This is a genomic window from Propioniciclava sp. (genome assembly GCF_029977985.1).
Classification (GTDB): domain Bacteria; phylum Actinomycetota; class Actinomycetes; order Propionibacteriales; family Propionibacteriaceae; genus Propioniciclava.
Window position 1 is genome coordinate 1 of record NZ_JARKOT010000153.1, and the last position, 48510, is coordinate 48510.

A 48510-nucleotide genomic window follows, 5' to 3' on the forward strand; every position below is an offset into this window, starting at 1 on the left:
TCGTCCCAGACGTCGAGCGTGGCCGCACCCGCGGCGTCCGACCGGCGACCGCCGAAGGATTTCAGCAGGGTCGAGCGCTGGCGCAGCACCCGGTCGTAGTCGGCCCGGACGCCCGCCAGCCGCGGCCAGCGCTGGGTGAGGAGATCGTCGAGGAAACGGCGCCGATCGGAGGGCTCGCCTTTCACCAGGGCGAGGTCTTCGGGGGAGAACAGCACGACGCGCAGCGCGCCGAGCAGGTCGCGGGGGCGTCTGAGCGGCCCGCGGTTCAGGGACGCCTTGTTGGCCCGCCCGGCGACGATCTCGATCTCGAGGGCGAGGGCACGCGGGTCGTCGACAGCTGCCTGCACGCGCGCCCGCACGATCGCTCGCGACGACCCGAACCGGATGAGCGGCGCGTCGGTGGCGACCCGGTGCGAGCCGAGCGTGGCGAGGTATTCGATCGCCTCGACGAGGTTCGTCTTGCCTTGCCCGTTGCGGCCCGTCAGGGTCGTGACCCCTGGCTCGAACTCGAGTTCGGCCAGGGGCCAGCTGCGGAAGTCCGCGAGACTCAGATGGGTGACGAGCACGCCGCCCTCTACTGCGGCAGGCGCATCAGCATGATGACGTGCTTGTAGTCGTCGACCGGATCGCCGTCCAGTTCGAGCAGCGGCGTCAGCAGGCAGGGCTTGCCGGGTGCCGTGAAGGCGAAGTTCACATACGGCGTGTCGAGCGCGTTGAGCGCGTCCAGCAGGTAGTGCGGGTTGAAACCGGCGGCCGTCATGGAGAGGCCCTCGCCGGTCTCGTCGGTCACGGTCGCCTCGACCGCCTCGACCGCCTGGGCCTGGTCGCCGGTGGCGGCCTCGAGGGTGATGTGGTCGTCGGCGATCATCATGCGCAGGCTCGTGTTGCGCTCGGCGACGAGCGCCACGCGGCGCACGGCCGCCACGATCTCGGCGGTGTTGGCGCGCACCGTCACGCTCGGCTGGACGCTCATCAGGTGCCGCACCTTCGGGAACTCGCCGTCGAGCAGGCGGGTCGTGATCTCCCGGACGCCGATGGTGCCGACCCCCGAGAAACCGATGAGACCGTCGCCACCGTCTGAGGACGAGAGGCTGAGCGTGACCGACTCGCCGGCCGTCATCGACTTGGCCGACTCGGCCAGGACGCGGGCGGGCACGAGCGCCGCACCCTCGGCACGGCCAGAGCCCGGACGCCACGGCAGCTCCTTGAGCGCCATGCGGTACCGGTCGGTCGCGAGCAGGGACAGGGTGTCACCCTCGATCTCGAGCCGGACGCCGGTGAAGACGGGCAGCAACTCGTCGCGGCCGGCGGCCACCACGACCTGGGAGACAGCCTGGGCGAAGGCGTCCGGAACGATCGTGCCGGTGGCCTCGGGCATGGCAGGCAGTTCGGGGTACTCGGCGACGGGCAGCAGCTGCAGCGTGAACCGGGCGCTGCCGCACGTGATCTCCATCTTGGTCGCGTCAGCGACCAGGTCGACCGGACGGGCCGGCAGGCTGCGTGCGATGTCTGCCAGGAGGCGACCGGAGACGAGGACGGTGCCCTCGTCGGAGACATCGGCGGTGAGCGTCACCTTGGCGGAGGTCTCGTAGTCGAAGCTCGACAGCACGACCTCGTTGCCGGCCGCATCAATGCGCAGGCCTGCGAGGATCGGCACGCTCGGGCGGTTGGGGAGGCTTCGGGCCACCCACTGGACGGCGTCGGCAAGAACGTCGCGCTCGACTCGAATCTTCACTGACTGTCTCCCTCAGGCGGATAGCTGCTGATCGATCATATCGACCACGGCTGACAGTACCGACCCGCCACGGCCGGGACCGGGCGCAGGGCGTCCGATCCACACGTGGGCAGTTCCGTGAGTTCGAAGAGCTGAAGTCTTTCTCCTTTCTTCATCGTCATCACGGTTGTGGATCCTGTGGACAAACGGCGTCGGCCCGTGTCGAGCCGTCGATGCAGGGGTGAACACCTTGTGGACGCGAAGGAAATCACACGGGGAGGATTTGTGGGTGGAGGCCCAGGGCCTCGAGGTTGTCCACAGAAAGCGTGGGTTGTCCACAGCCATGTCGGGGATAACTCCGGGCGTTTCCCCACAGGGGACAGCGAGGCGGCACCGCTCAGCGAGCCGACGCCGCGGCCTGCTTGATGCGGTTGGTGAGCTCGGTGACCTGGTTGTAGATGGTCCGCCGCTCGGCCATGAGCTGGCGGATCTTCTTGTTCGCGTGCATGACCGTGGTGTGGTCGCGGCCGCCGAACAGCCTCCCGATGGAGGGCAGCGAGGAGTCGGTGAGCTCCCGGCACAGGTACATGGCGATCTGCCGGGCGGTCACCAGCACGTGGGTGCGCGCCGGCCCGACCAGGTCGTCGTGCCCGACGTTGAAGTAGGACGCCGTCTCACCCATGATCAACTGGGGCGTGATCTGCGTCTCGACGCCTGCCGGGATCAGGTCGCGCAGCACCTCTTCTGCCAGGTGCAGGTCGACCGGCTGGTGGTTGAGGCTGGCGAACGCCGTCACCCGGATCAGCGCCCCCTCGAGCTCACGGATGTTCGTCGCGATCTTGCCCGCGATGAACTCCAGCACCTCCGGACTCGCCACCAGGTGTTCCGAGAGGGCCTTCTTGCGCAGGATCGCGATCCGCGTCTCGAGGTCGGGCGGCTGGATGTCGGTGAGCAGCCCCCACTCGAACCGGCTCCGCAGCCGCGGCTCGAGCGCCTCGAGGGCTTTCGGGGGCCGGTCGGAGGTCAGCACGATCTGCTTCTGCGCGTTGTGGAGCGTGTTGAACGTGTGGAAGAACTCCTCCTGCGTCTGGATCTTGGATTCCAGGAACTGGATGTCGTCGATCAGCAGCACGTCGATCTCGCGGTACGTCCGCCGGAACTCCGGCGTCCGGTTCTCCGAGATCGCGTTGATGAAGTCGTTGGTCAACTCCTCGGTCGACACGTACTTCACGCGCAGGTGCGGGGTGTACTGCCGCACGTAGTGGCCGATGCCGTGCAGCAGGTGGGTCTTGCCCAGCCCCGACTCGCCGTACACCATCAGCGGGTTGTACGACTTGCCCGGCGTCTCCGCCACGGCGACGGCTGCGGCGTGGGCGAAGCGGTTCGACGACCCGATGACGAAGTTGTCGAAGGTGTATTTCGGGTTGAGGCGGTCCCCGTTGCCGCCGTTGCCGCTCGGCGCGGCCCCGCCGCCGGCGCGGCCGGCCCCCAGCCCGTGCGAGGCCACCTCCAGCGGGAGCTCGGGTGCGGCGTGCCGTTCGGCCGATTCGAGGTTCGGCTCGAGGGTGGGGTCGACGCTGATCGCCAGGTGGATGGGGCGGCCGTAGTGCGCGGAGAGCCGCTGCTCGATCCAGGTGCGGTTGCGGGTCTCGATGCGCTCGCGGGAGGTGTCGTTGGGCACGGCGAGGAGGAACGTGGACTCGTGGAGGGCGACCGGGCGGGCGTTCGCGAGGCGGCCCCGGGTGGGAACGTCGGCGCCCTCGAGCACCATCGACCATGCCGGGACAAGGGGTGATGCGGCGTCCGGTGCCATGCCTCTCCCCTCGTGGTTTCCTGCGTCCACAACGTTGTCCACACCTTGTGGAATGCCGGTACGACGGCCGTCGCGACGAGGTCCGGGGGGCGGCGGCGCGTCGGGTCGTTGGCCGTTTACGCTAGCCCGTGGATCGGCGACCCGCAAATGGATTCGTCCAATTGGTTGGCCTGCACGGCGTGTCGCCTCGACGGGGGACCTGATTGCGGTCCAGTTTGCCCGCGCGCGGGCGCACCGCGTATCGTTGGACAGTCGTCCACAGGCGACGCCTGTGTCCGCGTGGGCACAGCTGTCCGATCCTTTGACTTGGGGAGCTCTCGTGAGCAAGCGCACCTTCCAGCCGAGCAACCGGCGCCGCAGCCGCACCCACGGCTTCCGCCTCCGCATGCGGACCCGCGCGGGCCGTTCGATCCTCTCGGCCCGCCGCAGCAAGGGCCGCGTCCGCCTCGCCGGCTGACACCGGCCCCCGCCGGTGCTGCCCGCAGACGCACGCCTGCGCACGGCCGAGGAGTTCCGCTCGGTGGTGCGCGGCGGTGTGAGGGTGGCCAAGCCGACGCTTGTCGTGCACGCCCTCGCCAAGCCCGGTCCGCCGTCGCGGGCCGGCTTTGTCGTGTCCAAGGCGGTCGGCAACGCTGTCACACGCAACCGCGTGAAGCGGCAGCTCCGCCACCTTGCCGCCGCGCGACTGGACGCCGAAGACGTCCGCAGCGTCGACCTCGTCGTGCGCGCCCTGCCGGCAGCGGCGTCCGGACGCCTCGGCGACGACTTCGCCGCCGCTTGGGGCACCGCCCTGGCCCGGCTGGGGGCAGCCGCATGAGGTACGTCCTGATCGGGATGCTGCGCGTGTATCGCGCCGTGATCAGCCCGCTCTACGGCGACGTCTGCAAGTTCCACCCGACGTGTTCTGCGTACGCGCTGGACGCCGTCACCACCCACGGCTCCGTCAAGGGGACGTGGCTCGCCCTCAAGCGCCTCGCGCGCTGTCATCCCTGGTCGCTGGGCGGGTACGACCCCGTTCCGGCCGCCCCGGCACCGAAGGTTCATCGTGTTTGAAGGCTTGATGGGTTTCCTCAACCTGATCATGTACCCCATCTACTGGGCCATGTCAGGCATCATCGTCGGCTTCCACTGGCTGTACAGCCAGCTGCTCGACCCCAACTCGGGGTGGACGTGGACGCTCTCCATCGTCTCCCTCACCGTGGTGATCCGGACGCTGATGATCCCCCTGTTCGTGCGGCAGATCAACAGCTCGCGCAAGATGCAGCTGGTCGCCCCGAAGGCCAAGGCGCTGCAGGAGAAGTACGGCCAGGACCGTGAACGCTACGGCCAGGAGGTGATGAAGCTCTACCAGGAGGAGGGCGTCAACCCGGCCGCCTCGTGCCTGCCTATCGTGCTGCAGATGCCCATCTTCATCGGCCTGTTCACCGTGCTCAACAACGCCTCCCGGGGAACGGCGACCGGCTACTGGCTGGAGCAGAACACCGATCTCATCGCTTCGCTGCAGAACGCCCAGATCTTCGGGGCGCCCATTTCGGCGACGCTGGCCTCGAGTGGCTTCCACCTCAGCCCGGTGCTCTTCGTGGCCGGCTTCCTCATCATCGCCATGACGGTCACGCTGTTCATGACGCAGCTGCAGCTCATGCGGAAGAACATGCCGCCGGAGGCGCTCGAGGGTCCGCTCGCGCAGCAGCAGAAGATGATGCTCTACCTCTTCCCGGCGATCTACCTGTTCACCGGTGTGAGCTTCCCCATCGGCGTGATGATCTACTGGTTCGCCTCCAACCTGTGGACGTTGGCGCAGCAGTACATCCTCATCCACAACAACCCGTCGCCCAACACGCCCGCCTTCATCGACTGGCAGGAGCGCATGCGCGCGAAGGGCAAGGATCCCGACGAGATCATCCGCAAGCGCACCGCCGCCATGCGCCGCACCGCCCGGCCGACGCCGGCGGCGTCCGACCCGACCAAGGTGGCCCGCCAGGGCACCTCGACGCCCACGTCCGCACCGGCGTCCGAGACGAAGCCGACGCAGTCCAAGGCGTCGCAGTCGAGGGACGCCGACGGCCGGCAGCGCATCGCGCGCCAGCAGCCGAACAGGCAGACGCGGGCGAACCGCAAGCAGGCACGTCCCCGCCAGACCGGCGATTCCCAGGAGGAGTGAACAACCATGAGCGCTGATCAGCAGACCGAGACCGACGCGCCGGAGGCGGTGGTCGAGTCGGGTTCGGTGGTGGAGGCTGTCGAGTCGGATTCGGTGGACGAGCTCGTCGAGACTACGCCCGAGGCGGCAACGCCGGACGAGGCGGACGCCGCGCCCAGGATGAGCAAGCGCGAGGAAGCGCTGACCAACGAGGGCGAGATCGCGGCGGACTACCTCGAGGAGCTGCTCGACATCGCGGACCTCGATGGCGACATCGACACCTACAACGAGGGCGGCCGGGCGCACGTGTCGATCCTCACGGAGTCGGCGGTGCTCGTGGGCAAGTCGGGCGAGGTGCTGGACGCGCTGCAGGAGCTCGCGCGGCTCGCGGTCATGACGGAAACGGGCCACCGCAGCCGCCTCATGCTCGACATCGCGGGGCATCGCGACAAGCAGCGCTCCCAACTGCAGGACCTGGCCGCCGACGCGATCGCCGAGGTGCAGTCGACGGGCGAGGCCGTGCGGCTCACCCCGATGAACCCCTACCAGCGCAAGATCGTGCACGACGCGATCGCCGCGGCCGGCCTCGTCAGCGAGTCCGAGGGCGAGGAGCCCCACCGCCGCGTGGTCGTCTGGCCCAAGCGCTGAGGTGAGTGCCGAGGACCTCTTCGGGGACGCCGCCGGCACGGCCGAGCGGTACGCCGCGATTCTGGCCACCCGCGGCGTCGAGTGGGGCTTGATCGGACCGCGGGAGGCGGAGCGCATCTGGGACCGGCACGTCGTCAACAGCCTCGCCGTCGCGGCTGCGACCCCGCAGGGCGCGACCGTGGTCGACGTGGGCTCCGGCGCGGGGCTGCCCGGACTCCCGCTGGCACTGGCCCGGCCCGATCTGCGGGTGACGCTGCTCGAGCCGCTGTTGCGCCGGGCGACGTTCCTCACCGAGGTCGTGGGCGAGCTCTCGCTGGGGGACCGGGTCGACGTCGTCCGCGCCCGCGCCGAAGACCACGACGCGACCTACGACGTCGTCACCTGCCGGGCGGTGGCGCGGCTCCCCAAGCTGCTCGGCTGGACCGCTCCCCTCATCGGACGCCGGGGGCGCCTGGTGGCGCTCAAGGGCGCGTCGGCGTCCGACGAACTCGCGGAGGCGGCGAAGGAACTCAAGCGGCACCGGCTCACGGCGACCATCGAGTCGGTGACCCCCTACCCCGGCGCGGAACCGACGACGCTGGTGGTCTGCCGCCGGCGTTGACGCCGATCACCCACTCAGCTGGATCCACCCAGCCGACCCACGTCAGCGCGAGGACCGGCTCTCCACGACCTCCCACGTGTAGACCCGCTCGTCACGGCCCAGCCGCAGCAGCGTGAGGGTGGGCCGGGCGGTGATCCATTCTGGCTGGGACGCCAACGCCTGCCTCAGCAGCGCGACGATGGGGGCGGCGGGGGCCGCCGCGTGGGCGTAGGCCAACGCGATGTGCGGCCAGAAGATGCCCCAGGTGCGGTCCCCGAGCACGGTGTCCACGGCGGTGCGTTGGGTCTCGACCAACTCACACAGCCAGCCGGACGCCGCCGGCGTCAGCATCACCGACTCCCGCGCCACCAGCACGTCCTCGATCACCAGCTCGACCGCTCCGAAGCGCTTCCAGGCGGCGAACACCGGCTCGGCCACGGCGGCGAGGGCGGCGCCGCTCACCTCGTCGGTGAACCCGACGCCCGTCATCGTCAGGTGCAGCCACGGCACGGGCACCGGGTCGAGGGCGGGCACGGTAGCCAGCGCCGGCGCCACGGCGGTGGCGGTCACGTCCGGTGGCACGGCGATCCTCGCGACCGTCCCTCCGTCGCGGTCTGCCCCCACGCCACCTCGAGGCCGAGGGCACCGGCGAGCAGGTGGGCGAGGTCGAGTAGGTCGCGCGGCTCGATGGTCGAGCCACGGAGCGACTCGACCCCGTGCAGGTCCTCCAGCCGGCTGGCGGTGAACCGGACGCGCGTCGTGGTCGCCTGGGCGAAGGTGGCGCCGGTGAGGTCGCAGTGGTCGAACCAGACGTCGGTCAGCTGGGCTCCCCCGAAGTCGGCGCCGTCGAGGCGACAACCCGAGAACACCACGCGGGTCAGGCGCGCGAAGCGCAGGCTGGCCAGGTTGACGGCGCAGTCGGTGAACGTGGCGTCGGTGATGACGGCCTGGGAGAGGTCAGCGCCGGTGACCCGGCAGCGAGTGAGAGCGATCCGCTTCCAGCCGGCATCGGTGAGCACGGCGTTGGCGAGGTCGACGTCGGCGAACTCCACGTCGGCCCACACCGGACGCCGCCATGCCGACCCGGCGAGGCTGCCGCCGGTCAGGTGAACGCCCAGGATCTCGACGAGCTCGAACGTGCCACCGGCGGCGTCCAGCCCCTCGAGGCAGCAGTCCTGCAGGATGCCCTCCGGCTCGAGGACCGCCGGTGCGTCGGGCAGCGTGGCGGCGAGCCGAGGGCGTCCGGGAGGCTTGGGTGTGGTCACGACCCGAGCTTGCCGCATCCGTGGCAGGCTGGGCGAGTGGCCGAGGGATCTGCGAGCGTGGGGCGCGCGAGCGCGCTGATGGCGTCGGGGTCCCTCGTCTCGCGGGTGCTGGGCATCGTGCGCAACGCCCTGCTTGTGGCTTGTGTGGGAAGCATGGGCGGCACGTCTGACGCCTTCCAGACCGCCAACACCTTGCCGAACACCATCTTCATCCTGCTGTCGGGCGGGGTGTTGTCGGCGGTGCTCATCCCCGAGATCACGCGCGCGATGGCCCGCGCCGACGGCGGCAAGGAGATCATCGACCGCCTGCTGACGGCCGCGTTCGGGCTCGTGACGGTCGTGGCGCTCATCGCGACGATCGGCGCCGCGCCGCTCATCACGCTGTTCCAGCTGCGGGGGGCTTCGCGCGATCTGGGCATCTTCTTCGCCTTCATCTGCCTGCCGCAGATCTTCTTCTACGGGGTGTCGGCGATCCTCGGGCAGGTGCTCAACGCCTACGACCGGTTCGCGGCCGTCATGTGGACGCCGGTGCTCGCGAACCTCGTCCAGATAGCCGGCATGGGCCTCTTCCTGGCGCAGTACCTGGGCGCCGAGCCACCCGAACGGTGGACGCCGCCGATGGTCTGGCTGCTCGCCGGCACCGCCACGCTGGGCGTCGCCGTGCAGGCGCTGGGGCTGCTGCCCGCGTTCACGGGGACGGGCTTCCGCTTCACCCCCCGTTGGGGTTGGCGTGGCTACGGGTTTCGCCGACCGTTCAAGGTGGCGATGTGGACCATCACCGCCCTGCTGGTCGGCCAGGCCGGCGGCGTCGTGGTGACGATGGTGGCGAACGCGGTGGCGGCCTCGGCGCGGGCAGGTGGGCTCGAGGTGGCGGGCTACATGGTCTACACGCTCGCCTTCCAGATCTTCATGGTGCCCCACGGCATCATCACGACGTCGATCCTCACCGCGCTGTACCCGCGCATGTCCCGGGCTGCGAACGCCGCCGACACCGAGGCCCTGCGCGCCGACGTCACCCAGGCGATCACCGTCCCTGCGCTCATCATGGTGCCGATCAGCCTGGCCGCCGTCGCGCTGGCCGCACCGGGCGTCAAGGTACTCACGCCGAGCCTGTCCCCCGCTGGGGTCGCCAACCTCGCGCTCGCGTTCGCGCTCATGGCGATCGGCCTGTTCCCCTACGGCCTGGCGGCGCTGCAACAGCGTTACTCGCTGGCCCGCGGCGACGGCCGCATGAACTTCCGCTTCCAGGTGGTCATCACCGCGGTGCAGCTCGCGTCCTGCGCGCTCGCGCTCGCTGTGCCGCCGCAATGGGCGATCGCGGCCATCTGTCTCGGCCAGACGGTCGGCAACTCCGTTGCGGCACTCGCGTTCCTGTGGATCTCCCAGCGTCAGCTGGGTGGACTGCCCCTGCGCCACATCGGACGCCTCCTGCTGCAGTTGCTGCTGGCCAGTGTCCCCGCCGGGCTGTTCGCATGGTTCCTGGTCGCTTGGCTGGCGTGGTTGCACGACTTCTCGTGGTCGAGCTCCCTGCTGGCGCTCGGCGCGGGCGGCGCCGCGTTCGTGGCGATCTTCCTCGTTCTTGCCGCCTTGCTGCGCATCAAGGAGCTGGATGCCCTCTGGGCGCGCCTGCCGTTGTTCTCCCGGTGGGCTCGATCCGAGGGGTGAGGCCGAAGGGCCCTTCGGTGGATGAGGAACACCGCAACCGCCGGTACGGTGAGGGGGTGACCGGGACCGAGCCGCGACGTTACCGCGCCAGTGACGCGGAGCGGGACGCGGTGCTCGAGGTGCTGAACGCCGCGCACACGGCCGGTCGCCTTCGCCTGGGCGACCTGCGCGAGCGCCAGGAACGCGTGCTGGCCGCCGACTTCCGCGACGAACTCCCCGCCCTCACCGCGGACCTGCCAGAGGGTGACCAACTCCCCCTGCGGGCATCGCTGCGCCCTGCGGCGGCGCTCCCCCGGTCCGGGAGCGCGACCGACCTGGTTCTCCGGGCCGAAGACGTGCGGCAGACCCTGACCCTGCTGCGCGGTCGGTACGTGCAGGTGCCGCCCGGTGAGTCGGCCAGCGGCTTCGTGATCCTCGGCCGCGACGTGGTCGACCTCGCCGCGGCCCTCGGCCCCGGCATTCGACTCGAGGTGGAGTACCACGCGCTCGCCGGCAGCGTCCGGCTGCTCGTCCTGCCCGGCGTCCGGGTCGTCGACGAGACCCGCAGCGGTGTCGTGGGCGGGGTGTCCTACCGCCTCGGTGCGCGCGGGGACGGCAGCCACGGCACCCTCGTCCTCCGCGGCAACCTGACGCTCAGCAGCATCGAGGTGCGCCTGGCGCCGCAGTATCGGAAGAACTACCGCTGACGCAGCGACGCGAGCGCGGCCACGAAAGCGTGTCCGGTGGCGGGGTCGGGCACGGCGACGCGGATCCACGAGGGACCCAGGCCCGGAAAGGTCTCCCCTCGTCGCACCGCGAAGCCGAGCGACGCGAGGGGTTCACGCACCGATCCCGGCCCCACTGAGGCCGTGTCGACGAGCACGAACGGGGCGCCCGCGCGGGCCGGCGGTACCGGATAGTGCGGGAAGCCGGCGGCGGCCAGGGCAGCGCTGAGGGCGGCGCGGTCGGCGTCCACCTGCGCGACGATGCGGGCCGCCTCGGCCGCGGCCTGCGGGGTGGCGCAGGCGGTCATCGCGCGCAGCGCTGGGGTCGAGACCTCCCACGGCACCTGTTGGTTGGCGAGCCGCGCGACGAGCGCGGGATCGCCCACGACGTAGCCGCTGCGCACCCCCGCGAGCCCCCACAGCTTGGTGAGCGAGCGGACGACCAGCACCCCGGTGAGGTCACCCCCGGGGGCGAGCGCGGTCTCGGCGTCGCCGGCGAAGTCCATGAACGCCTCATCCACCACCAGCACGCGCTGCGGCGCGCGCAGCCGGGTGATCTCGGCGCGGGGGTGCAGCACCCCCGTGGGGTTGGTCGGGTTGCCCACCACCACGAGGTCGGAGTCTGCCGGGACCTGGGCGGCGTCAAGGGTGAACGGCGGCCGGAGTGCCAGCCGTCGGACAGGGCGCCCCGCTCGACGCAGGGCCGCCTCGGGCTCCGTGAACTGCGGGTGCAGCACGGTGGCTCGCTCGGTCGCCAGCGCTCGTGCCACGAGGGTGAAGGCGGACGCCGCCCCCGCCGTCGGCAGGACGCACGCCTCGTTCACACCGTGCCAGGCGGCGAGCTTGGCACGCGCTTCAGCGGGGTCGGGATAGGCGACCCACGTGGCGGGCGTGCCGAGAGCCTCGGCCAGCCACGGCGGGGGGCAGGGCCGCACGTTCACCGCAAGGTCGATGAGGCCGGGCAGCGCGTCGGCATCTCCGTGGTGGTGGAGGTCGGCCTCGTCAGCGAGGGAGGGGGTCACAGGTCGCTCCACGCGCGTAGCGCCTCGAGCGCTACGTCGCGCGCCGCGGCCGAACGGCGGGGATCCCGCTCCCCCACCACGCCCACGCGCAGGCCACCGACCGCCCCAGACGCCGGAGTCCGGGCCGAGCCGCCCGTAGCGTCGTCGCCCCGGACGCAGAAGACATGCTGGCGCTCGCACGCCGCCGCCACCGTTGCGTTGACGGCGGGGTCGTTGGTGAGCGCCAGTACGTACCAGCGGCCCTCGACATCGCCGTCGGCGTACGGGCGTCCGTGGAAAGCGATGCGGCCATCCTGTGCAGCCTGTTCGATCCTCTCGGTCGCGGCCGGTGCCACCACCGTGACCATGGCGTTGGCGTCAAGGAGAGCGGTGAGTCGCCGCGTTGCCACCACTCCCCCACCCACGACGAGGACGTCACGCCCACGCAGATCCAGTGCGGCCAGGTAGAACGGCGGGGGCGTGGGAGCCTCCCCCTCCCGCCTGAACTCGTCGGCTATGGCAATCACCCCCAGCGGCTCAAACTAGCATGAGGGAATATGTCGATAGACGGATGAATCGGTAAACAGGGGAAGCGATTTAATGACCTACCGACCCGTCTCTCGGCGGTGTGGCACAGGAGGCGATCAGGGATGACCCAGTACAGTTTGTGCGACGCACAGAGAGGCCTTCCCACTTCATGAGCGAAACCATCAGCGCGCGGCGCGTCGCTTTCGATGAGCCCGAGATCAGCTCCTCACCCAGCGAGGCGCCGGACGACCTGGCGATTGACGTTTCACGTGAAACACCCTCGCTTCCCCGACCCGACGAGCCACGCATCTTGGTGGTGGCTAACCAGAAAGGTGGTGTCGGGAAGACGACCACCGCCGTGAACGTCGCCGCGGGCTTGGCGGGGGGTGGGCTCAGGGTCTTGGTGATCGACATGGATCCACAGGGCAACGCATCCACAGCATTGGGTGCAGTACATGACGAGGGGGTTCAGGGCACTTACGAAGTGCTCGTCGACGGCAGCCCCATCATCGACGCGGTGCAGCGCTGCCCGGATGTCCCCGGACTGTGGGTGCTGCCGGCGACAATCGATCTCGCGGGCGCGGAGGTCGGCCTGGTAGCCACCGTTTCACGTGAAACGCGCCTCCGCTCGGCGCTCGCGACCTTCTTCGATCGCTACTACGTGGACTACGTGCTCATCGACTGCCCACCCTCGCTCGGATTGCTCACCCTGAATGCCCTCGTAGGCGCAAAAGAGATCATGATTCCGATCCAGTGCGAGTACTACGCCCTGGAGGGAGTCACCCAACTCCTCAAGACGATCAACCTTGTCAAGGGGCGGCTCAACGACAGCCTCACCCTGACAACCGTGATCCTCACGATGTTCGACGGCAGGACCAACTTGTCGGCGCAGGTGGCCGACGAGGTGCGCAAGCATTTCGCCCGCGAGGTGCTCGAGACGGTGATCCCCCGTTCGGTGAGGATCGCGGAAGCACCCAGCTACGGCCAGACGGTGCTGTCGTATCAGCTCGCGTCGGTGGGGGCGCAGCAATACCTGAAGGCAGCGCAGGAGATCGCGGCCCGCGGCGTCCAGCAGCAGTAGAAGGAGACAGACGATGACGACCAAGCCGCGCACGGGCCTCGGCCGCGGACTCGGTGATCTGATTCGACCGACCGGCGAACCCGACACCACGGAAGTGAACCCGACAACCGCGGGCGATGACCAGGCTTCACTCGTGCCGGCACCTGCTGGCGCGGCGTTCCGTGAGATCGACGTGGTCAAAGTCACCCCGAACCCGAAACAGCCTCGGTCTGTCTTCGACGAGGATGAACTGGCCGAGTTGAGTGCCTCGATCCAGGAGGTGGGACTCCTGCAACCGATCGTCGTCAGGCCGGTGGGCGATGGCTACGAGCTGGTGATGGGGGAGCGCCGCCTCCGGGCGACGAAGCAAGCCGGACTGGCCACCATTCCGGCCATCGTGCGGGACACCGATGAACACGACCTCCTCCGCGACGCCCTCCTCGAGAACCTGCACCGCGCCCAACTGAACCCGCTGGAGGAGGCAGCCGCCTACCAACAGATGCTGGACGACTTCGGCTGCACCCAGGAAGAGCTCTCCACCCGGATCAAGAGGTCACGGCCGCAGATCTCGAACACGATCAGGCTGTTGCGCCTACCGGCGCCCGTCCAGCGCCGGGTCGCTGCCGGCGTTCTGTCCGCTGGGCACGCGCGGGCCCTCCTCGCTCTGGAGGATCCGCTCGCGATGGAGCGCCTGGCCCAGCGCGTCGTGGCCGAGGGGCTCAGCGTGCGCGCCGTTGAGGAGATCGTGGCCGTGGGTGAGCGGTCGACGACCCCGCGCCGGAGCGCGGTCCGTCGCGCCCCCTCGCCCCGCGCCGAGGAACTCACCTCGACCCTCAGCGACAGCCTCGACACGCGCGTCAACGTGCAGATCGGCCGCAACAAGGGGAAGATCACCATCGAGTTCGCGGGGGATGAGGATCTCGATCGAATCCTCACCATCCTCCGGCATGGCGTACCGACACATCACTAAGTCGACAAATCTGCCCTACGCCGCCGACCGGCCCCACTCCCCTCTCGTCCGGCGGCGGGGTGATGCCGGGCTGCGCGCGGGCGCACCGGCGGCGTCCAATTGATGAAATGTCAGGCGGAGCCCGCATCAACGCTGGCGAGCCGGGCACGGACGTCCTTGGTGGCGTAGTGCTCGGCCACGAACGACATGAACGGGACGGTACCGCCCAGAGCGATGAGGCCGAGGCGCAACCACGGCCACCTCACCCGGCGCCCCAGGTCGTACGCGGTGATGAGCAGGACCATGTAGAGGTAGCCGTGTGGCACGCCCGTCCAGGTGATGACGGTGTCGTTGTGCCAGACGTACTTCAGCGGCATGCCGACGAGCATAAGGACGACGAGAAGGACGCCCACGATCCAGGCCATGACCCGGTAGCGCAGGAGGGCGCCGCGGATGCCGGGGACGTCCTCGGGTTCGATCGGGTGGTCGTCGAGCGACATGCTCACGATGTGCTGGTCCCTTCGTGGTCGGCGTGAGTGGGGGAGTCGAGCGACGCAGCGGCCTCGGCCTCGGCAGAGACGGCGGCGCGCCGCCCGGTCACGTGGGCGATGCGCAGGCTGAGGCCGAGGGCGAACGCTCCGAAGACCCACCACTGCAGGGCGTACGCGCTGTTCCGGACGGATCCCTCCCCCTCGGGGAGATGAACCGGCGCCGGCTCGAGGCCCTGCGCCTCCGCGTCGTCGGCAGTCAATGTGATGAATCCCGGAACGAGGTGATGATCAGGCCACTTCTGGGCGAGCAGGGGTAGGCGCACCGACTCCAACGCATCGGGGCCCGCGTCGACGTCCCCCTCACCGGGCAACAGAATCCCGGTCTGAACCACTGTGCCCGGTGGGGGAGGGGGCACAGCGGCGCCCTCCGCCACCACACCGCGGACCACGGGCAGCACCCGGCCGTCAGCGAGCTCGAGCGCGGTCAGCACGCGGCGGGGTTGATCCTCGCTGTCCTGGATGATGAATTGAAGTTGTGGAACGTACCGGCCTTCGGCGAACACCGGCTTGCCGAACACGTCGCCGGTGATGTCGTGGGCGTCCATGTTCTCGGCGAGCGACACCGGCGCCTGCGCGGCACGCTCGGCGATCGTGCGGTTGCCGCCGTCCACGAACACCTGCATCTGCCACAGGCCGAGGATGACGCAGACGATCGCCGCCACGGCGCCCACCGTGACGAGCAGAACCTGCTGCAGACGCGTCTTCATGCCGGCGCGGCAGCGGCCCTCCGTGCCCTGGCGGTGGCGACCAGCGCCGAGCACACGTCGCCGAACGCCAACCCACCGGCCTCGATCGCCAACGGAACGAGCGATGTCTCGGTCATGCCAGGGGCCACGTTCACCTCGAGGAAGTACGGGACGCCGCCGCGGATGATCAGGTCGGTGCGGGAGATGTCGCGCAGGCCCAGGATGCGGTGGGCGGCCAGGGCCAGCTCGCTGCAGCGGGCCGCGAGGTCGGGGGTCAGGTCGGCAGGGGCGATGAAGCGGGTCTCGCCGGCGGTATAACGCGCCGCGTAGTCGTAGCTGCCGCTCAGCGGCTGGATCTCAACCGCCGGCAGAGCCTCAGGACCACGCCCGAGGTCCACGACGGACACTGCCAACTCGCGGCCCTCGATGAATTCCTCCACGATCGCCACGTCGCCGTACCCGAAGGCCGTCACGATCGCGGCGGGAAGGGCGGCGGCGTTGTCGACCCGGGTGCAGCCCAGCGACGAACCGCTCATGGCCGGCTTCACCATCATTGGGAAGCCGATGCCGGCGGCGAGGGCGTCCACGAGGGCGCGAGCACCGAGCTCGCGGAACATGTCCTGTGGCAGTGCCGCCTGCCGGGGCGTCGCATGGCCGGCGGCTGCGATGAGGGGCGAGGCGACCGCCTTGTCGAACGCGACATGGGAGGCGCGGCCGGGGGAGCCGACGTATTCGACGCCGAGGACGTCGAGCACTTCGCGCAGCGCGCCGTCCTCGCCGGCGCCGCCGTGCAACACGGGGAAGACGATCGGGTCGTCCATGCCCGCGATCACGTCGAGCAGTTGGGCGTTCACGTCCGACTCGGTCACCGCGTGGCCGGCCTCACGCAGCGCCTGGGCGACGCGGCGTCCCGAGCGGAGCGACACGTCACGCTCGTGCGACAGCCCTCCGGCGAGGACGATGACGTGGGTGGGGCCGGCAGGGTCCTTCGTGGCAGCCATGGCAACTCCTCAACTCAGGTTCGGGGACGGGCCGATCTCCGGCCGGTGGAGCGGTGTGTCGACGCCGAGACCGAACGTGGCACGCATGTCGAGCTCGTCGGCGATGACCTTGCCGAGCCGACGGGTGCCTTCGTAGATGCGTTCGGCCGTCGGGAAGCAGTAGGAGGCCCGCAGGTTGCGGCTGCCGAAGCCGTCGGCGTAGAAGGCGGTGCCGGGGACGTACGCGACGCGCTCGCTGACCGCCCTGGCGAGGAGTGCCTGGCTGTCGAGCCCCTCGGGGAGCGTCACCCACACGAAGAAGCCACCCGTCGGACGCGTCCAGGTGGTGCCCTCGGGCATGTGGTCGGCGAGGCCGCGCAGCATCGAGTCGCGGCGCTCACGGTACATGTCGCGGAAGGCGACGATCTGGCCACGCCAGTCGTAGTGCTCGAGATAGGTCGCGATCGCGAACTGGCTGAACACCGGCGGCGACAACACCGCCGCCTCCTGAGCGATGACGAGGCGCTCACGGACGGCCGGCGGTGCGAGCACCCAGCCGATCCGGAAGCCGGGGGCGAAGGTCTTCGAGAACGAGCCGAGATAGATCACGTGATCGTCGAAGGACCGCAGTGCCGGCAGCGGATCGTTCTCGAAGGTGAGCAGGCCGTACGGGTTGTCCTCGACGACCAGCAGGTCGACCTCGCGAGCCACGTCGAGCAGGGCGCGGCGGCGCGCGACGGTCTGGGTGATGCCCGTCGGGTTGTTGTAGTTCGGAATCATGTAGAGGAACTTCACGCGTTTGCCCGCCGCCCGCAACGTGACCACCGCCTCGCGGAGGGCGTCCGGGAGGAGGCCGTCGGCGTCCATCCCCACATGGTGGATCTCCGCCTGGGAGGCGTTGAACGTGCCCATCGCCCCCACGTAGCTCGGCGCCTCACAGAGCACGACGTCGCCCGGGTCGACGAAGATGCGCGTGACCAGGTCGAGCGCCTGCTGGCTGCCGACTGTGACCACCACGTCATCGGGGTTGGCGTGCACCTGCTCCTCGGCCATGATCTCGACGATCTTCTCGCGCATGAACAGCTCGCCCTGCCCGGAGCCGTACTGCATGGCCTGGACGCCGTGGCCGCGAACGAGCTCGTCGAACGAGGCGCCGATCTGGCCGAGCGGCAGGTCGGTGATGTTCGGCATGCCGCCCGCGAGCGAGACGACCTCGGGCCGGTTGGCGACGGCGAAGAGAGCTCGGACTGCAGAGACCGTCATGGACGAGGTGCGTTCTGCATACTGGTCGACATACGGGTCCAGCCGGGTGCTACGGCTGGGCTGCACGGGTGAGCTCACCCGGCCAGTCTCCCACTTGGCCGGGCGTCAGCCAAAGGAGGTGGCCGGTGCGATCGCTCGTCCCCCTGGACAGCCGCGACCTCGCCACGCGCGCTTGCCCCTGGTGCGGCCGGACGCCCCAGGGCGCGACCTTCGGCCTGAAAGCGGTGCGCGACGGGCAGGTCGTGGGCCTGCTGGCCGCAGCGGCGGCGTCCGAGCTGGGGGGCTTCTATCCCAACGGCAGCGTCGTGATCACCCAACTGTGGGTGCGCCGGGAGGATCTGGGCGAACTCATCGGCACCCAGCTCGTCCAGCGGCTCGCGGCGCGTGCGGTGGCGCGGAAGGTGCGCTCCGTGGTGGCCCACGGCACCCGCGGCGTCCCGGACTGCCGGCACCTGCCCGCGGACTGGCTCGAGGGGCGCGGGTTCGTCGAGTGCGTCACCGGGACGCAGTGGCGGCTCGACCTGCGGCGCACGATCCGGGTGCCGGAGGCCGTCCGGGGCATGGTGGACGCCGCCGTGCGCGCTGTGCGTCCGGAGCGCCCGGCTCCCGCTGGGCGGGCCGTACGGCCGCGCTGACTGGTGTGTGGCGGTCGGGTGCCACCCCCGTGTTGCGGTCCGGGCTCACGGATGGAGCGCTGGAGCGCCCTCTTCGTGAGCCCCGACCGCAACACAGGGGCAGGTCTAGAGGGGTGGTCAGCGATCGGCGATGGGGACGTAGTCACGCTGGGTCGCACCGACGTAGATCTGGCGCGGCCGGCCGATCTTGTTCGTCGGGTCGTTGACCATCTCGCGCCACTGGGCGATCCAGCCGGGGAGGCGTCCGAGGGCGAACAGCACGGTGAACATGTCGATCGGGAAGCCCATCGCCTGGTAGATGAGGCCCGTGTAGAAGTCGACGTTCGGGTAGAGCTTGCGCTCGACGAAGTAGTCGTCCGAGAGCGCCGCCTCCTCGAGCTCGAGCGCGATGTCGAGCAGCTGGTCGGAGCCCTCGCGCGACTTCAGGATCGAGTCCGCGTGCTTCTTGATGATGGCTGCGCGCGGGTCGTAGTTCTTGTAGATGCGGTGCCCGAAGCCCATGAGCTTCGTGGTGTCCTTCTTGTCCTTCACCTTGGCGACGTAGTCCTGCACCGAGATGCCGTCGTCGCGGATCTTCGCGAGCATCTCCAGCACGGCCTGGTTGGCGCCGCCGTGCAGGGGGCCGGACAGTGCATGGACGCCGGCGCTCACCGACGCGTACAGGTTGGCCTGCGACGACCCGACGAGGCGGACGGTCGAGGTCGAGCAGTTCTGCTCGTGGTCGGCATGGAGGATGAGGAGAACGTCGAGGGCTCGAGTGACGGTGTCGTCGAACTCGTACGGCTCCGTGACCCGCCCGAACGACATGCGCAGGAAGTTCTCGATGTAGCTGAGCGAGTAGTCGGGCCACAGGGTCGGCATGCCGGTGGAGTTCTTGAACGAGTACGCCGCCAGCGTCGGCACCTTCGCCATGAGGCGCTGGGTGGCGGCGTCCACCTGCTCGGGCTCGAAGCCGATGGTGTCGGTCGAGAACGTCGACAGCGCCGTGATGGCTGCCGACAGGACCGGCATCGGGTGCGATCGACGCGGGAAGATGCGGAACAGCTCGCGCAACCGCTCGTCGATCACCATGTGACGGCTGATCTTCTCGGTGAAGTCCTGCAGCTCGGCCTCGGTGGGCAGTTCGCCGTAGAGGACCAGGTAGGAGGTCTCGAGAAACGTCGAATTCTCTGCGAGCTGCTCGATCGGGTAGCCGCGGTACTGGAGGACGCCGGCGTCCCCGTCGATGTACGTGATGGCCGACTTGCACACCGCCGTGTTGGCGAAACCGATGTCGAACGTGGTGTCGCCCGTCTTCGCGAGCAGCTTGCCGATGTCGTAGCCGTTGTTGCCCTGGCTGGCCTCGACGAACGGCAGCTCGAGGGAGCGGTCGTCGGCGGTGAACGTGGCCGGGTTCGTCATCGAACTCCTCCTACGAGAGATGTGGCGGGATCCGGAGCCTGCGGCGTCCGGAACAGCTTCACCCTACTCGCTGCAACCCGTTGGCAACCAGACTAGTTGAGAGTTCAACAAAGCGTGCTATGCTCGTCGTGTAACGAAGCGCAGGACACGATCCACCACAACGAAGGAGCAACTCCCATGACGCAGATCACCGATCTCAAGGGCACCTACACGCTCGACCCGTCGCACAGCGAGGTCGGCTTCACCACCCGCCACGCGATGGTCACGAAGGTGCGCGGCGCCTTCTCCGACTACTCGGGCACCGCCACGATCGACGGCGCCAACCCCTCCGCCTCGAGCCTCGAAGTCACCGTGCAGGCCGCCAGCATCGACACCCGCAGCGCCGACCGCGACGCGCACGTCCGTAGCGCCGACTTCTTCGACGTCGAGCAGTACCCGACCATCACCTTCCGGTCGACCGACTTCGCCGTCCACGGCGACACCGTCGACGTCACCGGCGACCTCACCATCAAGGACGTGACCCGCTCGGTCACCATCCCCTTCGAGTTCAACGGTGCCGCCACCGACCCGTTCGGCCACGAGCGCATCGGGTTCGAGGGCAAGGTCGACGTGTCCCGCGCCGACTTCGGCCTCACCTGGAACGCGGCCCTCGAGACCGGCGGCTTCCTCGTCTCCGACAAGGTCACCCTCGAGTTCGAGGTTTCGGCCGTCAAGCAGGCCTGAGCACCCCGCGGGCGGCGTCCGCGAACGCAGCGAGCAGGTGGGCGATGACCTCGTCCACCTGCTCTTTCGTGATGACGAGCGGGGGAGCGAGCCGGATCGTGTGCACGTGGGTGTCCTTCGCGAGGACGCCGCGGCCCAGCAGCGCGTAGCACAGGTCCTTGGCGGTGCCGAGATCCGGGTGGACGTCGACACCGAGCCACAGCCCCGCCTGCCGGAGCGCGGTGGCCTGGCCGGAATCCAGCAGCGGCTGCAGGCCGGCGCGGAGCTGAGCGCCGCGTTCGCGGGACGCCGCCTGCATCTCGCCGGTCTCGAGCAGCCGGACGACGGCGCTGCCGATCGCGCAGGCGAGCGGGTTGCCCCCGAACGTCGACCCGTGCGTGCCCGGGGTGAACACGCCGAGCACGTCCCGGTTCGCCACCACCGCCGACACCGGCATGATCCCGCCGCCCAGCGCCTTGCCGAGCAGGTAGACATCGGGGACGACACCCTCCCGGTCGCAGGCGAACGTCTCACCGGCGCGGCCCAGCCCCGACTGGATCTCGTCCGCGATCATCAGGACGCCGCGGCGCGAGCAGATCTCGCGCACCGCCCTCAGATAGCCCTCCGGCGGCACGATGACGCCGCCCTCGCCCTGGATCGGCTCGACCAACACGGCGACCGTGTGGGCATCGATGGCGGCGTCCAACGCGTCGGCGTCGCCGAACGGAACGTGTACGAACCCCGCCGTGAAGGGCGCGAAGTTGGCGCGGGCGTCCGGATCGTTGCTGAACGAGATGACGGTCGTCGTCCGGCCGTGGAAGTTGCCCTCCATGACGACGATCGTTGCCGCGCCCTCCGGCACGCCCTTCACCTCGTAACCCCATTTGCGGGCCGTCTTGATGGCCGTCTCGACGGCCTCGACGCCGGTGTTCATCGGCAGGACCACCTCCTTGCCGCAGAGGCGTCCGAGCGCCGCGACGAAGGGGCCGTACGGCTCGGAGTGGAACGCGCGGGAAGTGAGCGTCAGGCGGTGGAGCTGGTCGGACGCCGCCGCCACCAGATCGGGATGGCCATGGCCGAAGTTCACCGCCGAATAGGCCGCGAGGCAATCCAGGTAGGCGTTGCCGTCGATGTCGTGCACCACCGCACCCGCGGCGTCCGCGATGACGACCGGCAGCGGGGCGTAGTTGTGGGCACCCCACAATTCGACCTGCTCGATGGCGGCCTGCTGACGGGCCGAGGGTGCCGGAAAGCCCATGGATCGATCCTCCTCGCGGGTTGGGAGGACCCGAGCCTACGCCCGGCTCACGCCGAGGCGCGCAGGATGCGCTTCAGGCTGAGCCGCTGGTCGTAGGCGATGGAGCCCTCGCGGAACAACCGGACGCCGACGCGCAGCGCGAGCACTGCCGACGCCAGCAGGATGGCCAGCACCAGGCCGCTCTGCCACCACGCCAGCGAGCCCAGGGCGTTGCGCAGCAGGGACGTGACGGGCGCGGTCAAGGGGAAGTAGGTCATCACCTGGGAGACGACGGAATCAGGGGCCTGCATGACGAGCGGCATCGCGTACAGGGGCAGGAACATCGTGATCATCACCATGCCGAACGCGGAGCCCGCATCCTTCGCGGTAGGCATCACCGCGCCGATCGCCACGAGAAGGCCAGCGAAGAGCAGGAAACTGGCCAGGAACAGGGCGGCGCCCACGAGGACGCGCGGCAGATCGATGCTCACCTGGCTGAGCATGGCCTGCGTCAAGGCAGGATCGGTCCCCGACGGTGCCCGCAAGAGTCCGGGCATCAGGCCGAGGGCCAGCATGGGCACGAGCAGGACGGCTCCCTGCACGATGCCCACCAGGACGACGCCGATCACCTTGCCGACGATGAGCGTGGTCGGATGGATCGTGGTCAGGATCATCTCGGTGACCCGGTTCTCCTTCTCCTCGACCGTGATGTTGAGCATCTGCTGGCCCAGCATGACGACCGCCATGAACAGCGCCACCAGGAACAGGCCGGGCAGCACAGCGGCACCCCAGCCGGGGCTCAGCCGGCCGTCGGCCCACAACTCGGCGTTCACCGGGACGCCCTGCAGGACGCCGGTGAGGGCCGGATCGCCGATGCGGTGCTCGGCGGAGGCGCGCAGGAGGTTCTGGGCGACGGCGGGCCAGCGGCCCGAGTCGGTGAGCCCGAGGTCACGCCCCACGATGTGGACGCCGTCGGTGACGGGATCCGCGGGGATCTCGAGGAACAGGTCGGCCTTCCCGTCGCGGACCGCCTGAGCTGCGGCCGCGGCGTCCGGCGCGAGTGTCCCGCCGAGAGTGGCGGCGACCTCGGGGACGACGAGACCCGAGGCGTCCGTGTAGGTGAACGTGACCGGCTTTGCCTCACTCTCCAGGGAGGTCTGGGCGGCCGTCATGCCGCTGAAGAAGCTGAGGCCGAAGATGAACGCCATCAGGAGCGGCACCGACAGGCTGGCGATCCAGAAGGTGGGCTTGGCGAGCGTGCGGCGCACTTCGAAGGCGACGACGGTGGCCAGGTTGTGCGTCCTCATGCGTGGACCTCCTCGGTGGATGCGTGACCGTAGACCTTGAGGAACACCTGTTCCATCGAGGTGCGCGTGGAGTCGAAGGAGCGGACCTCGACGCCCGCGTCCACGAGGGCGCGCAGAGCCTGCTGGGCGGAGACGCCCTCGGCGAGCTCCAGTTCGGCGTAGTTGCGTTCGGTGGTGGTGACCTGCCAGAGGGGTGACGGGGGGAGGACGCCGCCGTGGTGGAGGCGGACCATGCGGCCACCATAGGCGTCCTGCACATCGGGAACCGTGCCGTACGCCTCGGCGCGACCGTCCTTGAGCAGGAGGACGCGGTCACAGAGGCGCTCCACCTCCTCCATCTGATGGGTGATGATGACAACCGTGGCGCCGCCACGGCGCTGGTCCTCGACTATGTCGAGCAGGAGGCGGCGGTTGACCGGGTCGAAGCCCTTCGTGGGTTCGTCGAGGATGAGGATCTTCGGGTTGTCCATGATCGTGACGCCGAGCTGGACCTTCTGCTGCTGGCCGCCGGACAGCTTGTCCAGACGCGTCTTCGCGTGCGAGGCGAGGCCCACGCGTTCGAGGTAGTAGGTCGACCACAGCGCCGCCTCGGTGCGGCCCATCCCCTTGAGCTGGCCGAAGTAGGTCATCACGTCGAGGACCTTCTCCTTCTTGTACAGCCCGCGCTCCTCGGGGAGGTAGCCGAGGGACGCGTTGTGGGCCGGGTCGAAGGGCCGCCCCTCGACCAACAGCCGGCCGGCGGTGGGCGTGTAGATGCCGAGGAGGGCGCGGATCGTCGTGGTCTTCCCCGAGCCGTTCGCGCCGAGAAGACCGAACGTCTCGCCGGGTTGGACGTCGAAGCTCAGCCGGTCGACGACGGTGGTCGGGCCGAAGCGCATGATGAAGTCGTCGACCTCGATGACGGGGGAATCCATGACGCCCATGCAACCATGCCGGGCCGACAATGGGCGTCCGACCATGGTCGAGCCGGTCGGCTAGCGTGGGTCCATGGCGGACGAACTGGTCGAGAACACTGCGTCCCAGCGGTACGAACTCCTGCGCGACGGGGTGGCCATCGGCTACGTCACCTATCGGGACGCGGGCGGCGTCGTCACGCTGCCGCACACGTACGTCGAGCCGGCCTTCCGCGGGCACGAGGTGGCGAGCCGGGTCGTGCAGTACGCGCTGGACGACCTCCGTGAGCAGGGCAGGCGTGTCGAGCCCGTGTGCCCCTACGTGGCCGCGTGGATCGACCGGCATCCCGAGTACGCCGATCTGCTGTAGGACGCCGCCGGCTAGAGGGCGTATGTCGTCATCGTTGGGTGGGAACGGTGGGCTCGGCGTGGCCCTGGTGTGCACCTGCGTGCTGCGCCACCGGTGCTGGGGCACTCCTTTCACAGCACGGATTCGCACACGCCCGACGAGGATGGCCGTCGCACGGACCTCCCGGCGTGCCGAGAGGGACGCGTGGGCGAGGTGGCGCGCAGTCGTGAACTCGTACCGAGCGTCCAGGAACGACCGAGCCATGCGCGAAACGGACGGACGAGATCGGGCATGTCTGGCGGAACGGACGGAGGAGATCGGCCATGTCTGTGGCAGCCGCAAGGGAGGCCGTCGGTTTCGGCGTGAACCGCCGGGGCTCGCGGCGCTACTTCAGGCCCGAGCGCTCGACGCCCTGCACCAGCCAGCGCTGGAGGAACGCGAACACCACCAACGACGGGGCGACGGCGATGAGCGCGCCGGTGAACATCTCCGGGTAGCGGACGCCTTGGCTCGTCATGAACTGGCTGAGCACGACCTGGATCGTGCGCATGGCCGGGTCCTGCGCGATCAACAACGGCCACAGGAACGCGTTCCAGGCGCCGATGAACACGATGGTGCCCACCGCCGCGATCGTGCCACGGGTGTTGGGCACGACGACGCGCCAGAAGGTGGTCCATGTGTTGGCCCCGTCGAGGGCCGCCGACTCCTCCAACTCGCGCGGAAAGTCGAGGAACGCCTGCCGGAACATGAACGTCGCGAACGCCGAGAACAACACCGGCACGATGAGCCCCCGGTAAGAGCTGATCCAGCCGAGCGTGCTCACCATGACGAACGTGGGCACGAACGTCACCATCGCCGGCACCATCAGGGTGAAGACGGTCAGCCCGAGCACCACGCGGGAGGCCCGCGTTCGCCATCGGGCCAGCGCATAGCCGGCCATCAACGAGATCACCACGGTGAGGACCGTCTGCACCACCGACACCACCGCCGAGTTCGCCAACGCCTGCCAGACGCCCAGCCGCGGGTTGCCCAGCACGGCCGTCAGCGTGGTGAGATCGAGTTGGTCGGGCCACCAGTTCCAGCGCGGCGACACGATGGCCTGCTGCGTGCTGAACGCGTTGCGCCAGATCACGTAGAAGGGCAGCAGGAACAAGACGGCCAACACGGACGCCGCCGCGTACGCCAGCGCCTGACCGGTCCGCGACGGCTTCACCGGTCCCCACCACCGATCGCCAGCAGCCGATTCTGCAGGAGGCTGAACGCGAGGATGACCAGCGTCAGGATCATGGTTCCGGAGGACCCGATGCCGAGGTCTTGGGCGCCGCCGCCGAACGAGATCAAGTAGAGGTAGACGAGCGGGGGCCGGGCGAACGGCGGGTAGCCGCCCGCGGTGATGAGGGTGTTGTAGAACTCGTCGAACGCCTGGAACGCGTTGAACAGCAGCAGCATCGACACCGCCACCGAGGTGGGCCGCAGAAGCGGGAACGTCACGTGCCAGAAGCGGCGCCAGCCACCGGCGCCGTCGAGGGCCGCCGCCTCGGCGAGCTGGGGATCGATCTGGTTGAGCCCGGCGATGAACAAGATCATGTAGAAGCCGACCTGCAACCACAGGCGCAGACTCACGAGCACCAGCCAGTACCAGGTGTTCTCCCCGCCCAGCCAGTTGATGGGCTGCAGGCCGGCGGCGGCGAGCAGCGTGTTGGCCAACCCGAAGCGCGCGCCGTTGAAGAAGGCCATCCGCCACACCATCGCCGCGATCACATAGCTGACGGCGGTCGGTAGGAAGAACGCCGACCGGAAGAACGCGCGCAGCACCGTGATGCGCTGCAACAGCAAGGCCAGCCCCAACGAGCAGGCGAACGTGAGCGGCACGATGAACACCGCGAACGCCACGAACGTCGCCAGCGAATCGAGGAACAACCCGTTGTTCAACAGCGACACGTAGTTGCCGAGCCCGACGAAGCGGGTAGGCGTCACCGTGTTGCGGGCGTCGTAGAAGCTCAGCCCCGCACTCCACAGCAGCGGCACGTACACGAAGACCAGCAGTCCCGCGAGAAACGGGGCGACGAACGCCCAGAACCACAGGCGGTTGCTCCGGGCCAGCGTCGTTCCGGACCGGCGCCGGTCGGCCATCAGAGCCTCAGCCGTTGACGCGCTTCAGCTCGGCGGTGACCGCGTCGGCCGCCGAGCCGAACTCGGACGCCGCATCGGCCCCCTTCAGCACCACGTTGCTCAGCGCCGTCGAGTACGCCTGGCCTGACGCGGACGTCCAGAACAGCGCGTTGGAGCGGCCGAGATCGGTGACGAAACCGGCGGCGTCCGACCCCACTCCGGAGGCTACCTGGGACGCCTCGTCGAACAAGGCAGGCTTGGCCGGGATGTGGGTGCCGAAGGCGTCGCTGAACTGAACCTGCTTGTCGTCGGAGTCGACCCAGAGCCACTTCACGAACTCCTTCGCGACGTCGACGTTCGCGCTGGACGCCGCAACGCACGCGCTGAACGCGCCGAACGGCACGACCTGGGCGCCCCCCGCCGAGGGGAAGGGCAGGACGCCGACGTCGTCGCCGTGAGCGGCGGTGACCTTGGGCAGGTCCCACAGGCCGCCCCACTGCATCGCGGTTTCGCCGTTGATGAAGGGCGAGGCGTCGGACCAGTCGGCCGAGGCGGACTTGACCATGCCGGGCGAGTCGAACAGTGCTTTGTACTGGGCGACGGCCTCGTAGAGATCGGGGGTGTTGAACGCGGCCTCCGTGTGGTCCTCGTTCATCTCCTCGACGCCGGCAGCCCACATGAGGAGCAGGCCGAGGACGCCGATGCCGCCGTCGTTGCCCGCGAAGAAGCCGCCCATCTCGGGCGTGGCCACGGCGTTCGCCACCGCGGTGAGCTCCTCCAGCGTGTCAGGCGCATCGACACCGGCCGCCGCGAGCACCGACTTGCGGTAGTACAACAACTGCATGTCCACGGTCTGCGGAATGGCCCAGATCTTGTTGTCGTAGGTCATTCGGGCCAGCACCGACGGGGTGAACTGGCTCGCGGCGTCGCCCACCGCGTCGGTCAGGTCGACCACCTGGCCGGCCTTGATCATGTCGAGCGTGGGGCCGTTCGCGTACTCGAACACGTCGGGCGCCGTCGGGGTGAGCAGGGCGGCGGCGAGGGCGTCCTCGTAGTTGGCGAGCACCCAGTTGACGTTCACGGTCGCACCGCCGAATTCGGCCGCCCACGCCCGGACAGCTTCTTCGACACCGTCCTCGCCGTACTGGTGATACCACTGCGAGAGCGCGGGCACCGCGCCGGAACCGGCCGTCGGGGCCACGGTCGGCTCTGAGGTGCGGCCGGTGTTCGAACCACAGGCGGCCAGGGCGGACGCCGCGGCGAGACCGCCACCGAGCGTGAGGAGGGAGCGACGGGTGAGACTCATGCGCGGAGCATAGCCGCGCGCTGCGACACAATGGCGTCATGATCCGCCCCGCAGAACGCCGTGACGTCGCTGCCCTGCACGACTTGATCGTCGCGTTGGCGGTGTACGAGCGCGAACCGGACGCCGTGACCGCCATCGCGTCCGACCTCGAGAAGGCCCTGTTCGGGCCGGAGCCGAAGCTGTTCGCACACGTCGCCGAGGTGGACGGTGCCGTGGTGGGCATGGCGATCTGGTTCTGCAACTACTCGACGTGGACCGGACGCCACGGCCTCTACCTCGAGGACCTCTACGTCCAGCCGTCCCACCGCGGGCGCGGACTCGGCCGCGACCTGCTCGTGACGCTCGCGCGCGTCTGCGCCGACCGGGGGTACGCCCGATTCGAGTGGGCCGTGCTCGACTGGAACACTCCGTCCATCGACTTCTACCGGGCGATGGGCGCCGAACCCATGGACACCTGGACGGTCCAGCGGTTGAGCGGCGACGCGCTCGCCGCGGTCGCTGCGCTGCCTCTCGGGGAGTGAGGTCGGCGGCGTAAGAGAGGCCCCGGCGACCCGTGGTGGACGGCGTCGCCGGGACGCCGCGCCCTCGCTAGGGTTTCGGGCGACGAAAGGTGACGACCATGACCCTGTTCTCGCACGTCGAGCAAGCCCCGCCGGACGCCATCCTCGGGCTCACCGAGGCGTTCAGGGCCGACCCCAACCCGCGCAAGGTGAACCTCGGCGTCGGCGTCTACCAGAACGAGCACGGCGTCCTGCCGCTCCTGCGCTGTGTGGAGGCCGCCGAGCAGCGGCTCGCGGCGCACCCGAAGGCGAAGGGCTATCTGGCCATCGACGGCCTGCCCACCTACGACACCGACGTGCGCGAGCTCGTGTTCGGCGCCGAATCGCCGCTGCTCGCCGACGGCCGCGTCGTGACCGTGCAGGCCCTCGGCGGGACGGGCGCCCTCAAGCTGGGCGCCGACTTCCTGCGGAAGGTGTCGCCGGAGGCGACCGTGCTCATCTCGACGCCGAGCTGGGAGAACCACGAGGCGCTCTTCACCCGGGCCGGCTTCACGGTCGAGAAGTACCGCTACTACGACGCCCTCACCAAGGGCGTCGACGTCGAGGGCATGCTCGCCGACCTCGCCGCCGCTCCGCCCGGCACGATCGTCGTCCTGCACGCCTGCTGCCACAACCCGACGGGCTACGACCTGGCGGCGTCCGACTGGCAGCGGGTGATCGACACCGTGCTGTCGTCCGGGCTGACACCCTTCCTCGACATGGCCTACCAGGGCTTCGCGCAGGGCATCGAGGAGGACGGCGCCGTGGTGCGCGCGTTCGCCGAGCGGGTGCCGAACTTCTTCGTCTCGACGTCGTTCAGCAAGAGCTTCTCGCTCTACGGCGAGCGCGTCGGTGGGCTGTCGATCGTCTGCGGGGACGCCGACGAGGCCAAGCGCGTCCTGTCGCAGGTGAAGATCGTGATCCGCACCAACTACTCCAACCCGCCCACCCACGGCGCTGCCCTCGTCGAGACCGTCCTCGCCGACCCCGAGCTGCGCGCCCAGTGGGTGGAGGAGCTCGGCGAGATGCGTGAACGCATCAAGTCCATGCGGACCGCCCTCGTCGACGGACTGCGCGCCGCCGGCGTCACCCAAGACATGAGCTACATCACCGACCAGGTGGGCATGTTCAGCTTCTCCGGGCTCACCAAGGACCAGATGGTGCGCCTCCGCGAGGAGTTCGGTGTCTACGGCACCGACACCGGCCGCATCTGCGTCGCCGCTCTCAACCCCGACAACGTCGGTTACGTGAGCGAGGCCATCGCCGCCGTCCTCAAGGGGTGACCGGACGCCGCCGGCTCGGCCCGGGTGCTGCGCCGGCCGCTCGGCCGGGCATCGCGCCGCCTCAGGCGGGATAGTTCTCGGCCAGCCAGGCCTTCGTGACGTCCCAGGCGGCGGCCGAGGCGTCCGGATCGTGGAGGCCGAGCGGGGCCGGATTGTCGAACGCGTGGTTCGCGCCCGGCCAACGCTCGAACTGGGCGCCGTAGGACGTCACGATCGCCTCGATGTGACCGACCTGGTCGCGGGAGATGAACGCGTCGGCGTCCCCGAAGTGGTGCAGGCTCGGGATAGCGACAGGCTCGCCGTCGACGAGCTGGGGGAGCGCCGAGCCGTAGTAGCTGACCAGGGCGTCGGCGCCATTGGTCCAGTCGGCACCCTGCTGGGCGGCGTAGGCGAGCCCGCCGCCGAAGCAGAAGCCGACCAGGGCGACGCGCTGGCCGGTCGCCGGGTCGTCACGCAGGGCCTTGATGGCGGCGCGGACGTCCTCGACGGCGAGATCCCAGTCGACCTGCTGGGCGACGCCCATGGCGACGCCGAGGGCGTCCTCGGTGGCCTCGTCGACCACGTCCTCACCCAGGCGCCAGAAGATCTGCGGCAGCAACACCGTGTAGCCGAGGGCGGCGAAGTCGGTCGCTCGGCGGCGCATGTAGCCGCTGCGGCCGAAGATCTCGTGGACGAGCACGATGCCGGCGCCACGGTCGGCGTCCGGGCGGACGAGGGTGGCCGGAAGGGCGGCCGAGCCGCCGGGCCCGGGCGTCGGAACGGTGATGGTGGTCTCGGTCGTGCGGTCGCTCATGCGCCGCAGGATAGCGCCGCGGGTTGAGACGTCGCGGCGCCGGCAGGGATGGCCTCTACGGTCGGGCCCATGCTCGCTCCCACTCGCGGCGGCGTCGGCGCCGCAGCCTTCGTCCTCACCCTCGTGCTGACCGGCTGCGTCCAGACCCCGGCGCCGGAACCGTCCAGCCCGGCTCCCGTGGCGACCGACACCCCGGCTGCGAACGCGCCGACGACTCCCACCGACGGCGTCCCCGTGGTGCCGGGCTACGCGACGGGCACGTTCCCCGACGTGCCGGCGATCCAGACACCGGACGTGTCGCTGTTGAGCGGGTCGGGCCCCGAGTTCGCCGACGACCTGGCCGGCGCCGTGGCTGACCTGCAGGGCGTGTCGGTGGCGGGGGCCCAGTGCGACGCCGACGAGTGAACGGGTGTCGTCGTCGACCTACGGTGGGCAGGCCGGCCAGGGTGCGGCCCAGGCGGGCACCTACCAGGTGGGCAGCGCGACCGTGCACAACAACGGCGGCGGCTCGGGCAGCTACACCGACGACGCGCACGGCATCTCGATCCAGGTGCACGGCGACGGCAGCGGCAGCTACACCGACGCGACGTCCCAGATCAACCTGTACGGCGACGGCGGCGGGTCGTACCACACCGCCGGCGGCGAGAGCATCGTCATCTCGGCGGTGCACGACGGCACCTATGCGCGGGGCGAGTCCTACCAGATCCGGAACAACGGCGACGGCAGCGGCATGTTCATCGACGGCGACCTGACGATCTCGAACTACGGCGACGGCACCGGCCTCGTCAGCAAGGGCAGGCAGAACTACGACGTCCAGGTCGAACCCCTGGCGCCTGTGGCGCTCGTGGGCACGTTCCCCAGCCTCGGCGCGCTGACGCCGACGAACGTGTGCGGCGTTCTCGTGACCGTCGAGACCGAGGTGCTGTTCGACTTCGGATCCGCTGCCGTGCGGCCGGAGTCGGCCGCGCCGCTGGCCGACGTCGCGACCGCCCTGACCCGCATCGAGGCGCCCGCGGTGGAGGCGATCGGTCACACCGACTCCGTCGGCGACGAGGCGTCCAACCAGAGCCTGTCCGAGCAGCGGGCGCAGGCGGTGCGTGAGGTGCTGGTGGGCCAGGGGTACACCGGCCACGTGACGGCGAGCGGGCGCGGCGAATCCCAGCCGATCGCGCCCAACGAGAACCCCGATGGCTCCGACAACGCCGCCGGGCGGCAACTGAATCGGCGCGTGGAGGTTTTCGTCCCCGTCTTCTGATGGGGCACCCCGGCCGCGCCGGCGGCGTCCGGCTGATCGCCTGTGTGGCAGTTGGGGACACCCCCTGTGCGACGGTTGGGGCTCACACATGGGGCGCTGGAGCGCCCTCTTCGTGAGCCCCAACCGTCACACGGACAGGGTCCCCGACTGTCACACGGGGTCGGCGGGGGGAAGCACCCTCAGGCCGGGGCGAAGGCGGCGACGAGCCGTTGGACCTCGGCGGCGTCGCCGGTGACGGTCATGGCGGCCAGGGCGACCCCGGAGTAGAGGACGCCCGTCCAGGTCGTGGAGTCGCCGGTGACGGTGGCGGCGGCGTCCGGGGCCGGGGAGCGAGTGATGTCGAGGGCGTCACCCCACGTCAGGCGGTAGTCGTAGGTCTCGGCGGCCGGCTCGCGGTCGTCGCGCAGGCGCAGGGCGAGGACGACGGGCGGGTCGAGGGCGACGGGGGGCGCCATGGTGAGCATCGACTCGACGATTCCGTCGGGCGTGAGCCCACCGCTCTCGGGGTGCCAGGTGGGGGAGCGGTGGGCCCAGTGGGCCAGCGTGCGGAAGATCGGCCGCAGTTCGCGCGCCCAGGGGGTGAGGTCGTACGCCGTAGTGCGGGCGGGCGGCGGCAGGGTCACCCGGCGCACGAGACCGGACGCCTCCAGCTCGCGCAGGCGCGCGCTCAGCACGGCGGGCGTGATGCCACGCACGGACGCCTCCAGCTCGCCGAAGCGCTTCGGGCCGAGCATGAGCTCCCGCAGGATCGGGTGCGTCCACTTCTCGCCGATCAGTTCCATCCCATGCGCGGTCGCACAGGCATCGCCGTGCTCGGCGTAGGAGCGCTTGACGGGCATGCCGCCATTCTCCTCCCTGCAGCTATGGACAAGCAAGTAGAAACTATGCTTAACATAGTTCCATGACAGCCACCAATCGCCCCGAGATCGTTGACCGCGACACCTGGCAGCAGTCCTTCGACCAGCTCCTCGTGAACGAGAAGGCCCACACGCGCGCCGGCGACGCCCTCGCCGCCGAGCGGCGCCGCATGCCCATGACGCCCGTCTCTCCGACCACCGTCGTGGGCGAGGCGGGAGAGATGAGCCTCGCCGACGTCTTCGAGGGACGCAACCAGCTGGTCGCCTACCACTTCATGTGGCACCCCGGGCAGCCGACCCACGCCCAGTGCGAGGGCTGCACGATGTCGATGTCCCAGATCAGCGACGGCGCGCGCGCCTACCTCGCCGAGCGCGACACGACCTTCGCCGTGCTGTGCACCGGCCCGTGGGAGGAGATCGCCGCCTACCGCGCCTTCATGGGGTGGACCATGCCCTGGTACTCGACGGCCGCCGCGACGGATCCCGGCGCGACCGGGTTCGGCCAACTCCGCTTCTATCTGCGCGACGGCGACACCGTCTACCAGACCTACGAGGTCGACTACCGCGGCACCGAGGTCATGGACGTCACCTACGGCCTCCTCGACCGCACCACCTACGGCCGCCAGGAGCCGTGGGAGGACTCCCCCGAGGGCTGGCCGAAGAAGCCGATGGGCTGGTGGCGCCGCGACGGGCGCCCCGTCGCCCAGTGGTTGCGCACCGACGAGCCCGCGCCCGTCACCGGCACCACGACGTCGGCCGACGGCACCGAGATCGCCTGGACCCGCCAGGGCAGCGGACCCGACCTCGTCATGATCCATTGTGTCGCGACCTCCCGCGAACGGACGCCGCAGCCCACCCTGCCGGACGCCCTCGCGGAGCACTTCACCGTCTGGACCTACGACCGCCGCGGCACCGGCGCAAGCGGCGACGGGGGTGAGTACGCCGTCGAGCGCGAGATCGAGGACCTCGCCGCAATGGTCGGCCTCGCGTCGGGTCCCGTCACCGTCTACGGCTTCTCCTCCGGGGCGACCCTCGCCCTGCTCGCCGCCGCTGGCGGCGTCCGGATCGACCGGCTGACCCTCCTGGAACCGCCCCTGTTGCCGGACGCCGACCCCTCGTTCGCCCTGCGCGACGAGGCCCAGCGCCGGATCGACGACGACGTGGACGCGGCCGACCAGTGGTACAACACCGAGATCGTCGGGGTGCCGCCTGAGGTGCTCGCGGAACTGCCGCCGCGGACGGACGCCGACCGGCGCAACACGCGGACGATCGTGCACGAGCTGGAGTTCCTGCCGGGGACCAGCGCGGAGCGCTTCGCGGGGGTCGAGCAACCCACGCTGCTCATCGCCTCCGATGCGACCGCCCCGATCATGTACGAGATCGCTGATGCCCTGGTCAGCGCCATGCCGGACGCCGAGCGGGTCGTCCTTCCGGGCGAGTGGCACGGGGTGGACGACGTTACGCTGACGCGCGAGATCGTCCGCTTCACGAAGCGGCCCGCCCATGACTGAACCAACCGCCGAGCAGCCCCTGGCGGCGCGGGTGCAGGCCTACCTCGATCGGGTCGTCGCCGACGGACTGCCCGGCGCGGTGGGGCTGGTGATGACACCCACTCCGGAGGGCCCTGACGACCTGGTGCTGGCGTCATCGGGGCGGATGGCGGTGGGCGGCGCGCCGATGCGCACGGACGCCGTCTTCCGCATCCAGTCGATGACGAAGGCCGTGACCGCCGTGGCGACCCTGCGGCTGGTCGAGCGCGGTGAGCTGGTGCTCACCGACCCGGTGGCCCCGTGGCTGCCGGAGTTGGCCGAGCCGATGGTGCTCCGCGCGCCGGACGCCGAGCTCGACGACACGGTGCCGCTCGCCCGGCCGATCACTGTGCGGGATCTGCTCACACTCACGGCCGGTCACGGCATCGACGAGAGCGGGTCGCCCTACGCGCGCGCCCAGGTGGCGGCGCACGTCGCTGCCGGGCCCGACCCCGTCGACACCGACGCCTCGGACTGGCTCGCACGCCTCGGCAGGCTGCCCCTCGCGCATCAGCCGGGCGAGGGGTGGCGCTACCACCACGGCTTCATGATCCTCGGTGTGCTGCTCAGCCGGGTGGTGGGGCGGCCGCTCGGCGAACACCTCGCCGACGACGCCTTCGGCCCGCTCGGCATGGTCGACACCGCCTTCTGGGCGGCGGAGCCCGAGCGTCTGCCGGCCGCCTACCGGCTGGACGCCGCCGGTGCGGTGGAGATCCAGCCGGCCGGGGGCGGCTTCTGGGCGGCCGACCCGGGCTTCGACGCGGCCCATGGGGAGTTGGTCTCGACGGCGTCCGACTATGCCCGGTTCGCCCGGATGCTGCGCGACGGCGGTCTGGTCGAGGGTGAGCCCTACCTGTCTGCCCTGTCCGTCGAGGCGCTGCGCACCGATCAGGTGCCGCTGGTGGCCAAGACGCCCGAGTCGTTCGGCGTCTGGGCCGGGAGCGGTTGGGGGTACGGCGTCGGCGTCGAGTCGGCGGGCCCCGCATCGGGGGCGCTTCGGCTGGTCGGGAGGGTACGGCACCGACTTCTCCGTCGACCCCACGACCGGGCGCATCACCGTGTTCCTCACCCAGGTGGAGATGAGCCCGGCGACGTTCGGCCCCGTCTTGGGCTTCCGCGAGGTCGCCGAGGCGGACTGACGAGGGTGCCCGTCCGCCGGTCGAGGTTGTCGAGACCTGGGTGTCGACAGGCTCAACCGCCGGGGCGGCGCGCTGGATCGGAGTGGCCGCAGCAGAACCAAGCCACGTCCAGTTGCCGCAGCCGGACGCGCGACGCGGCGGCCTGCAGGGGGTCGGCGTCCAAGAACGCCGGCATGCGGTTGAGGGCACCGTCGGGACCCACGAGGGCGGCGTCCCCGATGAAGGCGACGTCGTCGAGGACGAACGTGAAATGGCCCGGCGTGTGCCCCGGGGTGGGCAGGGCGCGCACGCCCTCGGCGATCTCCGCCTCGCCGCGCAGCAGTTCCGCAGGCGAGTTGAGCCGCGGCGCCAGGCGGCGCATGATCCGCCGGAAGGGAGTCCGGGGGACGGGCGCCGAGCGGCGCATGATGGCGGCATCCTCGGCGCCGACCCAGATCCGGGCGCCGGTGCGGCGCGCCCATTCGTCGGCGCTCGCGGCATGATCCGGGTCGTAGTGGGTGAGGAGGATCTCGGTCACGTGGTAGGGCGACAGCCCGTTCGCCGCCATCGACGTTGCGATGCGCTCGAGGTTCTTCGCGAGGCCCGGGTCGACCAGGACGAACCCGTGGCGTCCGCGCACGAGATACGCGTTGGCACCGAGCGCACGGTCCAGGTGCAGGACGGTGCGCGTCAGGGCCCTCACGGCGCGTCCGGGTGGCGGAGCCGGAACGCGCTCACGATCAGGTCGGCAGCCTGCTCGGGTGAGAAGACGCCGGTGTTGACGATGAGGTCGAAGTTGTCGGGCCGCGACGGATCCCAGCGGTAGATGCGCTTGGCCATGTCGGCGCGGACCCGGTCCTCGCGCTCTTGCCGCTTGCGCGCCCGCTCGGGCGTGATGCCCGACTCGACGGCCGCGTTCGCGATGCGTGTCTCGCGGGGGGCGACCAGTTTCACGTGCAACGCGCACGGCTCGTCGGCCAGCACGGACGCCCCGCTGCGGCCGTGCACGACCGCCCCGTTCGCCACGAGTTCCCGCAGCGAGGACACGTTCTGCTCGGCGACTTCGGCGTCGCTGCGCGCCTCGAGGGCCCAGGCGATGTCGGCGTCCGCGGTGGGCATCGGCGTGAACGACCGCAGGAACCGCTCGAAGAAGCTGCCCTCCTCGTCGGCGAGTTCGGCGGCCTCCTCGATCGATTCCGAGCTGACGGCCTTGCCCACGTAAGCGACGCCGAGGGCGTCCGCCACGAGCCTGCCGACGACACCCGCGCCCGCCCCGTACTCCTCGTAGATCGTGACGATCTTGCGTTCGCTCGGTGTGCTCATGGACGCCTCCTCTGGCTCCGCGGCGGGCATGCCCATTCTCTCAAACCCCGCTGCTCATGGGGAGGAGGTCGCAGATCGGACGCCGCGGGTTCTGGCCGCGCGGTGGTCGGGACCGGCCGAGGACGGCGAACGGGGCCCCTCGCCCACGCGAGGAGCCCCGTCCGGTGCGGGTCGGATCAGGCCTTGACGATCCGCGACGAGGGCGGCGGCGTCGTCGGGTTGTTCTCGGCCAGGTAGTCGGCGAACGCGTCGATGTCGACGCCGCCGATGAGACGGTTCGTGCCCGCGGTGAGAACGGCGAACCCGTCGCCGCCGTCAGCGAGGAAGCTGTTGACGACGACCCGGTAGGTGGCGGTGCGGCTGATCGGCTCGCCGTTCAACATGACCGTGCCCTCCACGGCGCCGGTGGCGCCGAGGGTGTAGCTGAAGCCCGCGGAGACCTGCAGGATCTTGTTGCCTGTGCCGGCGTTGGCGCCGGTCACCTGCTGGGCCAGCAGCGTGTAGATCTGGTCGCCGGTGAGGTCCATCGACACCAGGTAGTTGCTGAACGGCTGCACGGCGAATGCTTCGCCGTAGGTGACGTCGCCGGCGTCGAGATCGGTCCGGATGCCGCCCGGGTTCATGAACGCGATCTGGGGGGCGGCGTACAGGCCGACGATGGTGTCGTCGGCCACCTGGGCGTCCGCGATGAGGTTGCCCAGGCTGGAGTCGCCGAAGCCGGGCGCCGGCGTCCGGGTGGCCTCGGTGGTCAGGTTCCCGATGACCCGGTTGGCGATCGGCGCGACCAGGTCGAGGTAGGTCTTCACGTGCGCCTGCAGGACCGGATCCGGCGTGACGTCGCGGGTGACCAGGTGGTTGGTGGCCTGGGCGGTGGCGCGGACGATGTCCTTGGTCTTCGGGTCGTACTGCAGGTTGGCCTCGGTGATGATGCGGCCCGCGGACATCGCTTCGGTCACGAGGCGCGGCTGGCCGGCGGGATCCTTCAGCGAGCACACCCACGAGTTGTGTGCGTGGCCCGTCATGACCAGGTCGACCGCCGGAGAGATCTGAGCGACGATGTCGACCACGGGGCCGGTGACGGTCGCGCCACTCTCACAGGTAGCCGTGTAGGCGGACGAACTCGCCCGCGCACCTTGGTGGACGAGGACGAACTGCGTGTTGATGCCCTTGGCGGTGAGTTCGGCGGAAGCCTTGTTGATCGCCTCGGCCTCGTCGGTGAACTCCAGGCCCTTGACGCCGGCCGCGGTCACGATGTCGGGCGTCTGCTCCAAGATGGCGCCGATGACGCCGATCTTGATGCCCTTCTCGTTGATCACGGTGTAGGCCGGCAGGACGGTCTGGTCGGTGTCGGCGTAGAAGACGTTCGCGGCCACGTAGGGGTACTCGGCCCCGGCGAAGCTGCCGTCGGGGCAGGAGTTCTTGTTGCCGGAGCCGTCGCCGTCGGGCAGGCAACCGCCGTTGATGAGGCGGAGCATCTCGCGGTAGCCCTGGTCGAACTCGTGGTTGCCGATCGTCGAGGCGTCCACTCCGAGCAGGTTGAGCGCCTCGATGGTGGGCTCGTCGTAGAAGGCGGCGGACACCAGTGGGGTCGCGCCCACGTTGTCGCCGACCGAGAAGGTCACGCTGCGCTGTTCGCCGTCCCGCAGGTTGTGGAGGTGGGTGGCGAGGTAGGCAGCACCGCCGGCGGGCACGCGGACGCCGTCGACCGTCACCGTGCCGCCCGTCTCGAGAGCGCCATGGAAGTCGGTGATGGACAGAACCTGCAGGTCCTGCAGCCGGTTCTGGGCATTGTCTGGCTTGGCCTCGACGTTGGGCGCGATGAACGCCGTGAGCGCCAGGCAGCCGGCCGCGACGGCGGCCAGGTTGCGTCGGTTGAACATGGAACTCCCTTGCGTTGGGCACGAGCCGCCCCCGGTTCGGCGGCCTGACGAGGGGCATTCTGCCGAAGCCGGGTGACAAATGGGAGACCGCGGGACGACAGTTCGGCCCTTCACTTTTCCGGTTCGGGCGGCCGGGTGATGCAGGCCTAGGCCAGACCGAGGTACTCCTCCAAGGTGAGCGAGGAGTTGGGCCCGAAGTCGGCGGCGATGTCGGTGCCGACCCAACGCAGGTGCCACGACTCCCAGGCGTAGCCGGTGATGTCGGTCTTGCCGTCGGGGTAGCGGACGATGAAGCCGTAGCGATAGGCGTTCGCGGCGACCCAGTCCGCCTCGTCGGTCCGTGCGAAGGCGGCCCCGCGGTTGACGCCGTCCCAGACGTCGAACGCGAGCCCCGTCTGGTGTTCGGACTTGCCCGGCTCGGCGAAGTAGCGGCGGGCGGTCGCCTCGTCGTAGGTCTGCAAGGCGCGGTTGAAGCTGGCGGCCTGGGTGGCGTAGTCCCGATAGCCGCTCCGGATCGTGAGCGTGAGGCCGGCAGCGCGGGCGTCCGACGCCATCCGGCCGAAGGCGGCGTAGGAGTCGGGGTTGATGCCTTCGGGCTGACCGGCCCACGGGGAGGCGTACCGCGCCGAGACGGGATGCTCCTTGCTCACCACGACCACGCCGTCGACCGTGAAGGGCTGGTCGAGCTGGGCGCCGGTCCGCGTGTCTGCGGACGCCGCGGGCGTCGGCCAGGCGGGCGTCGCCTTCGGGTCGGGGGTGCTCGCCGAGGGCGTGGACGCCGCCGCCGGCCGCTGCGTGGCTGCCCCGCGCGCCGCGTTCTCGGCGCGTGGCGTCGGCGCGGTTGCGGGATCGACGGCCGAACAGCCTGCGAACAACGCCACGGCGGCGAGGGTTCCGAGCGCGGCGGTTCGGGCGCGGGTGATCACGAGGATCCACTCTACGGACGCGGCCTGTTGCGGGAGAATCCGTTGCCGGATGTTCCCCCATGGGTCCTACGCCGTGTCGTAGTAGGGTGCGCCGCATGACGGCTGTGCATCTGGGCGGGGTCTCGACGGGGTCGACGGGAGGGCATCCGCGGGGGGTTCCGCACGGAGCGACCGACAGGCATCCGGGCGGCCATCCGCACGCGGCGGCGTCCCGGCGGAACCTCGATTTCGACGGGGCACCGTTCATCGCCATCTGGGAGACCACACAAGCCTGCGACCTGGCCTGCAAGCACTGCCCCGCGCGATGGCCCAGCCGTTGCGGAACCCGGCCGAGCTGACCACCGCCGAGGCGAAGGCGCTGATGAAGCGCCTGCGCGAGTTCGGTCCGATCGTGTTCGTGTTCTCCGGTGGCGACTGCTTCAAGCGGCCCGACATCGTCGAACTCGTCGGCTACGGCGCCGAGCTGGGCCTGCGCATGGGGATCACGCCGGCCACCACGTCGCTGGCCACCAAGGAGCTCCTCCAGCAGCTGAAGGACGTCGGCCTGACCCGCCTCGCGATCAGCCTCGACGGACCCAATGCCGCGATCCACGACGAGTTCCGCCAGGTGCAGGGCAGCTTCGACCACGGCCTGCGGATCCTCCGCGAGGCGCAGGAGGTCGGCCTGTCGACGCAGGTCAACACTGTCATCCGCAAGGCGAACATCGACGACATGGACGCCATGACCCACCTCATGACGACCTCCGCGTGGTGTTCTGGGAGGTCTTCTTCCTCGTCCCCATGGGGCGCGCCAAAGCCGAGGACGTGGCGTCCGCCGACGAGTTCGAGGCCGTGTTCCATCAGCTCTACGACCTGTCCAAGACGGCTCCCTTCGACATCAAAGCCACCGCCGCGCCGCAGTACTCGCGCGTCGTCATGCAGCGCAAACGAGCCGAGGTGCCGCCGGCGCCGACGACGACGTCCGCGACGTCATGACCCGCGGCATGCACTACTCCCAGAGGGACGGCATCGGCCGCGCACGCAACGTCAACGACGGCGACGGGTTCGTCTTCATCCGTCACACCGGCGATGTGTCTCCGTCGGGCTTCCTCCCCCTCCGGGCGGGCAACATCCGCGAGGGCGACATCATCGACATCTACCGCAACGCCCCCGTCTTCCGAGAGCTGCGCGACCGCTCGCTCCTCAAGGGCAAGTGCGGCGTCTGCGGCTACCGGGACGCCTGCGGCGGCAGTCGCGCGCGGGCGTACGCCGTGACCGGGGACCACCTCGCCGAGGAGCCCTTCTGCGCCTACGAGCCGGCTCGCTGATCGCGACGGCCCGGCGGGGCTCAGGAGATCGCCCGGACCAGGAGGTCCTCCGCGCTGGAGAGCGTCGCATTGGCCAGGTCGGCGTTGCTCGCCGGATCGGTGATCGGTGTGGCCATGATCGTCGCGCCGGCGTCGATGACCACGACGTTGCCCGTCCGGAGGGCGAACCACACGCGGCCGGCGGCGTCCTCGTGGGCGGGGGAGCCGTCGGCGAGGAGGAACTCGCTGCTGACGCTGAGACCCTCGTCGGCGTCGGTCTGGACGGTGTCGATGGCGACGTGCTGCACCAGCGACCCGCTGGGGCCGTCGTAGGTGAACGGCCGGTCGGAGCACGCCTGGGCGCGGGCCCGGAAATCGGCCACGAACGAGGCGGCGGCCGCGGCGTCCGTGAAGACGAACGCGCCGCGGTTCTCGGCGCTCTCGCCCGTCTCGGACGACCACGTGGCCACCTGCTCGTCGACCAGTCCGGGCACGGTCCCGGTGTCGAGCACGTCCGGGCCGCAGGGCCGCAGGGCGAACCGAAGGGTGTCGTCCACGCCGGTGTCGCCCTCGAAGAGGGTGAAGCCGGCGGGGAGCGCGGTCCGTGGCGCGGCGGCGGTGGGGACGGCGCTGGGCGTGCCGGACGAACTCTCCCGGGGGGTCGGCGGGGCGGTCGGCGTCCCGGCGGGTGTCTCGCTGGGCTCGGCCGAAGGGGTGGACGCCGAGGGCGTCGAGATCGGCACTCCCTCCCGGGCGGGCACGAGGAAGGACAGCGCGCCGAAGCCAAGGCCGACCGCGGCGACGGCCGCCACGGCGGCGAGCGCGAGGGCGCGTCGGTTGCGGCGGCGTCCCTCGCGCATGACGCGGGCGGCGAGGTGGCTGGGCTGCTGGCCCGGGGTGATGCCGTGCATGCGGGTGCGGGCTTCGTCTTCGGAGATGGGGCTCATGTCAGCCTCCGTGGGAGAGTTCCGGGCCCAGGTGGCTGCGGAGCCGCTGGAGAGCCCTGTGACAAGTGGATTTGACGGTGCCGAGAGCGATGCCCAGTTCGGCGGCGACGTCGGCCTCGGAGAGGTCGGCGTAGAAGCGGAGCACCACGACGGCGCGTTCCCGGGGAGGGAGCGCGGCGAGTTCGCGGGCGATCGCGTCGCGGTCGTCGACGCCGGCGTAGTCGCGGTCCGCGCGCGGATCGGCGCGGTCGACGGGCTCAACCGCTGGCGCCTCGAAACGCCGTCGCCGCCACCGGTCGGTCGTGAGATTCACCATGGTGCGCCGGCAGTAGGCGCGGGCCAGGCCCGGCTCGATGCGTCGCCACGCCCGGTAGGTGCGCACGAGGGCCTCTTGCAGGAGGTCCTCGGCGACGGCGCGATCCGAAGTGATGAGGTAGGCCGCCCGCGAGAGGTAGGCGTGGTTCGCGTCGACGAACGCTTCGAACTCCGCGTCGGTCGAGGTGCTGGTCATACCCCTCCTGACGAACGTGCTCCGCGAAAGGTTCACCGGGAACGGCTGCGATTCTTCCATGGGCGCTGGCACTTCCCCGCGGGCACGGGCAACATCGCCCATGAGGTCCCGGGTCTGGGCCGGGGGCTCTAGCCTTGCTCCATTCCGCACCGTCGAGGAGTCCTCATGTTCCGCAAGATCCTGGTCGCCAACCGCGGCGAGATCGCTGTCCGCGCGTTCCGCGCCGCCACCGAGTTGGGGGCGACCACGGTCGCCGTCTTCCCTTACGAGGACCGCCTCGCCGAGTACCGCCTCAAGGCCGACGAGTCCTACGAGATCGGCGAGCGCGGCCACCCCGTGCGCGCCTACCTCGACGTCGAGAACATCATCGGGGCGGCCAAGGCCGCCGGCGCCGACGCCATCTACCCCGGCTACGGTTTCCTCAGCGAGAACCCGGATCTCGCAGCGCGCTGCGCCGAAGATGGCATCACCTTCGTGGGCCCGAGCCAGACGGTGCTGGAGTTGACCGGCAACAAGGCCCGCGCGATCTCGGCGGCGCGCGAGGCGGGGCTGCCAGTGCTGCGCGGTTCCGATCCCTCGACAGACATCGCCGAGCTAACGGCGGCGGCGTCCGACATCGGGTTCCCGGTCTTCGTGAAGGCCGTGAGCGGCGGCGGCGGGCGGGGTATGCGCCGCGTGGCAGCGGCGGACGCCCTCGAGGCGGCCCTCGCCGAGGCGATGCGCGAGGCCGACGCCGCATTCGGTGACCCGCGCGTCTACCTCGAGGAGGCGGTGACCCGGCCGCGGCACATCGAGGTCCAGATCCTGGCGGACGCCGCCGGCAACGTCATTCACCTCTACGAGCGCGACTGCTCGGTGCAGCGGCGGCACCAGAAGGTCGTCGAGTTGGCGCCTGCGCCCAACCTCGACCCCGAGGTGCGCGCCCGCATGTGTGCGGACGCCGTCGCCTTCGCCCGGCACATCGGCTACGTGAACGCGGGCACGGTGGAGTTCCTGCTGGGGGAGGACGGGGAGTATCGGTTCATCGAGATGAACCCGCGGATCCAGGTGGAGCACACGGTCACCGAGGAGGTCACGGACGTCGATCTGGTGAGCAGCCAACTGCGCATCGCGGCGGGCGAAACCCTCCACGACCTCGGCCTCGACCAGGACGCCGTCCACGTCCGCGGCGCGGCGTTGCAGTGCCGCGTGACCACCGAGGATCCCGCCAACGGGTTCCGTCCGGACACGGGCGTCCTCAGCGTCTACCGGACGCCCGGGGGTGCGGGCGTGCGCCTCGACGGCGGCACGGTGTTCGCCGGCGCGGAGGTGGGTGCCCACTTCGACTCGATGATGGTGAAGCTCACGTGCCGGGGCCGCGACTTCGCCACGGCCGCCCGCCGCGCCTACCGGGCGCTGCGCGAGTTCCGCATCCGCGGGGTGAGCACGAACATCAGCTTCCTGCGCGGCGTCCTGTCCGATCCGGACTTCCTCGCCGGCAATGTCACCACGTCGTTCATCGACGAACGGCCCGAGCTGCTGCATCCGCACGAGTCCGCCGACCGCGGCACGAAGCTGCTGCAGTTCCTCGCCGAACGGACGGTCAACAAGCCGTGGGGCGATCCCCGGACGCCGATCGTCGCCCATACGAAGCTGCCGGAGATCGACCTCAAGGCCGCCCCGCCGGCCGGGTCGAGGCAGCGGCTGCTCGAAATTGGCCCGGCCGGGTTCGCCGCGGCGCTGCGCGCCCAACAGGCCGTGGCGGTGACCGACACGACGTTCCGGGACGCCCATCAGTCGCTCCTCGCCACCCGCGTCCGCACGCGTGACATGCTCAACGTGGCGCCCCTCATCGCGCGGCTGCTGCCGCGCCTGTTCAGCGTGGAGGCGTGGGGCGGGGCGACCTACGACGTGGCGCTGCGGTTCCTCAAGGAAGATCCCTGGCAGCGGCTCGCCCAGCTGCACGAGGCGATGCCGAACCTGCCGATCCAGATGCTGCTGCGCGGGCGCAACACGGTGGGCTACACGCCCTACCCGCTCGCGGTGACGAACGCCTTCGTGGCCGAGGCTGCGCGCACGGGGGTCGACATCTTCCGCATCTTCGACGCGCTCAACAACGTCGACCAGATCCGGCCCGCCATCGAGGCGGTCCTCGAGACCGATCACGCCGTCGCCGAGGCCGCCCTCTGCTACACGGGCAACATGACCTCGCCGGGGGAGAAGCTCTACACGCTCGACTACTACCTCAAGCTCGCCGAACAGTTGGTCGAGGCCGGCGCGCACATCCTCGCCATCAAGGACATGGCGGGGCTCCTGCGGGCGCCGGCGGCGTCCAAGCTCGTGACGGCCCTGCGGGAGAACTTCGACCTACCGGTCCATCTGCACACGCACGACACCGCCGGCGGCCAGTTGGGCACGCTGCTCGCGGCGATCGACGCGGGGGTGGACGCCGTCGACGTGGCGACGGCCGCGTGGGCGGGCACGACGTCGCAGGTGTCGATGTCGGCACTCGTCGCGGCGACCGACGACACCGAGCGCGCCACGGGCCTGTCGCTCGACGTGGCGCAGGAGTTGGAGCCGTACTTCGAGGCCGTGCGGCTGCTCTATGGGCCGTTCGAGTCCGGGTTGCCCGGGCCGACGGGGCGTGTCTACCACCACGAGATCCCCGGCGGGCAGCTGTCGAACCTGCGCCAGCAAGCCATCTCGCTCGGTCTCGGCGAGCGGTTCGAGGCGATCGAGGACATGTACGCCGCCGCCAACGCGATGCTCGGCAACATCGTGAAGGTGACGCCGAGCTCGAAGGTGGTGGGCGATCTCGCCCTCGCCCTCGTGGGGCAGAGCATCGATCCCAAGGCGTTCGAGGCGGATCCGCAGCGCTACGACATCCCCGACTCGGTGATCGGCTTCCTCAACGGCGATCTCGGCGACCCGCCCGGCGGTTGGCCCGAGCCGTTCCGCAGCAAGGCCCTGGAGGGACGCCGCACGAAGCCGGTCGAGACGGAGCTCGGTGAGGAGGATGCCGCGGCGCTGGCGTCCGACCCGCGGGGCACGCTGAACCGGCTGCTGTTCCCCGGCCCGACGAAGGACTACCTGGAGGCCACCAAGGAGTATTCGGACCTGTCGGTGCTGACAACGCGGCAGTTCCTGCACGGGCTGGAGCCCGGCTTGGAACACGACGTGCCCATCGAGCGCGGCAAGACGCTGCTCATGAGCCTCATGGCCATCGGCGACCCGGACGAGCGCGGCATGAGGCGCGTCCTGGCGACGATCAACGGGCAGTTGCGGCAAGTGATGGTGCGCGACGAGTCGGTGAAGTCGGACGCCGTCGCTGCAGAGCGTGCCAACCCGGCCAACCCGGGTGACGTGCCCGCTCCGTTCTCGGGCGTCGTGACGCTGACCGTCGAGGTGGGCGACGAGGTGAAGGCGGGCGACCAGGTGGCCACCATCGAGGCCATGAAGATGGAGGCCGCGATCACGGCGCCGGTGGCAGGCACCGTGCAGCGGCTGGCGTTGCAGCACAGCCAGGCTGTGGAGGGGGGCGACTTGCTGCTGGTGATCGTCTGAGACCTGCTGGGCGGTGGTGAGGGGCTCTGCGGTGAGGTCGTGAACGGATCTTGGTCACTCGACGCCCCTACCCCCCGCCCTCCCTGCAGGCGACTGTTACATTCTCAGCGCCTGCCTGGGCGACGGACGTTCTCCTCAGACATCGAGGATGAGCGCGAGGGTCTCGGGCTACCGGCTACGTTTGCCAGGTGATCCGCGTCGAGGAAGCCGGGATTGTCGGTCGCCTGATTGACTTCGCCTGGCCGTGGGTCGAGTCCGGTCAGCAGGTGTTCCCCTTGGCGGCCTTCTCCCCAGAAGGCTTGCGTGCGGTATGGCAACGCTGTGTCGACGTCCGGGGCGATCACCTTCTGCTTGCCCGTTCTGAGGATGCGAGCGTCGTTGGCGTGACGGGACTCCTCGTCGATGAGGAGTGCAGATTCCTCGGCGGACCGATCGGGGCCCCCTATGCCGCGGTGGCTGACGCGTTCCTCGCCTGGTTCACCGCGCACTACGCCGACCGCCCACTGAGCGCCGGGATTTCCGCCCGCCATTCCGGTGGGTACGAGTGGTGGCGTCGACACGGCCGTCTGAGAGAGGCCAGTCATGTGATGGTGAGCCAGTCGGGGGTCGCCGCGCCGAGACCAGCGAACGCGTGCATCGTGACGCCGACTGCCGGCAGCACTGCTGCCCGGCTACACGCCGAGGCCCTGCCGGATGGGTGGTGGACAGCAGACCGTGTCTGTGCCGACGTGGCACGGTGGATCTGTCTCACCAACGCGACCGCCACCGCGTATCTGGCGGCTCGCCTCGGCCAGGACCTCATGGGACGTCCGGAGGCTGAGGTATTTGCAGCTCTCGGCGGCCCCAGCGATCTCACCGAACTACTCGTCGAAGCTCGGGCGTTGAGCACCCGTCAACACGCCCGAAGGCTGGTCTTCTTCGCAGCCGCCGAGCACCGCGAGGCAGCGCTCGGAGCTGGCCTCCAGGAAGTCGCTGGCTACGCCGACTGGGTCATCGACCCCGACGCACAGACGGCGACCTGACGGTGTGGCTGAGGAGTTGGCTGCGGTGATGCGCTTGGCCTGCTGGCTATCCGTTCTGCAGGGCCGTCCTGGTGTCGGCGGCCAGCTGGTTCACCGAGTCGACCATGCCTTCCAGTTGCTCGGTGTCGGTGCTGAGCCGCGTGAGGGCGCCTGCGGCTCGCGGCGCGAACTCGTGCGAGTCGATGGGGAGGAGCTGCACATCGACGATCGCGCCCTTCTCGTTGGTCACCCAGCTGCCGGCTGACGCGTGCCAGGCGTGAGCGCAGAGCAGGAGTGCAGTCGAACAACAAAGGGCGACGTGGCCCACGTCGAGTTTCGGGATGCCCTTGCGCGCGGCCTCCACGAAGAATCCGGCTTGCCACAGGTTGTCGATCATCGCAGCGCGCAGTGCCGGCGGGTAGGGAGTGAGTGCTTCCCGCAACGGATCGAGCACCCGGTCCGGGTCGGCCAGGGGCACGCAGGTGGCCAGCTCGCCGGCATAGGACACGTCCAGGAATCCCAACGGGTGCCCCGGCTGAGGGTGGAAGGCGAACGCGCCCGCCTCGGCCCGGCGGCACTGTTCGGCGACCCGACTCAGGTCGCGCAGAATCCAGTCGACGGCCGTCCCGTCAACGGTGAGCCAGCCTCCGCCGTCGACCCAGGGCCCCCACGAGCCCGGGCCGGCCACGTCGACTGGACCGTCGTCAGCGAACAGGCCCGCGACCCGCCGCAGCTCCTCCATGTCCAGGGACGTGCGGTCGTAGTAGAGGCCAAGGTCGACGTCAGAACCCGCGTGATGCGTCCCCTTCGCCCTGCTGCCACCCAGCGCAACGGCTCTCACGCCGGGAACACGAGTGAGCGACTCGGCCATCGCCTGAATCCGGCCGTCAGCGATCATGCGTCCACCCTGACACGTGGCGTAGGTCAAGCACAGCCGCTGGGCGGGGCGAGATGCATCGCGACGGCAGCGGCGACGACCGGCACGACATGACCGTCGTACACCCGGTCCAAGCGAAACTCCCAGGCGTCGGAAGAACGCACGACGCCTCGGCACGCTGCCGCTCCGCAGTGGCAGGGCAAACTGAACTCAGGGTCCGTCGTGGAAGCGGCGTAGTCGTTGGTCACCTCCTCGCCAAGCTGGATGTCGCGGCGTGCGACGAATTCGAACGGGCCGGACCACCACAGGTTCGGATCGCACGAGTGATGGCCGTGGTGGTTGGGAGATCCCGAAGGGAGCACCAGATGCAACTCGCTGGTGACCGCGATGGTGTCCACGTAGTCGTCGCTGTCTCGGAACAGTTGGTGGAGGCGCTCAGTGGAAACGAGGACGCCACCCAGCCGGGAGACCAGTTCGCCACACGCGATGGGCCTCGTCGCAAACAGCCCCGTTCCTTCGATCGGAGACTCACGCACCTCCACGCTCTGGGTGAGCCAACAAGCGGGCGAGACGCGCATGCCGGGAGTCTAGGTGGCGACCGCTCGTCGGATGACCGTCAGGTCGCGTCGCTCGCGCGACGACGTCGGCCAGGGCAGGGATCTTCCGGCGGAAGCTGCGGCCCAACTGGTGTGTGCACCGTGCAGCAGCATGAGCGTCGGGGCGTCAGCCGGCCCGAAGACATGTAAGCCCATGGCTGGCAGCGTAACCGTGGTCACGTGTCTCGGCTGTCGCCTCGGCCCTACGACGGGGTATCCGAGGAGTGCGGCGTGCGGATCGCAGGAGATCCGCGCGAAGGCTCCCTCAGGGATGGACGAGAGTGACGATCTCGGTGACCACGGTGGCGTCGGTGATATCCCGCAGGCCCCACTCATCCAGGTAGGGGGCGTAGAACTCAGTGTGCGCGAGTCGCCAGAGGGCGAGGGACAGATCTCCCTCGCCCTCCGCAACCGCGATGCGCTCCGGAACCGCCAGGAACCGGTGCGTCTCGACCCGGTCGGTGCGCAGGATGAGGTGAGGCCGCCCGTCGGCGCCCAGTGCGATCCAATGGTCGCCGACCTGTGGAAGCGGATCGCCGTTGGCTAGGTAGTCCTCAACGAGTCCGCTACCGGCCGTCTTGACGCCGGAGAGATATAGCTCGATCAACTGATCGGCAATCCCAGGGCTACCGGGGCGTCCGGCGACGACGTGCCGGGTATGAGCGCCAGCATCCGGATGCTCGGTCAGATAGGCCTGCCAGAACTGCTCCTGCTCCGGCGTCAACACCATCCCCACACCCTAGACGCAAGCGCCGAG

The 48510-nt window shown here is 69.9% G+C and carries 50 protein-coding genes and 3 pseudogenes; 24 read left to right on the forward strand and 29 right to left on the reverse strand.

Annotated features, from left to right (window positions below; genetic code table 11):
- The 3 genes from recF to dnaA form a co-directional block, all read right to left on the reverse strand.
- Positions 1 to 566, reverse strand: a 566-nt coding sequence (gene recF / locus Q1K57_RS09465) for a DNA replication and repair protein RecF (RefSeq protein ID WP_300081492.1), incomplete at its 3' end; no start/stop codon positions are given.
- Between the two features lie 8 nt (positions 567 to 574).
- A complete protein-coding gene (gene dnaN / locus Q1K57_RS09470; protein WP_300081495.1) occupies positions 575 to 1735 on the reverse strand; it encodes a DNA polymerase III subunit beta in 1161 nt (386 codons plus the stop codon).
- A 376-nt stretch (positions 1736 to 2111) separates the two neighbouring features.
- Positions 2112 to 3485 (reverse strand): chromosomal replication initiator protein DnaA, encoded by a 1374-nt coding sequence (gene dnaA / locus Q1K57_RS09475; RefSeq protein WP_300081651.1) that lies wholly within the window; start codon positions 3483 to 3485, stop codon positions 2112 to 2114.
- Between the two features lie 361 nt (positions 3486 to 3846).
- Here dnaA and rpmH point away from each other — a divergent pair, with 361 nt between their 5' ends.
- The 6 genes from rpmH (at position 3847) to rsmG (ending at position 6916) form a co-directional block, all read left to right on the forward strand.
- Complete coding sequence (gene rpmH, locus Q1K57_RS09480; RefSeq protein WP_300081498.1) at positions 3847 to 3984, forward strand: 50S ribosomal protein L34; 138 nt, start codon at positions 3847 to 3849, stop codon at positions 3982 to 3984.
- Between the two features lie 15 nt (positions 3985 to 3999).
- Positions 4000 to 4344: a ribonuclease P protein component gene (gene rnpA, locus Q1K57_RS09485; RefSeq protein WP_300081504.1), complete on the forward strand. Its 345-nt coding sequence runs from the start codon at positions 4000 to 4002 to the stop codon at positions 4342 to 4344.
- Positions 4341 to 4580, forward strand: coding sequence for a membrane protein insertion efficiency factor YidD (yidD, locus tag Q1K57_RS09490; RefSeq protein WP_300081507.1), 240 nt, complete (start codon positions 4341 to 4343; stop codon positions 4578 to 4580). The genes rnpA and yidD overlap by 4 nt, the downstream gene beginning before the upstream one ends.
- Before the next feature lie 7 nt (positions 4581 to 4587).
- A complete protein-coding gene (gene yidC / locus Q1K57_RS09495; protein WP_300081654.1) occupies positions 4588 to 5688 on the forward strand; it encodes a membrane protein insertase YidC in 1101 nt (366 codons plus the stop codon).
- Positions 5689 to 5847: 159 nt separating this feature from the next.
- Positions 5848 to 6315 (forward strand): R3H domain-containing nucleic acid-binding protein, encoded by a 468-nt coding sequence (locus tag Q1K57_RS09500; protein WP_300081657.1) that lies wholly within the window; start codon positions 5848 to 5850, stop codon positions 6313 to 6315.
- A 1-nt stretch (position 6316) separates the two neighbouring features.
- Positions 6317 to 6916 (forward strand): 16S rRNA (guanine(527)-N(7))-methyltransferase RsmG, encoded by a 600-nt coding sequence (gene rsmG, locus Q1K57_RS09505; protein ID WP_300081510.1) that lies wholly within the window; start codon positions 6317 to 6319, stop codon positions 6914 to 6916.
- A 42-nt stretch (positions 6917 to 6958) separates the two neighbouring features.
- Here rsmG and Q1K57_RS09510 read toward each other — a convergent pair whose 3' ends face one another.
- Together Q1K57_RS09510 and Q1K57_RS09515 are read right to left on the reverse strand one after the other, a co-directional pair.
- Positions 6959 to 7477 carry a 2'-5' RNA ligase family protein gene (locus Q1K57_RS09510; protein ID WP_300081513.1) on the reverse strand — a complete coding sequence of 173 codons (519 nt, stop codon included), beginning with the start codon at positions 7475 to 7477 and terminating at the stop codon, positions 6959 to 6961.
- Positions 7462 to 8160 (reverse strand): pentapeptide repeat-containing protein, encoded by a 699-nt coding sequence (locus Q1K57_RS09515; RefSeq protein ID WP_300081516.1) that lies wholly within the window; start codon positions 8158 to 8160, stop codon positions 7462 to 7464. The genes Q1K57_RS09510 and Q1K57_RS09515 overlap by 16 nt, the downstream gene beginning before the upstream one ends.
- A gap of 153 nt (positions 8161 to 8313) precedes the next feature.
- On the opposite strand from Q1K57_RS09515, the gene Q1K57_RS09520 reads away from it, so the two are divergent.
- Positions 8314 to 9825 carry a lipid II flippase MurJ gene (locus tag Q1K57_RS09520; RefSeq protein ID WP_300081519.1) on the forward strand — a complete coding sequence of 504 codons (1512 nt, stop codon included), beginning with the start codon at positions 8314 to 8316 and terminating at the stop codon, positions 9823 to 9825.
- Between the two features lie 56 nt (positions 9826 to 9881).
- Positions 9882 to 10511 carry a DUF1707 domain-containing protein gene (locus Q1K57_RS09525; protein ID WP_300081522.1) on the forward strand — a complete coding sequence of 210 codons (630 nt, stop codon included), beginning with the start codon at positions 9882 to 9884 and terminating at the stop codon, positions 10509 to 10511.
- Here Q1K57_RS09525 and cobC read toward each other — a convergent pair.
- On the reverse strand, positions 10502 to 11563 hold the full coding sequence (gene cobC / locus Q1K57_RS09530; protein ID WP_300081525.1) for an Rv2231c family pyridoxal phosphate-dependent protein CobC: 1062 nt from the start codon (positions 11561 to 11563) through the stop codon (positions 10502 to 10504). The two genes, Q1K57_RS09525 and cobC, sit on opposite strands and share 10 nt — an antisense overlap.
- Positions 11548 to 12057 (reverse strand): NAD(P)-dependent oxidoreductase, encoded by a 510-nt coding sequence (locus Q1K57_RS09535; RefSeq protein ID WP_300081528.1) that lies wholly within the window; start codon positions 12055 to 12057, stop codon positions 11548 to 11550. The genes cobC and Q1K57_RS09535 overlap by 16 nt, the downstream gene beginning before the upstream one ends.
- A gap of 170 nt (positions 12058 to 12227) precedes the next feature.
- Here Q1K57_RS09535 and Q1K57_RS09540 point away from each other — a divergent pair, with 170 nt between their 5' ends.
- Positions 12228 to 13139 carry a ParA family protein gene (locus Q1K57_RS09540; protein WP_300081531.1) on the forward strand — a complete coding sequence of 304 codons (912 nt, stop codon included), beginning with the start codon at positions 12228 to 12230 and terminating at the stop codon, positions 13137 to 13139.
- Positions 13140 to 13152: 13 nt separating this feature from the next.
- A complete protein-coding gene (locus tag Q1K57_RS09545; protein WP_300081534.1) occupies positions 13153 to 14088 on the forward strand; it encodes a ParB/RepB/Spo0J family partition protein in 936 nt (311 codons plus the stop codon).
- 110 nt (positions 14089 to 14198) lie between these two features.
- On the opposite strand, the pseudogene Q1K57_RS09550 reads toward Q1K57_RS09545, so the two are convergent.
- From Q1K57_RS09550 to Q1K57_RS09565, 4 genes and pseudogenes are all read right to left on the reverse strand, one after another.
- Positions 14199 to 14549 (reverse strand): annotated as a pseudogene (locus Q1K57_RS09550) (DUF3817 domain-containing protein); the annotation flags it as partial.
- 20 nt (positions 14550 to 14569) lie between these two features.
- Positions 14570 to 15325 carry an SURF1 family protein gene (locus tag Q1K57_RS09555; RefSeq protein WP_300081537.1) on the reverse strand — a complete coding sequence of 252 codons (756 nt, stop codon included), beginning with the start codon at positions 15323 to 15325 and terminating at the stop codon, positions 14570 to 14572.
- Positions 15322 to 16305, reverse strand: a complete 984-nt coding sequence (locus Q1K57_RS09560) for a D-alanine--D-alanine ligase (RefSeq protein WP_300081539.1) — start codon at positions 16303 to 16305, stop codon at positions 15322 to 15324. Before Q1K57_RS09560 ends, Q1K57_RS09555 begins: the two co-directional genes overlap by 4 nt.
- Before the next feature lie 9 nt (positions 16306 to 16314).
- Positions 16315 to 17625, reverse strand: coding sequence for a PLP-dependent aminotransferase family protein (locus tag Q1K57_RS09565; protein ID WP_300081542.1), 1311 nt, complete (start codon positions 17623 to 17625; stop codon positions 16315 to 16317).
- Positions 17626 to 17672: 47 nt separating this feature from the next.
- Between Q1K57_RS09565 and Q1K57_RS09570 the strand changes: the two genes are divergently transcribed.
- Positions 17673 to 18182, forward strand: coding sequence for a GNAT family N-acetyltransferase (locus Q1K57_RS09570; RefSeq protein WP_300081545.1), 510 nt, complete (start codon positions 17673 to 17675; stop codon positions 18180 to 18182).
- Between the two features lie 117 nt (positions 18183 to 18299).
- On the opposite strand, the gene Q1K57_RS09575 is transcribed toward Q1K57_RS09570, so the two are convergent.
- Positions 18300 to 19583 carry a citrate synthase gene (locus Q1K57_RS09575; protein WP_300081548.1) on the reverse strand — a complete coding sequence of 428 codons (1284 nt, stop codon included), beginning with the start codon at positions 19581 to 19583 and terminating at the stop codon, positions 18300 to 18302.
- Between the two features lie 177 nt (positions 19584 to 19760).
- Here Q1K57_RS09575 and Q1K57_RS09580 point away from each other — a divergent pair, with 177 nt between their 5' ends.
- Positions 19761 to 20306 (forward strand): YceI family protein, encoded by a 546-nt coding sequence (locus Q1K57_RS09580; protein ID WP_300081551.1) that lies wholly within the window; start codon positions 19761 to 19763, stop codon positions 20304 to 20306.
- On the opposite strand, the gene rocD is transcribed toward Q1K57_RS09580, so the two are convergent.
- From rocD to Q1K57_RS09595, 3 genes are read right to left on the reverse strand one after another with little or no spacing between them, the layout of a single operon-like run.
- The gene (gene rocD / locus Q1K57_RS09585; protein WP_300081554.1) at positions 20293 to 21543 is read right to left on the reverse strand and encodes an ornithine--oxo-acid transaminase; all 1251 of its coding nucleotides are present in this window, start codon (positions 21541 to 21543) and stop codon (positions 20293 to 20295) included. The two genes, Q1K57_RS09580 and rocD, sit on opposite strands and share 14 nt — an antisense overlap.
- Before the next feature lie 47 nt (positions 21544 to 21590).
- Complete coding sequence (locus Q1K57_RS09590; RefSeq protein WP_300081557.1) at positions 21591 to 22829, reverse strand: ABC transporter permease; 1239 nt, start codon at positions 22827 to 22829, stop codon at positions 21591 to 21593.
- Complete coding sequence (locus Q1K57_RS09595; protein WP_300081578.1) at positions 22826 to 23743, reverse strand: ATP-binding cassette domain-containing protein; 918 nt, start codon at positions 23741 to 23743, stop codon at positions 22826 to 22828. Before Q1K57_RS09595 ends, Q1K57_RS09590 begins: the two co-directional genes overlap by 4 nt.
- A 73-nt stretch (positions 23744 to 23816) precedes the next feature.
- Between Q1K57_RS09595 and Q1K57_RS09600 the strand changes: the two genes are divergently transcribed.
- Positions 23817 to 24092 carry a GNAT family N-acetyltransferase gene (locus Q1K57_RS09600; protein ID WP_300081581.1) on the forward strand — a complete coding sequence of 92 codons (276 nt, stop codon included), beginning with the start codon at positions 23817 to 23819 and terminating at the stop codon, positions 24090 to 24092.
- Positions 24093 to 24456: 364 nt separating this feature from the next.
- Here Q1K57_RS09600 and Q1K57_RS09605 read toward each other — a convergent pair whose 3' ends face one another.
- The 3 genes from Q1K57_RS09605 to Q1K57_RS09615 are packed head-to-tail and all read right to left on the reverse strand — an operon-like array spanning position 24457 to position 27489.
- Positions 24457 to 25284 (reverse strand): carbohydrate ABC transporter permease, encoded by an 828-nt coding sequence (locus tag Q1K57_RS09605; RefSeq protein ID WP_300081585.1) that lies wholly within the window; start codon positions 25282 to 25284, stop codon positions 24457 to 24459.
- A complete protein-coding gene (locus tag Q1K57_RS09610; protein ID WP_300081589.1) occupies positions 25281 to 26204 on the reverse strand; it encodes a sugar ABC transporter permease in 924 nt (307 codons plus the stop codon). The genes Q1K57_RS09605 and Q1K57_RS09610 overlap by 4 nt, the downstream gene beginning before the upstream one ends.
- Positions 26205 to 26211: 7 nt before the next feature.
- A complete protein-coding gene (locus Q1K57_RS09615; protein WP_300081591.1) occupies positions 26212 to 27489 on the reverse strand; it encodes an extracellular solute-binding protein in 1278 nt (425 codons plus the stop codon).
- A gap of 38 nt (positions 27490 to 27527) precedes the next feature.
- On the opposite strand from Q1K57_RS09615, the gene Q1K57_RS09620 reads away from it, so the two are divergent.
- Entirely contained in the window at positions 27528 to 28010 is a 483-nt protein-coding gene (locus Q1K57_RS09620) for a GNAT family N-acetyltransferase (protein WP_300081594.1), read from the forward strand.
- Positions 28011 to 28108: 98 nt separating this feature from the next.
- Positions 28109 to 29311, forward strand: coding sequence for an amino acid aminotransferase (locus Q1K57_RS09625; protein WP_300081597.1), 1203 nt, complete (start codon positions 28109 to 28111; stop codon positions 29309 to 29311).
- Positions 29312 to 29372: 61 nt separating this feature from the next.
- Here Q1K57_RS09625 and Q1K57_RS09630 read toward each other — a convergent pair whose 3' ends face one another.
- A complete protein-coding gene (locus tag Q1K57_RS09630; protein ID WP_300081600.1) occupies positions 29373 to 30104 on the reverse strand; it encodes a dienelactone hydrolase family protein in 732 nt (243 codons plus the stop codon).
- A 69-nt stretch (positions 30105 to 30173) separates the two neighbouring features.
- Between Q1K57_RS09630 and Q1K57_RS09635 the strand changes: the two genes are divergently transcribed.
- Both Q1K57_RS09635 and Q1K57_RS09640 read left to right on the forward strand, forming a co-directional pair.
- Positions 30174 to 30509, forward strand: a complete 336-nt coding sequence (locus tag Q1K57_RS09635) for a hypothetical protein (RefSeq protein WP_300081603.1) — start codon at positions 30174 to 30176, stop codon at positions 30507 to 30509.
- A 4-nt stretch (positions 30510 to 30513) separates the two neighbouring features.
- The gene (locus Q1K57_RS09640) at positions 30514 to 31359 is read left to right on the forward strand and encodes an OmpA family protein (RefSeq protein WP_300081606.1); all 846 of its coding nucleotides are present in this window, start codon (positions 30514 to 30516) and stop codon (positions 31357 to 31359) included.
- A gap of 179 nt (positions 31360 to 31538) precedes the next feature.
- On the opposite strand, the gene Q1K57_RS09645 is transcribed toward Q1K57_RS09640, so the two are convergent.
- Positions 31539 to 32198, reverse strand: a complete 660-nt coding sequence (locus tag Q1K57_RS09645; RefSeq protein WP_300081609.1) for a helix-turn-helix domain-containing protein — start codon at positions 32196 to 32198, stop codon at positions 31539 to 31541.
- A 62-nt stretch (positions 32199 to 32260) separates the two neighbouring features.
- Between Q1K57_RS09645 and Q1K57_RS09650 the strand changes: the two genes are divergently transcribed.
- Positions 32261 to 33727 carry an alpha/beta fold hydrolase gene (locus Q1K57_RS09650; RefSeq protein WP_300081612.1) on the forward strand — a complete coding sequence of 489 codons (1467 nt, stop codon included), beginning with the start codon at positions 32261 to 32263 and terminating at the stop codon, positions 33725 to 33727.
- A gap of 145 nt (positions 33728 to 33872) precedes the next feature.
- Positions 33873 to 34685, forward strand: a pseudogene (locus Q1K57_RS15755) (serine hydrolase domain-containing protein); the annotation flags it as partial.
- A gap of 251 nt (positions 34686 to 34936) precedes the next feature.
- Here the strand turns inward: Q1K57_RS15755 and Q1K57_RS15760 are convergent.
- The 4 genes from Q1K57_RS15760 to Q1K57_RS09670 all read right to left on the reverse strand — a co-directional run bounded on the left by Q1K57_RS15760 (position 34937) and on the right by Q1K57_RS09670 (position 38992).
- The gene (locus Q1K57_RS15760) at positions 34937 to 35566 is read right to left on the reverse strand and encodes an MBL fold metallo-hydrolase (RefSeq protein ID WP_366525363.1); all 630 of its coding nucleotides are present in this window, start codon (positions 35564 to 35566) and stop codon (positions 34937 to 34939) included.
- Complete coding sequence (locus Q1K57_RS09660) at positions 35563 to 36186, reverse strand: cytidylate kinase-like family protein (RefSeq protein ID WP_300081617.1); 624 nt, start codon at positions 36184 to 36186, stop codon at positions 35563 to 35565. Before Q1K57_RS09660 ends, Q1K57_RS15760 begins: the two co-directional genes overlap by 4 nt.
- A gap of 176 nt (positions 36187 to 36362) precedes the next feature.
- A complete protein-coding gene (locus Q1K57_RS09665; protein WP_300081620.1) occupies positions 36363 to 38066 on the reverse strand; it encodes a bifunctional metallophosphatase/5'-nucleotidase in 1704 nt (567 codons plus the stop codon).
- 146 nt (positions 38067 to 38212) lie between these two features.
- Positions 38213 to 38992, reverse strand: coding sequence for a D-alanyl-D-alanine carboxypeptidase family protein (locus tag Q1K57_RS09670; RefSeq protein WP_300081623.1), 780 nt, complete (start codon positions 38990 to 38992; stop codon positions 38213 to 38215).
- A 361-nt stretch (positions 38993 to 39353) separates the two neighbouring features.
- On the opposite strand from Q1K57_RS09670, the pseudogene Q1K57_RS15765 reads away from it, so the two are divergent.
- The 3 genes and pseudogenes from Q1K57_RS15765 to Q1K57_RS09680 all read left to right on the forward strand — a co-directional run.
- Positions 39354 to 39662, forward strand: a pseudogene (locus tag Q1K57_RS15765) (radical SAM protein); the annotation flags it as partial.
- 77 nt (positions 39663 to 39739) lie between these two features.
- Positions 39740 to 39967, forward strand: a complete 228-nt coding sequence (locus Q1K57_RS09675; protein ID WP_300081626.1) for a hypothetical protein — start codon at positions 39740 to 39742, stop codon at positions 39965 to 39967.
- 8 nt (positions 39968 to 39975) lie between these two features.
- The gene (locus Q1K57_RS09680) at positions 39976 to 40299 is read left to right on the forward strand and encodes an SPASM domain-containing protein (RefSeq protein ID WP_300081629.1); all 324 of its coding nucleotides are present in this window, start codon (positions 39976 to 39978) and stop codon (positions 40297 to 40299) included.
- A 20-nt stretch (positions 40300 to 40319) separates the two neighbouring features.
- Here Q1K57_RS09680 and Q1K57_RS09685 read toward each other — a convergent pair whose 3' ends face one another.
- Positions 40320 to 41225 (reverse strand): hypothetical protein, encoded by a 906-nt coding sequence (locus Q1K57_RS09685; protein ID WP_300081632.1) that lies wholly within the window; start codon positions 41223 to 41225, stop codon positions 40320 to 40322.
- Between the two features lies 1 nt (position 41226).
- Complete coding sequence (locus Q1K57_RS09690) at positions 41227 to 41736, reverse strand: SigE family RNA polymerase sigma factor (protein WP_300081634.1); 510 nt, start codon at positions 41734 to 41736, stop codon at positions 41227 to 41229.
- A gap of 165 nt (positions 41737 to 41901) precedes the next feature.
- On the opposite strand from Q1K57_RS09690, the gene Q1K57_RS09695 reads away from it, so the two are divergent.
- Complete coding sequence (locus tag Q1K57_RS09695) at positions 41902 to 45279, forward strand: pyruvate carboxylase (protein WP_300081637.1); 3378 nt, start codon at positions 41902 to 41904, stop codon at positions 45277 to 45279.
- Positions 45280 to 45467: 188 nt separating this feature from the next.
- Complete coding sequence (locus Q1K57_RS09700; protein ID WP_300081640.1) at positions 45468 to 46301, forward strand: hypothetical protein; 834 nt, start codon at positions 45468 to 45470, stop codon at positions 46299 to 46301.
- Positions 46302 to 46347: 46 nt separating this feature from the next.
- On the opposite strand, the gene Q1K57_RS09705 is transcribed toward Q1K57_RS09700, so the two are convergent.
- The 3 genes from Q1K57_RS09705 to Q1K57_RS09715 all read right to left on the reverse strand — a co-directional run bounded on the left by Q1K57_RS09705 (position 46348) and on the right by Q1K57_RS09715 (position 48483).
- Positions 46348 to 47178, reverse strand: coding sequence for a nucleotidyltransferase domain-containing protein (locus Q1K57_RS09705; RefSeq protein ID WP_300081642.1), 831 nt, complete (start codon positions 47176 to 47178; stop codon positions 46348 to 46350).
- A gap of 26 nt (positions 47179 to 47204) precedes the next feature.
- On the reverse strand, positions 47205 to 47735 hold the full coding sequence (locus Q1K57_RS09710; RefSeq protein WP_300081645.1) for an SET domain-containing protein-lysine N-methyltransferase: 531 nt from the start codon (positions 47733 to 47735) through the stop codon (positions 47205 to 47207).
- A 283-nt stretch (positions 47736 to 48018) separates the two neighbouring features.
- A complete protein-coding gene (locus Q1K57_RS09715; RefSeq protein ID WP_300081648.1) occupies positions 48019 to 48483 on the reverse strand; it encodes an ASCH domain-containing protein in 465 nt (154 codons plus the stop codon).
- Positions 48484 to 48510: the final 27 nt, after the last annotated feature.

What these genes read in the sequence shown, in the direction of transcription:
- dnaA (WP_300081651.1), bottom strand. Translation starts at nt 3,485, where the DNA reads ATGGTGCTCGAGGGCGCCGACGTTCCCACCCGGGGCCGCCTCGCGAAC.
- yidD (WP_300081507.1), top strand. Translation starts at nt 4,341, where the DNA reads ATGAGGTACGTCCTGATCGGGATGCTGCGCGTGTATCGCGCCGTGATC.
- yidC (WP_300081654.1), top strand. Translation starts at nt 4,588, where the DNA reads ATGGGTTTCCTCAACCTGATCATGTACCCCATCTACTGGGCCATGTCA.
- Q1K57_RS09500 (WP_300081657.1), top strand. Translation starts at nt 5,848, where the DNA reads ATGAGCAAGCGCGAGGAAGCGCTGACCAACGAGGGCGAGATCGCGGCG.
- Q1K57_RS09520 (WP_300081519.1), top strand. Translation starts at nt 8,314, where the DNA reads ATGGGCGGCACGTCTGACGCCTTCCAGACCGCCAACACCTTGCCGAAC.
- Q1K57_RS09540 (WP_300081531.1), top strand. Translation starts at nt 12,228, where the DNA reads ATGAGCGAAACCATCAGCGCGCGGCGCGTCGCTTTCGATGAGCCCGAG.
- Q1K57_RS09545 (WP_300081534.1), top strand. Translation starts at nt 13,153, where the DNA reads ATGACGACCAAGCCGCGCACGGGCCTCGGCCGCGGACTCGGTGATCTG.
- Q1K57_RS09555 (WP_300081537.1), bottom strand. Translation starts at nt 15,325, where the DNA reads ATGAAGACGCGTCTGCAGCAGGTTCTGCTCGTCACGGTGGGCGCCGTG.
- Q1K57_RS09560 (WP_300081539.1), bottom strand. Translation starts at nt 16,305, where the DNA reads ATGGCTGCCACGAAGGACCCTGCCGGCCCCACCCACGTCATCGTCCTC.
- Q1K57_RS09575 (WP_300081548.1), bottom strand. Translation starts at nt 19,583, where the DNA reads ATGACGAACCCGGCCACGTTCACCGCCGACGACCGCTCCCTCGAGCTG.
- Q1K57_RS09580 (WP_300081551.1), top strand. Translation starts at nt 19,761, where the DNA reads ATGACGCAGATCACCGATCTCAAGGGCACCTACACGCTCGACCCGTCG.
- rocD (WP_300081554.1), bottom strand. Translation starts at nt 21,543, where the DNA reads ATGGGCTTTCCGGCACCCTCGGCCCGTCAGCAGGCCGCCATCGAGCAG.
- Q1K57_RS09590 (WP_300081557.1), bottom strand. Translation starts at nt 22,829, where the DNA reads ATGAGGACGCACAACCTGGCCACCGTCGTCGCCTTCGAAGTGCGCCGC.
- Q1K57_RS09595 (WP_300081578.1), bottom strand. Translation starts at nt 23,743, where the DNA reads ATGGATTCCCCCGTCATCGAGGTCGACGACTTCATCATGCGCTTCGGC.
- Q1K57_RS09600 (WP_300081581.1), top strand. Translation starts at nt 23,817, where the DNA reads ATGGCGGACGAACTGGTCGAGAACACTGCGTCCCAGCGGTACGAACTC.
- Q1K57_RS09610 (WP_300081589.1), bottom strand. Translation starts at nt 26,204, where the DNA reads ATGGCCGACCGGCGCCGGTCCGGAACGACGCTGGCCCGGAGCAACCGC.
- Q1K57_RS09615 (WP_300081591.1), bottom strand. Translation starts at nt 27,489, where the DNA reads ATGAGTCTCACCCGTCGCTCCCTCCTCACGCTCGGTGGCGGTCTCGCC.
- Q1K57_RS09620 (WP_300081594.1), top strand. Translation starts at nt 27,528, where the DNA reads ATGATCCGCCCCGCAGAACGCCGTGACGTCGCTGCCCTGCACGACTTG.
- Q1K57_RS09625 (WP_300081597.1), top strand. Translation starts at nt 28,109, where the DNA reads ATGACCCTGTTCTCGCACGTCGAGCAAGCCCCGCCGGACGCCATCCTC.
- Q1K57_RS09630 (WP_300081600.1), bottom strand. Translation starts at nt 30,104, where the DNA reads ATGAGCGACCGCACGACCGAGACCACCATCACCGTTCCGACGCCCGGG.
- Q1K57_RS09635 (WP_300081603.1), top strand. Translation starts at nt 30,174, where the DNA reads ATGCTCGCTCCCACTCGCGGCGGCGTCGGCGCCGCAGCCTTCGTCCTC.
- Q1K57_RS09645 (WP_300081609.1), bottom strand. Translation starts at nt 32,198, where the DNA reads ATGCCCGTCAAGCGCTCCTACGCCGAGCACGGCGATGCCTGTGCGACC.
- Q1K57_RS09650 (WP_300081612.1), top strand. Translation starts at nt 32,261, where the DNA reads ATGACAGCCACCAATCGCCCCGAGATCGTTGACCGCGACACCTGGCAG.
- Q1K57_RS09660 (WP_300081617.1), bottom strand. Translation starts at nt 36,186, where the DNA reads ATGAGCACACCGAGCGAACGCAAGATCGTCACGATCTACGAGGAGTAC.
- Q1K57_RS09665 (WP_300081620.1), bottom strand. Translation starts at nt 38,066, where the DNA reads ATGTTCAACCGACGCAACCTGGCCGCCGTCGCGGCCGGCTGCCTGGCG.
- Q1K57_RS09680 (WP_300081629.1), top strand. Translation starts at nt 39,976, where the DNA reads ATGCACTACTCCCAGAGGGACGGCATCGGCCGCGCACGCAACGTCAAC.
- Q1K57_RS09685 (WP_300081632.1), bottom strand. Translation starts at nt 41,225, where the DNA reads ATGAGCCCCATCTCCGAAGACGAAGCCCGCACCCGCATGCACGGCATC.
- Q1K57_RS09690 (WP_300081634.1), bottom strand. Translation starts at nt 41,736, where the DNA reads ATGACCAGCACCTCGACCGACGCGGAGTTCGAAGCGTTCGTCGACGCG.
- Q1K57_RS09695 (WP_300081637.1), top strand. Translation starts at nt 41,902, where the DNA reads ATGTTCCGCAAGATCCTGGTCGCCAACCGCGGCGAGATCGCTGTCCGC.
- Q1K57_RS09705 (WP_300081642.1), bottom strand. Translation starts at nt 47,178, where the DNA reads ATGATCGCTGACGGCCGGATTCAGGCGATGGCCGAGTCGCTCACTCGT.
- Q1K57_RS09710 (WP_300081645.1), bottom strand. Translation starts at nt 47,735, where the DNA reads ATGCGCGTCTCGCCCGCTTGTTGGCTCACCCAGAGCGTGGAGGTGCGT.
- Q1K57_RS09715 (WP_300081648.1), bottom strand. Translation starts at nt 48,483, where the DNA reads ATGGTGTTGACGCCGGAGCAGGAGCAGTTCTGGCAGGCCTATCTGACC.